The organism is Streptomyces sp. NPDC050743 (genome assembly GCF_044456925.1).
Classification (GTDB): domain Bacteria; phylum Actinomycetota; class Actinomycetes; order Streptomycetales; family Streptomycetaceae; genus Streptomyces.
Genome location: NZ_JBITGJ010000017.1, coordinates 1 through 55,684, shown reverse-complemented (window position 1 = coordinate 55,684; position 55,684 = coordinate 1). Strand labels below are relative to the sequence as shown.

The following is a 55,684-nucleotide window of genomic DNA, read 5'->3' as shown; positions in this document are numbered from 1 at the left end:
CCCGTCCACAACCGACCCGACTCCGGCCGCTGCCGGTGCGGAGCCCAGCACGCTGACGATGACCCGGCGTTGGGGACGGCGCTCGATCCGGAGCGGTACGACTACGCCGGGGCTGTGCTGTGGAACAACCACGCCGGGGACCTGTGGCGGCGGTTCACGATCTACTTGCGCCGGGAGATCGCTGCGCGGGCGGGCCTGACGCAGACGGCCATGACGGGGGTGTGCCGGGTCTCCTTCGGCAAGGTCGCCGAGTTCCAGAAGCGTGGGGCCGTGCACTTCCACGCTGTCGTGCGTCTGGATGGACCGGACGGGCCCAACACATCCCCGCCAGCCTGGTCCACGGTCGTGCTCCTGGACGAAGCGATCCGGGCCGCCGCTGCTCGAGTCGCAGTGCCGGTGCCCGCGGCTGGGGACTTCCCCGCGCGGACGCTGCGGTGGGGTACGCAGGTCGACGTGCAGCCCATCGGCGCCCTGGGACATGAGGAGCTGACCGAACAGGCCGTGGCCTCGTACGTGGCCAAGTACGCCACCAAGGCCGCCGAGACCACCGGAACGGTCGACCGCCGGATCGGGGAGCTCTCCGAGCTGGACAAGCTCCCCTGCCTGCCCGCGCACACACGGCGGCTTATCGAAGCCTGCTGGGACCTGGACGACGCCTATCCCGAACGGCTGCTGGCCCGTTGGGCTCACATGCTCGGCTTCCGCGGCCACTTCTCCACCAAATCCCGCCGCTACTCCACCACCCTCGGCGCCCTCCGCCAGGTCCGCGCCGACTACCGAGCTCGGCAAGAACGTCGCGAGCGCGGCCTCTCGGAAGACCTCGACGACACGGAGGGCTCCACGCTCGTGCTCGCGCACTGGACCTACGCCGGGCAGGGACACACCCCTGGTGAGTCCTGGCTCGCCGCATCGATCGCGAGGGACATCCGGCTGAACCGGGAGACCGCGCGCGAAGCGCTGGCCGAGTTGGCCGACCAGGAGGACTGGGAGGTGTGCGCGTGAAGCGAGCGCTTCCTGATCAGTACCTGACCCCCGAGGACCTGGTGGTCCTGCTGCGTCTGCCCAGCGTGGAGACCGTCTATCAGTGGCGGCGCAAGGGCACCGGCCCCCGTGGCTTCCGCGTCGGCCGGCACCTCCGCTTCGACCCAGAGGACGTCCGCGCCTGGGTCACCTCCCTCATGGAAAGGGCCGCGTGATGGCCGGACACATCCAAGACCGCTGGTACAAGACGGAGGCCGGGCCGGACGGCAAGCCTCGCAGGGCGAAGACTGAGCGCCACGGAGTCGGCCTCCGTTACCGGGCTCGCTACGTCGGCCCGGATGGCGCCGAAAAGTCCAAGAGCTTCCCGGACAAGCAGAAGCGCAAGGCCGAACAGTGGCTCGCCAACATCGAGGCGGACATGTCGCGTGGCGACTACCTCGATCCCGACGCTGGCAAGGTCACATTCGAGCAGTACGCCACAGAGTGGATGGCCACACAGATCACGGACCCGCTGACCCGTGAGTCCGTTGAGAGTCGTCTGCGGCTGCACGCCATCCCGTACCTGGGCACGCGCCCGCTGGGATCGTTCACCCCGTCGCACCTCCGGCTGTGGCTGCGGACCCTGGAGGATCGTGGGCTATCCGCCGGGTACCGGCGCGGGATCTTCGCTCACGTCTCGACCGTCTTCACCGCTGCCGTCGAGGACCGGCTGATCCGGGCCAACCCGTGCAGCGCCCGGTCGGTCAGGGCACCGCGCCCAGAACCTCGCAAGGTCAAACCGTGGTCCGCTGACCAGGTCATGTCCGTTCGCTCGGCCTTGCCGGACAGCTACCAGGCGCTCGTCAACGTCGCGGCCGGATGCGGCCTGCGCCAAGGGGAAGCCTTCGGCCTGGCCATGGACGACGTGGACTTCCTCGGGGGAGTGGTGCACGTCGTGCGGCAGGTCAAGCTACTGCGGCTGACCCGGCCCGTGTTCGCCCCACCGAAGGGCGGCAAGGAGCGTGACGTTCCCCTGCCGGAGTCCGTCGCCTTCGCCCTGGCCAGTCACCTCAAGCGCTACCCGTCCACGAGGATCACGCTGCCGTGGAAGACCCTCGACGGTCCACCCGTCACGGCATCACTGATCTTCACCGGCTCCATGGGGCTCGCGCTGGACCGGAACCGCTTCAACCATCGCGTCTGGCGGCCGGCACTTCGAGCCGCAGGCGTCGAGACCGGGCGGGAGAACGGCATGCACGCGCTGCGGCACTTCTACGCCTCGGTGCTGCTGGATGCGGGGGAGAGCATCAAGGCTCTCAGTGAGTACCTGGGGCACCATGACCCCGGCTTCACGCTGCGGACATACACGCACCTGATGCCGTCGAGCGGGACCCGGACCCGGGCCGCCGTGGATCGCGTCTTCGCGGACGAGGAACCAACGGCTGACGGCCCGGACACGGCCCAGGAGGGTGCTTAGGTCTCTGACCTGCGGCTATCTCAGTACCCGAAGTCCTGGGTCCACCAAGGCCCGCCCGGGCCGAAGTGGACGCCGACGCCCAGGGTCTTGAAGTCGCAGTTCAGGATGTTGGCACGGTGGCCGGGGCTGTCCATCCAGGCCTGCATCACGGCCGCCGCGTCGGCCTGGCCACGGGCTATGTTCTCGCCGCCGAGGTCGGTGATCCCCGCCGCCGCGGCCCGGTCCCACGGCGTCTTGCCGTCCGGGTCGGTGTGGTCGAAGAAGTTCCGCGCCGCCATGTCGTCGCTGAACGACTCGGCCAGCTTGGACAGCGAGGGGTTCGCCGCCAGCGGGCTGCACCCGACCTTCGCCCGCTCCTGGTTGACGAGCTTCAGCACCTCCGCCTCGACGGCGCTCGCCGTGGAGACCGCCACCGGTGCGGCACTCGTCTTGGGAGCCTTCGGCGCCTTCGGAGTCTTGGACGGCGTCCGCGACGGGGTGGCCTTGCCGGCCGATGTCGCCGGCGGCGTCGGCTGCCCGGTCGCCGTGTTCGACGGCGTGGGCGTGGGCGGGGCCGACGCGGACGCCGACTCCGACTCCGACGCGGAGGCGGTCGGGCTCGGGGACGTCGAGTCCCCGGAGTTCAGGCCGGTGCCGCCCCCGGGGGTGTCGGCGCTGCCCGAGGTGCCGCCCTGCTCGGCGGCCGTGTTGCTCGGCGTGTCCACGGTCTGCACCCGCTCACCGCCGGTGGTGTGCGTGTCGCCGCCGAGCCTGTAGTTCTGCAGACCCGGCACCACGCCGGTGGCCACCGCCGCCGTACCGAGGGCCACGGCCACGGACACCCCGAGCAGTCCCCCGCGCACCGGCCGCCTCGCGGCCTTCTTCCGGCGCCGGTGGCCGGGGGAGGGGCGGCCGGCCGGGCTGAAGTCACCGCCCCAGGGGTCGCCCGGGCCGTCGCCCTCCGCCGCGAACAGGTAGGCGTGCGCCCTGGCGGTCGCGTCGGCGTAGTCCAGCGGCCGCAGACCGGTCGCCGGGGTGTAGGCCTCCGGGTTCAGATACGGCGCGATGCCCAGGGGCGCCGGCTCCCGCCGGAGGACCTCACCCGGGACGATCTCACCCGGGTAGGAGACCTGCCACGCCTCACCCGCGTACGACCCCTGCCGGGCGCCGCCCGGGTACGAGTCCTGGCAGGCCTCACCGGTGAACGGGTCCTGCCACGGCTCACCGGTGAACGAGTCCTGCGGGGCGCCGATCCCGGTGGTGGACCGCCGCGTGGGTATGCCCCCCGTGGGGTGGTTCGTGGCGGCGCGGCCGGCGGCGGAGCGGCGGTGGCGTCCCATGTCCTTGCCCTCCTCCTCGTCCTCGCGGTCGACCGGCGCATGCGTGGCGAGTGACTCCTCATGGCCAACCCGACTCACTCGATCGAGTGAGTTTCATATGAGATTCATCGGGCGGGACGGTACCGCATGCCGCCGACGGGCGATGTGTCCCGAGCGACATCGGCTGGTTAGGTTGCACCCATGAGCGAGGATGTACGACTGGTGGCCTGGGTGCGTGGACGCGTGCAAGGTGTGGGTTTTCGCTGGTTCACGCGGGCCAAGGCGCTGGAGATCGGCGGCCTGAGTGGTTTTGCTCTCAATTTGGCCGACGGCCGCGTCCAAGTCGTCGCGGAGGGCTCGCGCGAGGGCTGCGAGGGACTGCTCGACTGGCTCCAGGGCGACGACACGCCCGGACACGTCGACGGAGTCACCGAGATCTGGGACACACCCCGCGGCGGCTACGACGGCTTCGCCATCCGCTGAACCGATTCTGTAAAGGGGCGCAGGCGGGCGCACGGGAGACTGCCGGGGGCACATGCGCACAGCAGAAACGACCTGGTGGTTGCCAAGAACGGCCCGGCATGGCAGGCTCCCCAGGAACAGCTGATCGCCACGCCCTGAAGGCTCCGGATGACTCGCTGCGCCGCCGTTTTTCCGGCCGCGCGCCCCGGTTTGCCCGCCAATACAGGGCGTGATCGTGTTGACCGTCAAACTTTTTGGTGAGACGCTGAAAGCCCCGCGCACCTTAGCTGTTTGGCATGGAGCAACAGCAGAGCAACACCCGGATGTGCCAAGCACCGCGGGTGCAATCCCTCACGACCCACACCGCATCGGTCGGTCACTCATTGTGGAGGACCATCCATCATGGCAAAGGCGCTTCTCGGTTACGTCGGCGGCTCCGACCCTCGACTCCTCGCCGAGATGCGACGGCTGCAGCAGCGCGTCCAGGACCTGGAGTCCGAGCTCGTCCGGATTCAGGCGGAGAACGAAGCGCTGACGGCTGCCGCCTCTCAGGACAGGATCATGGAGAGCATCGACGCACACCAGGCGGAGCCTGCGCTCACCTGATCACTGCATCGCTCCACGACAGTAGTCGCAGCGATCGGGCTGCCGTATCAACCGCTCAGTTGATCAGACGACCGCAACCCGGCCGTCAGAGCTTGCAAGGGACGCTTCGGCGTCCCTTCTTTCTTGGCCCGCGCATCCTTTCACTGTCTTTAACGTACGGTGTGCCCTGCATGTTCAATGGCGAAACCGTGGGGTTGCGAGTGTTCGTGGAGTGAGATAGCGGCGCCAGGTAGAGTCCAGCGGCGTGCACCTCAAGGCCCTGACCCTCCGCGGGTTCAAGTCGTTCGCCTCGGCGACCACGCTCCGGTTCGAGCCGGGGATCACGTGTGTCGTCGGCCCGAACGGTTCGGGCAAGTCCAATGTCGTGGACGCGCTCAGCTGGGTCATGGGCGAACAGGGCGCCAAGTCGCTGCGCGGCGGCAAGATGGAGGACGTCATCTTCGCCGGCACCACCGGCCGCCCCCCGCTGGGCCGCGCCGAGGTGTCCCTGACCATCGACAACTCCGACGGCGCGCTGCCCATCGAGTACGCCGAGGTCACCATCACGCGGATCATGTTCCGCAACGGCGGCAGCGAGTACCAGATCAACGGCGACACGTGCCGCCTCCTGGACATCCAGGAGCTCCTGTCCGACTCGGGCATCGGCCGCGAGATGCACGTCATCGTCGGCCAGGGCCAGCTCGACTCCGTCCTGCACGCCGACCCGATGGGCCGCCGCGCCTTCATCGAAGAGGCGGCCGGCGTCCTCAAGCACCGCAAGCGCAAGGAGAAGGCCTTGCGCAAGCTGGACGCGATGCAGGCCAACCTCGCGCGCGTGCAGGACCTGACGGACGAACTGCGCCGCCAGCTCAAGCCCCTGGGCCGGCAGGCGGCGGTGGCGAGACGGGCCGCCGTGATCCAGGCGGACCTGCGCGACGCGCGCCTGCGCCTGCTGGCCGACGACCTGGTACGCCTGCGGGAAGCGCTCAAGGCCGAGATCGCCGACGAGGCCGCCCTGAAGGAGCGCAAGGAGGCGGCCGAGCAGGAGCTGAAGAAGGCCCTGCACCGCGAGGGCCTCCTGGAGGACGAGGTACGGCAGCTCACGCCCCGCCTCCAGCGCGCCCAGCAGACCTGGTACGAGCTGTCCCAGCTGGCCGAGCGCGTCCGCGGCACGATCTCGCTGGCCGACGCGCGCGTGAAGAGCGCGACGTCCGCGACCCCCGACGAGCGGCGCGGCCGCGACCCCGAGGACCTGGAGCGCGAGGCCGCCCGCATCCGTGAGCAGGAGGCCGAGCTGGAGGCGGCCCTGGAGGCGGCCCAGCGCGCCCTCGACGACACGGTCGCCCACCGCGCCGAACTGGAGCGGGAGCTGGCCGTCGAGGAACGCCGGCTGAAGGACGTCGCGCGCGCCATCGCCGACCGCCGCGAGGGTCTGGCCCGCCTGTCCGGCCAGGTCAACGCGGCCCGCTCCCGAGCGGCCTCCGCCCAGGCCGAGATCGACCGCCTGGCCACGGCCCGCGACGAGGCACAGGACCGCGCGGTGCGCGCCCAGGAGGAGTACGAGGCGCTGAAGGCCGAGGTGGACGGCCTGGACGCCGACGACGCCGACCTGGCCGAACAGCACGAGGCGGCCAGGCGCCGGCTCGCCGAGGCCGACGCCGCCCTGAGCGCGGCCCGCGAGGCCCTCACCACCACCGAGCGCACCCGCGCCGCGACCCGGGCCCGCCACGAGGCGCTGGCCCTGGGCCTGCGCCGCAAGGACGGCACCGGCATACTCCTCGGCGCCCGCGACCGCCTCACCGGGGTCCTGGGCCCGGCGGCGGAACTCCTGACGGTCACCCCCGGCTACGAGGTCCCCTTGGCCGCGGCCTTCGGCGCGGCGGCGGACGCGATCGCCGTGACCACCCCGGCAGCGGCAGCCGAAGCGATCCGCCTCCTCCGCAAGCAGGACGGGGGCAGGGCAGCACTCCTGCTGGCGGCGAAGGCGCCTCATGGGGCCACGGGGACCGGCGCGACCAGCCCCGACGCACCCGCAGACGCCCCACCATCGGGCGTCCCCCTCCCCGCCGCCGACCTCGTCCGAGGCCCCGCCGACCTCCTGCCCGCCGTCCACCGCCTCCTCCAGGGAATCGTCGTCGTAGGCACCCTGGAGGACGCCGAGGACGTCGTCGGCGTACACCCGGAACTCACCGCCGTGACCGCCGAAGGCGACCTCCTCGGTGCCCACTTCGCACACGGCGGATCGGCGGGGGCGCCGAGCCTGCTGGAGGTTCAGGCCTCCGTCGACGAGGCCGCGGCCGAGCTGGCCGAACTGGCCGTGCGGTGCGACGAGTTGGCCCAGGAGCAGCGGGCGGCGGCGGAACGGCGTACCGAGGCCGCCGACCTCGTGGAGGAACTCGCGGAGCGGCGTCGCGCGGCGGACCGGGAGAAGTCGGCCGTCGCCCAGCAGCTCGGCCGGCTCTCCGGGCAGGCCCGGGGCGCCGCAGGCGAGGCCGAGCGGTCGGTCGCGGCCGCCGCACGCGCCCAGGAGGCGCTGGAGAAGGCCGTACAGGAGGCCGAGGAGCTGGCCGAACGGCTGGCGGTCGCCGAGGAGATGCCGGTCGAGGAGGAGCCCGACACCTCCGTACGCGACCGGCTCGCCGCCGACGGTGCCAACGCCCGGCAGACCGAGATGGAGGCCCGCCTCCAGGTCCGTACCCACGAGGAGCGGGTCAAGGGGCTCGCCGGACGGGCCGACTCGCTCGACCGGGCCGCCCGCGCGGAACGCGAGGCACGCGCGCGTGCCGAGCAGCGCCGCGCCCGGCTGCGGCACGAGGCGGCCGTGGCGGAGGCCGTCGCCTCCGGCGCCCGGCAGCTGCTCGCGCACATCGAGGTGTCCCTCGCCCGCGCCGAGCAGGAACGCGCCGCCGCCGAGGCCGCGAAGGCGCGACGCGAACAGGAACTGGCCACCGCACGCACCCAGGGCCGCGACCTCAAGGCCGAGCTCGACAAGCTCACCGACTCCGTCCACCGCGGCGAGGTGCTCGGCGCCGAGAAGCGGCTGCGCATAGAGCAGCTGGAGACCAAGGCGCTGGAGGAGCTGGGCGTCGAACCGGAGGGGCTGATGACCGAGTACGGCCCGCACCAGCTCGTGCCGCCGTCGCCCCCCGCCGAGGGCGAGGTGCTGCCGGACGACCCCGAGCACCCGCGCAACCAGCCCAAGCCCTTCCACCGGGCCGAGCAGGAGCGGCGGCTCAAGGCAGCCGAGCGGGCGTACCAGCAGCTGGGCAAGGTCAACCCGCTGGCGCTGGAGGAGTTCGCGGCGCTGGAGGAGCGGCACAAGTTCCTCAGCGAGCAGCTGGAGGACCTGAAGAAGACCCGCGCCGACCTGCTTCAGGTGGTGAAGGAGGTCGACGAGCGCGTCGAGCAGGTCTTCACCGAGGCGTACCGGGACACCGCCCGCGAGTTCGAGGGCGTCTTCAGCCGTCTCTTCCCGGGCGGCGAGGGCCGCCTGGTCCTGACCGATCCCGACAACATGCTCACCACGGGCGTGGACGTGGAGGCCCGTCCGCCCGGCAAGAAGGTCAAGCGGCTCAGCCTCCTCTCCGGCGGCGAGCGCTCGCTGACCGCCGTGGCGCTGCTCGTGTCGATCTTCAAGGCCCGGCCGAGCCCGTTCTACGTCATGGACGAGGTCGAGGCGGCGCTGGACGACACCAACCTCCAGCGGCTGATCCGGATCATGCAGGAGCTGCAGGAGGCATCGCAGCTCATCGTGATCACGCACCAGAAGCGCACGATGGAGGTCGCCGACGCGCTCTACGGCGTGTCGATGCAGGGCGACGGCGTCTCCAAGGTCATCTCCCAGCGCCTTCGTTAGCGTCGCCATTCAAGATCAACTCACTCTATGTTCAAGAAGTGAACATAGAGACCTTGGCCACATCCAAAAACCCGCAGTAACTGAACTATTGACTTCGAAACTTGAAGGCATAGTCTCTGCAACGTTGTTTTTACCTTCAGGTCTCACTACCTGAGAGGGCTCACCCCACCCGGCAGCGTTGCCGTGGCCCGAGGAGTTTTTTCGTGACCAGCACAGCGCAGGCACCTCAGCAAGGAGCCAGGACGGCTCAACCCGAGCATCTCGGACACGTCATCTTCATCGCGGCGGCTGCCGCCATGGGCGGTTTCCTGTTCGGTTACGACAGCTCCGTGATCAACGGCGCGGTCGAGGCCATCCGCGATCGCTACGACATCGGCTCCGCGGCCCTCGCCCAGGTCATCGCGATCGCCCTGATCGGCTGTGCCATCGGCGCCGCGACCGCCGGCCGCATAGCCGACCGGATCGGCCGCATCCGGGTCATGCAGATCGCCGCGCTCCTCTTCGTCGTCAGCGCTGTCGGCTCCGCACTGCCCTTCTCCCTCTGGGACTTCGCTCTCTGGCGCGTCGTCGGCGGCTTCGCCATCGGCATGGCCTCCGTCATCGGCCCGGCCTACATCGCCGAGGTCGCACCGCCCGCCTACCGCGGCCGGCTCGGCTCCTTCCAGCAGGCCGCGATCGTCGTCGGCATCGCCATCTCCCAGCTGGTCAACTGGGGCCTGCTCAACGCCGCCGGCGGCGACCAGCGCGGTCACCTGATGGGCCTGGAGGCCTGGCAGGTCATGCTCGGCGTCATGGTCGTCCCCGCCGTCCTCTACGGCATGCTCTCCTTCGCGATCCCCGAGTCCCCGCGCTTCCTGCTCTCCGTCGGCAAGCGTGAGCGCGCCAAGGAGATCCTCGCCGAGGTCGAAGGCAAGGACGTCGACCTGGACGCCCGCGTCGCCGAGATCGAGCACGCGATGACGAGCGAGCACAAGTCCACCTTCAAGGACCTGCTCGGCGGCGGCTTCTTCTTCAAGCCGATCGTCTGGGTCGGTATCGGCCTGTCGGTCTTCCAGCAGTTCGTCGGCATCAACGTCGCGTTCTACTACTCCTCGACGCTGTGGCAGTCGGTCGGTGTCGACCCGGCGGACTCGTTCTTCTACTCCTTCACGACGTCGATCATCAACATCGTCGGCACCGTGATCGCGATGATCTTCGTGGACCGCGTCGGCCGCAAGCCGCTCGCCCTCATCGGCTCGGTCGGCATGGCCGTCGGTCTGGCCCTGGAGGCCTGGGCGTTCTCGTACCACCTCGTCGACGGCAAGCTCCCGAGCACCCAGGGCTGGGTCGCCCTGATCGCCGCCCACGTGTTCGTCCTCTTCTTCGCCCTGTCGTGGGGTGTGGTGGTCTGGGTCATGCTCGGCGAGATGTTCCCGAACAAGATCCGCGCCGCCGCCCTGGGCGTGGCCGCCGCAGCGCAGTGGATCGCCAACTGGGCCATCACCGCGAGCTTCCCGTCGCTGGCCGACTGGAACCTCTCCGGCACCTACGTCATCTACACGGTCTTCGCCGCGCTCTCGATCCCGTTCGTCCTGAAGTTCGTCAAGGAGACGAAGGGCAAGGCACTGGAAGAGATGGGCTGACCTTCCCGAAGGAGGCCCTCAGGGACCGAGGAGATGGGCCAAGTCCCCGCTGCCCTCTCCTCGCACCACCCGCCGCCCCCGCTCCGGCCACTGCCCGGACCGGGGGCGGCGGTGTCGTACCGCCCGTCGTCGCACCCGCCGTTCCGCAGCGGCCCCGTTGCCACCCGGTCACTGACCGCCGCCACCCACGCGCACGTACGGCCCGCCGCCGTCGCCGCGCTGTGGGCCGTCGGCGGCGATCCGGCCGAGGTCATGCCGCTGCTGCTCGGCCTCCTCGACGACGGCATCGTCTCCGAGGCGGCCGACGTGCTCGGCGAGATCGGCCCGCCCGCCGCGGCCGCACTGCCCCGGCTGCGCGAGCTGCTGACGGACGACTACGAATGGGTCCGGGTGCACAGCGCCGCCGCGCTCTGGGAGATCGGCGGCGAGGCCGAGGCACCGGCCGTCCTGGACACCCTGCTCCAGGCATGGGCACAGAACCCGTCGACGGCCAACCACGTCGTGACCTGCCTGGACCGGATGGAGACCCGCGTGGCCCGGGCCGCCCTGCCCCGGCGCGGCGGCCGGTTCCGGAGCGTCGACCACGACGAGGAACTCCAGCGGCTCGGCCGCGCCCTCATCGCGCGGCTCGACCCTCCAGCACCGGAAGCACCCGCTCCGCGAAGAGCCTGAGGCTGCGCCACCCCTCCTCCACCGGCATCCCGCCCGCCAGCGGATGCAGTACGAGACTGTCGGCGTCCAGCGCCACGCACTCCTCCGGAGCGAGGATGCGGTACACGCCCTCCGCGCGCAGCTCCTCCACCGTCGTGGCCGCCGACCTCACCGCCGAGCGGATCCGGCCCGACTGCCAGGAGGCGTAGGTCCGCGCCTCGTGCAGGAAGTGCTCGCCGTACCGCGCCCACGCCTGGTCCGGGTCCTCGGCGATGTGCAGCAGGGGAGTCTCGGCCGCGGGCATCATGACCCAGCCCTCGGTGCCGTACTCGGCGAGCTTCTCCTTGTAGTACGACTCCAGCTCCGGCAGATGCGCGCTCGGGAAGAACGGCAGGCCGAGCCGGGCGGCCCGGCGGGCGGCGGCCTCGGAGGAGCCGCCGACCAGCAGGAGGGGGTGGGGATCGGTGAAGGGGCGCGGGGTGAGCCGTACCGTACGGCCCCGGTGGGTGAACTCCTCGCCGGTCCACGCCTTGAGCAGGGTCTCCAGCAGCTCGTCCTGGAGCCGGCCCCGGCGCCGGAAGTCGACGTCGAACAGGGCGTACTCCTCGGGCCGGTAGCCGATCCCGGCCACCGTCACCAGCCGTCCCCCGCTCAGCAGGTCCAGTACGGCGATCTCCTCGGCCAGCCGCAGCGGATCGTGCAGCGGGCCGATCACCGCCGACACGGTCACCGCGATCCGGCGGGTCGCCCCGAACACTGCGCCCGCGAAGGCGAACGGCGACGGCAGCCAGTTGTCGTCGGCGCCGTGGTGCTCCTCGGTCTGCACGGTGCTGATCCCGTGCTCGTCCGCGTACGCGGCCATCTCCAGGGCGGCCCGGTAACGGGCGGAGAGGGCGGCGGGGGTGGCGCCGGGAGCGACGAGGTTGAAACGGACGACCGTGACGGGCATGGGAAGTCCCCCTCCGGTGCGATGCGTGGAGGGGGACGGTAGCTGACGTAGCGTCAGATAGCTATGCGAAGGCGAGGGGTAGGCTCGCGGGATGACCGACGCCGTACCCACCGATCCGCGGGCGGAGGCCGGCCGGGGCCGGGTCGCGCTCTGGCTCGACCCGGACGACCTGCGGTGGCTCGCCCGGCACTGCTGCTGTCCGGACGACGTCGGCCAGGAGACGACGGTCCGCTGCTCCCGCCTCCGCTTCCGCGCGAGCGCGGCCCTGCACAAGAGCGGCCCGGCCGGCTGACGCCGTCAGGCGTCGACGGTCGCGCGCTCCTCGGCCCGCTCGACGACCTCCGCCGGCCGCGTCACCGCCGGCTTCGGCAGCACCAGGTACAGCACGCCCGAGATCACGATCGTGGCCACCCAGCCGAGGCCGTACTCGCCGATGACGTTGTTCTTCGCGAGCGGGCCGGTGAACCAGTCGGAGGTGGTGAACATCAGGCCCGACACCAGGCCGATCGCCCAGGCGGCCACGGCCGCGGGGGAGAAGCCGCCCTTGTACCAGTAAGCGCTGGTGCGGGTGGTGTCCGTCATGGCGCGGCCGTCGTACTCGGTGCGGCGCAGCATGTCCGCGCCGAAGACGCCGACCCAGGCGGAGAAGGCGACCGCCAGCAGCGACAGGAAGGCGATGAACGAGCTCATGAAGTTCGTCGCCACCAGCATCAGCACACCGCCGAAGACCAGCGAGATCACCGCGTTCACCGAGACCGCCCAGTGGCGCGGCACCTTGAAGCCGAGGGTCTGGGCGGTGAAGCCCGCCGAGTACATCGACATCGAGTTGATCAGCAGCATGCCGATCAGCGCGATGAACAGGTACGGCACCGCGATCCACGTCGGCAGGATCTCGCCGAGGAAGGACACCGGGTCGGTGGCCGAGGCCAGGTCCGGCGTGGCGACCGCCATCACCGCGCCCATCAGGACCATGGGAAGCACGACGACACCGGCGCCGCCGACCGCCGTGCCGACGATCGCCTTCGAGGACGCCGTGCGCGGCAGATAGCGGGTGAAATCCGGCGCGGACGGGATCCAGCTGACACCGCCGGCCGCGATCATGCCGACCCCGGTGATCACCGCGGCCGTCGAACCGGCGCCGTGGTGCATCACCTTCGACCAGTCGGTGTTCGCCACCAGGTAGACCAGGACCAGCACCGAGAAGACGCCGAAGAGGTACGTGGCGTACTTGTTGCACTTCTGCACGGCGTTGATGCCGAGGCCCGAGATCGCGAAGGTCGCGACGACGAACACCAGCAGCATCACCATGTCCAGCACGCTGTTGGCCTTCAGCCCGAACAGGATGTCCAGGATGGTGAGCATCGCGTAGGCGCCGGTGACCGCGTTGATCGTCTCCCAGCCCCAGCGCGCCACCCAGATCAGCGAACCGGGCAGCAGGTTGCCGCGCTGGCCGAAGACCGCGCGCGACAGCGCCATGCCGGGCGCGCCACCGCGCTTGCCCGCGATACCGATCAGACCGACCAGGCCGTACGACACGATCGGCGCCGCCATCGCGACGACGAGCGCCTGCCAGATGTTCAGGTGGTACGCCACGACGAGGCTCGCGCCCATCGTCAGCAGCAGCACGCTGATGTTGGCGCCGACCCAGGTGGGGAACAGCTCGCGGGTCTTCGCCGTGCGCTCGTGATCGGGGACCTGTTCGATACCTCGGGTCTCGAGAGCGCCTTCGGTGTCGACGGTTTTGCTCATGAAAAAGGGGCACCAGACGTGGGTGGACAGGGACGCTCGGGACTCTACGCGCGTCAATAGAGTCGCCACTATCGTACTTTGCTCCGAGTCGTCGCATTAAGTGGCGTTTGTCTCTCGGGCGAAGGCACAAACAGCTTCCTGCGGCGAGGGCTGTCACAGCCCACCGCATGAGCCGTGACACGCCCTGGGTGCGCCTGTGCGAACCCACACGCGCGGCGTCCTCTCGTCCTGATACTGGACGCGTTGTGACCCCGCCTATGAGGGCGTCCCGCCAGGACGAACCGGGCGGCGGGCCGGCCCGGCCCGAGGGCGCGCGGCCCTGATCAGGGAACGGCTGGCCGCGCAGGAGGTCACGCATACTGGAGCCGTTATGGAAACCGTCATCCTTGCTGTAGTCATCGCCGTGGTCGTGCTCGCGGCGCTCGGCGGGCTGTTGGTGGGCACCCGGCGCAAGAAGCCGCTGCCTCCGCCGCCACCGAAGACGCCCGACATCACCGCGCCACCGCCCGAGCCGCACGTCGGCGAAGAGGCCGAGACGCCGCGCGAAGAACCGCGCCGCACCATCGAGGAGGTGGATCTCCCCGGCGGCCCCGCACCGGTCGTCGTGGAGGAGCCCCCTGCCGCCGTCGAGGCTCCCGAGATCGAGATCCCGGAGCCCACCGCGGGCCGGCTGATCCGGCTGCGCGCCCGCCTGTCCCGCTCCCAGACCGCCCTCGGCAAGGGCCTGCTCACGCTGCTCTCGCGCGAGCACCTGGACGACGAGACCTGGGAGGAGATCGAGGACACGTTGCTCACCGCCGACGTCGGCGTGCAGCCCACCCAGGAGCTGGTCGACAGCCTGCGCGAGCGCGTGAGGGTGCTCGGCACCCGTACGCCCGAGGAGCTGCGCGGCCTGCTGCGCGAGGAGCTGCTCAAGGTGATCGGCACGGACTTCGACCGCACGGTCAAGACCGAGCCCGCGGACCGCAAGCCCGGCATCGTGATGGTCGTCGGCGTCAACGGCACCGGCAAGACCACCACCACCGGCAAGCTCGCGCGCGTGCTCGTGGCCGACGGCCGCACCGTCGTGCTGGGCGCCGCCGACACCTTCCGCGCCGCCGCCGCCGACCAGCTGCAGACCTGGGGCGAGCGGGTCGGCGCCTACACCGTGCGCGGGCCGGAGGCCGGCGACCCCGCCTCCGTCGCCTTCGACGCGGTGAAGGAAGGCAAGGAGATGGGGGTCGACGTCGTCCTCATCGACACCGCCGGCCGCCTGCACACCAAGACCGGTCTCATGGACGAGCTCGGCAAGGTCAAGCGGGTCGTGGAGAAGCACGCGCCGCTGGACGAGGTGCTGCTCGTCCTGGACGCCACCACCGGCCAGAACGGCCTGGTGCAGGCCCGCGTCTTCGCGGAGGTCGTGGACATCACCGGCATCGTGCTGACCAAGCTGGACGGCACGGCCAAGGGCGGCATCGTCGTCGCGGTCCAGCGCGAGCTGGGCGTCCCGGTCAAGCTGGTCGGCCTCGGCGAGGGTGCGGACGACCTCGCGCCCTTCGAGCCGGATGCGTTCGTGGACGCTCTGATCGGTGACTGACCGGTTACAGATTGCGTTGACTGACAGGCAGCGCCCGCCCCAAGGTGTAGTTGGGGACGGGCGCTTCGCCTTTGTGCGCCACCGGCGCCGCGCTCGCGGACGTGGTGGTTCGCCCGTCGTGGTGCCTCAATGGATGGTTGCTGTGGTCGGGGGCGGGGGAGAAGCGCTCGCGTTCGCGACCGGCCGGCCCGGCAGCAGCCGTGCCGCGGGTGGCTGTGTCGTCGAGCCGGGCGTGGCCGGGCGCAGCGGGCGCACGGGGCCGGCCTGGAGGCGTTCGTGGACGCTCTGATCGGTGACTGACTGGTTACGCTTGCGGTGACTGACGGGAAGCGAGCTGGGCGTTCGTGGGCGCGCTCAGTGGCGGTCATCGCCCACGTCCCCAATCGGCAGGTGCTCGCGAGAAGCGCCCGCCCCAAGGTGCAGTTGGGGACGGGCGCTTCGCCTTGCGGCGGGGCTGGTGCTGAATCAGGCCCGCGCTCGCGACCGGTGGGCCACATAGGCCAGCGTGCCCAGCAGCAGTCGCGCCGCCGGAGGACGGGTCGCCGAGTCCAGTGCGGGCGGGCGCAGCCAGCGCACCGGGCCCAGGCCGCCCCGGTCGGAGGGCGGCGCGGTGATGTGCGTACCGGGCCCGAGGCCGCGCAGGTCCAGGGCCGAGGGATCGTCCCAGCCCATGCGGTAGAGCAGCCGGGGGAGCTCGGCGGCGGCGCCGGGGGCGACGAAGAAGTGGGCGCGGCCGTCCGGGGTCGCGGTCACCGGGCCGAGGGGGAGCCCCATCCGCTCCAGGCGGGCCAGGGCGCGGCGGCCCGCGGCCTCGGAGACCTCGACGACGTCGAACGCCCGGCCGACCGGAAGCATCACCGCGGCGCCCGGCACCTCCGACCAGGCTTTGCTCACCTCGTCCAGCGTGGCCCCGGCCGGCACCTGGGCCGCGAACTCCAGCGGATGCGCGCCCGGCGCCGGGCAGTCGGCGCGTCCGCACGAGCAGGCGCCCGCCGCGGCCCGGGCTCCCGGCACCACGTCCCAGCCCCACAGCCCGGTGAACTCGGCGACGGCCGTGCACTCCGACGAACGGCCGCGCCGACGCGTGCCGGAGCGGATCTCGCGAATGCCGCCGATCGTGAAGTCCATGCCCCCTCCAACGGGTCCAGCGCGCCGGTGGTTACGCCACGGAGCGAGACGGAAGCGGAACGTAACGCTACGGCTCCGCCTTCCCCGGTCGCCGCGAGGCGAAGGCGGCGCCTTGAGGTGCTGCGGGGGGCGCATCGGGGTGTTCGCGCCCCCGGGTGCACCACTCCGCCCACTTCCGGCCGTCCTATGTCAAGTGAATCGCGTGTCGCCGACCGTGAGTTCATTCGAAGGGGTGGCGAATGGTGGCGTTTCAGGGATCCCGGTGGTTGAGCGGGTGATCGTAGGATTACTGTGAGTGCGCGAGTCCGGTCGGCATATGCGTGGCTGGGTATGCCGGAGGCGAGGCGTCAGCTCGTTCGAAGGGTGAGAACCGGCGGACAAGAGGCCGTATTTACAGCATTCTGATAAGGCTTGGCGCACTCGACGACAAGTGGTCTCAGGGATGGGGGCGTTCCAGTGAGCGGCAACGGCGGTAGCGGAGCGAACGCTGACAGGCGCCCCAACGACCTGCTCGGCTCGTGGTTCGTGCGGAGCGGCTGGTCCAAGGGCGAGCTGGCCCGCCAGGTGAACCGCCGGGCACGCCAGCTGGGTGCCAACCACATCTCCACCGACACCTCGCGCGTGCGCCGCTGGCTGGACGGGGAGAACCCGCGCGAGCCGATCCCGCGCATCCTCTCGGAGCTGTTCTCCGAGCGCTTCGGCTGTGTGGTCTCCATCGAGGACCTCGGCCTGCGCGCCGCCCGCCAGTCACCCTCCGCGTCCGGTGTCGACCTGCCCTGGACGGCCCCGCAGACGGTCGCCCTGCTCAGCGAGTTCTCGCGCAGCGACCTGATGCTGGCCCGGCGCGGCTTCCTCGGCACCTCGCTGGCGCTGTCCGCCGGGCCCTCCCTCATCGAGCCCATGCAGCGCTGGCTCGTCCCGAACCCCACCTCCCCGGTCCCCGCCGAGCCGGAGCCCGTCCTCGACCCCCGCAGGCCCGGCCGGCTGTCCAAGCCCGAGCTGGACCTGCTGGAGTCCACCACGCGGATGTTCCGGCAGTGGGACGCCCAGTGCGGCGGCGGTCTGCGCCGCAAGGCGGTCGTCGGCCAGCTGCACGAGGTCACCGACCTGCTCCAGGAACCCCAGCCCGAGGCGACCACCCGCAAGCTCTTCAAGGTCGCCGCCGAACTCGCCGAACTGGCCGGCTGGATGTCGTACGACGTGGGCCTCCAGCCCACCGCGCAGAAGTACTTCGTCCTCGCCCTGCACGCGGCCAAGGAGGCCGGCGACAAGCCCCTCGGCTCGTACATCCTCTCCAGCATGAGCCGGCAGATGATCCATCTGGGCCGGCCCGACGACGCGCTGGAGCTGATCCACCTCGCCCAGTACGGCAGCCGCGACTGCGCGAGCCCGCGCACCCAGTCCATGCTGTATGCGATGGAGGCCCGCGCCTACGCCAACATGGGCCAGCCCGGCAAGACCAAGCGCGCGGTCCGTATGGCCGAGGACACCTTCGCCGAGGCCGACGAGTGGGACGAGCCGGACCCCGACTGGATCCGCTTCTTCTCCGAGGCCGAGCTGTACGGCGAGAACTCCCACTCCTTCCGCGACCTCGCCTACGTCGCCGGACGCAGCCCCGCCTACGCCTCCCTCGCCGAGCCGCTCATGCGCAAGGCGGTGGAGAGGTTCGCGGAGGACAGCGAACACCAGCGGTCGTACGCGCTGAACCTGATCGGCATGGCCACGGTGCACCTGCTCCAGCGCGAGCCCGAGCAGAGCACGGCCTACGCCTGCCAGGCCATGGAGATCGCCAGGAAAGTCCGCTCCGAGCGTGTGAACACTCGTATTCGAAAGACGGTCGACACGGCCGTACGGGACTACGGCGATCTCGCCGCCGTCGTCGACCTCGGCGATCAGCTCGCCGTCGACCTGCCAGAGACCGCCGAAGCGGTCTGACGCACCCGGCTCCCCTGCCCCGGCCGCGGCCGGTCCTCCCGAACTGCCCGACTCGGCTCCCCCACGCCAGGTCATCGGAGAGGCCCGCCGTGGCCGGCCTGTTTCCCCGTACGTGTCACCACGTGCCGACCGGAGCAGGTTGCGTCACGATAACGATCGGCAGGGTCGAGATCCGGCAGTTCATGGACGCGTAACACGCCAGGCGCCTTCGTCACCCCGGCGAAACAACGAGGGGCTTCCACCGAAACCGCGCTGCGCCAATCTCATGGCGCATAACCGGCCCACACCCCACGACCCGCCGGACCGCTCAGGCACCGCCCGCACGGGGCCGTACCAACCGACGAGGAGACGCCGATGGCACCAGCCATCACGCTTGCCGCGGAGGCACCCAAGCTGTCTGCCGCGAACACAGGCTTCATGCTCATAGCTTCTGCCCTGGTGCTGATCATGACGCCGGGTCTCGCCTTCTTCTACGGAGGCATGGTCCGCGTCAAGAGCACCCTGAACATGCTGATGATGAGCTTCATCAGCATGGGCATCGTCACCATCTTGTGGGTCCTCTACGGCTTCTCCCTTGCCTTCGGCACGAACAACGGCCTCATCGGCTGGGACTCCGACTGGTTCGGCCTGCGCAAGATCGGCCTGACGGAGCTGTGGCCCGGCTACACCATCCCGATCTTCGTGTTCATGGTCTTCCAGATGATGTTCGCGATCATCACGCCGGCCCTGATCAGCGGCGCCCTCGCGGACCGCGTCAAGTTCTCGGCCTGGTCGCTGTTCCTCGCCCTGTGGCTCACGCTCGTGTACGTCCCGGTCGCCCACTGGGTGTGGGGCGCCGACGGCTGGGCCTACAAGCTCGGGGTGATCGACTTCGCGGGTGGTACGGCGGTCCACATCAACGCGGGTGCCGCGGCGCTCGGCGTCATCCTCGTCATCGGCAAGCGCGTCGGCTTCAAGAAGGACCCGATGCGCCCGCACAGCCTGCCGCTGGTCATGCTCGGTGCCGGTCTGCTGTGGTTCGGCTGGTTCGGCTTCAACGCGGGCTCCTGGCTCGGCAACGACGACGGCGTCGGCGCGCTGATGTTCGTCAACACGCAGGTCGCGACGGCCGCCGCCATGCTGGCCTGGCTCGCCTACGAGAAGATCCGGCACGGCGCGTTCACCACGCTGGGCGCCGCCTCCGGCGCGGTCGCCGGTCTGGTCGCGATCACCCCGTCCGGCGGCGCGGTCTCCCCGCTCGGCGCGATCGCCGTCGGCGCCATCGCGGGTGTCGCCTGCGCCGCGGCCGTGGGCCTGAAGTTCAAGTTCGGATACGACGACTCCCTCGACGTCGTCGGCGTCCACATGGTCGGCGGCATCATCGGCTCCCTGCTGATCGGCTTCTTCGCCACCGGCAAGGGCCAGTCCACCGCGACCGGTGTCTTCTACGGCGACCACAGCTGGACCCAGCTGTGGAAGCAGTTCGCCGGTGTCGGCGCGGTCCTCGCCTACTCGCTGATCGTCTCGGCGGTCCTCGCCTTCCTGCTCGACAAGACGATCGGCATGCGGGTCACCGAGGACGCGGAGATCTCCGGCATCGACCAGGCCGAGCACGCCGAGACCGCCTACGACTTCAGCGGTGCCGGCGGCGGTGTCATCGGCTCCACCGCCCCCGCCCCCACCCTGGCCGCCACGCAGACCAAGAAGGTGGACGCATGAAGCTCATCACCGCCGTCGTCAAGCCCCACCGGCTGGACGAGATCAAGGAGGCCCTGCAGGCCTTCGGCGTCCACGGCCTGACGGTCACCGAGGCCAGCGGTTACGGTCGTCAGCGGGGCCACACCGAGGTCTACCGCGGTGCCGAGTACACCGTCGACCTGGTCCCCAAGATCCGCATAGAGGTCCTGGCCGAGGACGACGACGCGGAGCAGCTGATCGAGGTCATCGTCAAGGCGGCCCGCACCGGCAAGATCGGCGACGGCAAGGTCTGGTCCCTGCCGGTCGAGACGGCCGTACGGGTCCGCACCGGCGAGCGCGGCCCGGACGCGCTCTGATCACAACTTCTCAGAACGGGAGTCGCTGGGTGACGGGAACGGACGAGCGGATGGCAGAGGACTCGGGACCCAGCGGCTACGCGGCGGCCCGGCTGCGCCTCCTCACCGAGGGTGCGCGGTCCGGGCCGCCGCGCCGTGCCGCCCTCGCGGACCTGACCGACGACTGGCTCGCCGGGCTGTTCAAGGCGGCCGCCGAGGGGTTCCCGGGCGCCTCCCTGGTCGCCGTCGGCGGCTACGGCCGCGGCGAGCTGTCCCCGCGCAGCGACCTGGACCTGCTCCTGCTGCACGACGGCAGTGACACCAAGGCCGTCGCCGCCCTGGCCGACCGCCTCTGGTATCCGGTCTGGGACATGGGCCTCGCCCTCGACCACTCCGTGCGCACCCCGGCGGAGGCCCGCAAGACCGCCGGGGAGGATCTGAAAGTCCAACTCGGCCTCCTGGACGCGCGTCATCTCGCCGGCGATCCCGGCCTGACCGCCGGCCTGCGTACGGCCGTGCTCGCCGACTGGCGCAACCAGGCCCCCAAACGCCTGCCCGAACTCCAGGAACTCTGCGCCGAGCGCGCCGAGCGCCAGGGCGAGCTGCAGTACCTGCTGGAACCCGACCTCAAGGAGGCGCGCGGCGGCCTGCGGGACGCCACCGCCCTGCGCGCCGTCGCCGCCTCCTGGCTCGCCGACGCCCCGCGCGAGGGCCTCGCGGACGCCCACCGGCGGCTGCTCGACGTACGGGACGCGCTGCACCTGGCGACCGGCCGTGCCACCGACCGGCTCGCGCTGCAGGAGCAGGACCAGGTGGCGGCCGAGCTGGGGCTGCTGGACGCGGATATCCTGCTGCGGCAGGTGTACGAGGCGGCCCGGGTCATCTCGTACGCCAGTGACGTCACCTGGCGCGAGGTGGGGCGCGTGCTGCGGTCGCGCGCCGTCCGTCCCCGTCTGCGCGCCATGCTGGGCGGCGGCAAGCCCGTCGCCGAGCGCTCCCCGCTCGCCGAGGGCGTGGTGGAGCAGGACGGCGAGGTGGTGCTCGCCCGCGCCGCACGCCCCGAGCGCGACCCCGTGCTTCCCTTGCGCGCCGCGGCCGCCGCCGCACAGGCCGGCCTCCCGCTCTCCCTGCACGCCGTACGGCGCATGGCCGCCACCGCGCGCCCCCTGCCCACGCCCTGGCCCGCCGAGGCCCGTGAGCAGCTGGTGACGCTGCTCGGCTCCGGCCGTCCGACCGTCGACGTCTGGGAGGCACTGGAGGCGGAAGGCCTGATCAGCCGCCTGCTGCCGGACTGGGAACGGGTCCGCTGCCGCCCGCAGCGCAACGCCGTCCACATCTGGACGGTCGACCGGCACCTGATCGAGACGGCCGTCCGCGCCTCCGAACTGACCCGCCGGGTCAGCCGCCCCGACCTGCTCCTGGTGTCCGCCCTGCTGCACGACATCGGCAAGGGCTGGCCCGGCGACCACTCGGTGGCCGGCGAGATCATCGCCAAGGACGTGGCAGCCCGGATCGGCTTCGACCGCGCGGACGTGGAGGTGCTGTCCGTCCTGGTCCGCCACCACCTGCTGCTGATCGAGACGGCCACCCGCCGCGACCTCGACGACCCGGCCACGGTCCGCTCGGTCGCCGAGGCGGTCGGCAGCCAGAGCACCCTGGAGCTGCTGCACGCCCTGACCGAGGCCGACGCCCTCGCCACCGGCCCCGCGGCCTGGTCCTCCTGGCGCGGCTCCCTCGTCGCCGACCTGGTGGGGCGGGTCTCCGCCGTACTCGCCGGCGACGCCCCCGCCGAGTCGGAGCCCGCCGCGCCCACGGTCGAGCAGGAGCGGCTGGCGATCGAGGCCTACCGCACCGGCGGCCCGGTCCTCGCGCTGCGCGCCCAGACGGAACCGGTCGCCGAGCAGGAGTCCGTCCAGGAACCCCTGGGCGTCGAGCTGATCATCGCCGTACCCGACCAGCCCGCCGTCCTCCCCGCCGTCGCCGGTGTCCTCGCCGTGCACCGGCTCACCGTCCGCACGGCCGAGCTGCGCACCCTGCGCCTGCCCGACGACGTCGACGACGGCTCGGTGCTGCTGCTGAACTGGCGGGTGGCCGCCGAGTACGGCTCCCTGCCGCAGGCGACCCGGCTGCGCGCCGACCTCGTCCGCGCCCTCGACGGCACCCTGGACATCGCCGGCCGCCTCGCCGAACGGGACGCGGCCTACCCCCGCCGGCGCGGCTGGGTGGCCCCGCCGCCGAGGGTGACCGTCGCTCCGGCGGCCTCCCACCACGCCACGGTGATCGAGGTCCGTACCCAGGACGCCCCGGGCCTGCTGTACCGGATCGGGATGGCCCTGGAGAAGGCGGGGGTGCGGGTGCGGAGCATGCACGTGTCGACGCTGGGTTCCAACGCGGTGGATGCGTTTTACGTCACCACCGGCGCGGGGGAACCGCTGCCGGCCGAGGACGCCGGGTCGCTGGCACGGGTCCTGGAGGAGACGTTGCGGGCGTGACGCCGGCGGGCGCGTGGTGTGTTCCCGGTCGCTGACCAGAGCAGGCGGGGACGATTTGCTTGCGGGTCCGGATACCCTGGAGGGCAGCCCGAACCGTCTCCGACTTCCGAGGACCGACGCCACCGTGTTCGATACCCTCTCCGACCGCCTCAGCGCGACATTCAAGAATCTCCGCGGGAAGGGGCGCCTCAGCGAGGCGGACATCGACGCCACGGCGCGCGAGATCCGTATCGCGCTCCTCGAAGCGGATGTCGCCCTCCCGGTCGTCCGGACCTTCATCAAGAACGTCAAGGAGAGGGCGCTCGGCGCCGAGGTCTCCAGGGCGCTGAACCCGGCCCAGCAGGTCCTGAAGATCGTCAACGACGAGCTCGTCACCATCCTCGGTGGCGAGACCCGGCGCCTGCGCTTCGCCAAGCAGCCGCCCACCGTGATCATGCTGGCGGGTCTGCAGGGTGCCGGTAAGACCACCCTCGCGGGCAAGCTCGGCCGGTGGCTGAAGGAGCAGGGCCACTCGCCGTTGCTGGTCGCCGCCGACCTCCAGCGCCCGAACGCCGTCAACCAGCTGAGCGTCGTCGCCGAGCGCGCCGGCGTCGCCGTCTACGCCCCCGAGCCGGGCAACGGCGTCGGTGACCCGGTCAAGGTCGCCAAGGACTCCATCGACCACGCGAAGTCCAAGGTCCACGACATCGTGATCGTGGACACCGCCGGCCGCCTCGGCATCGACGCCGAGATGATGCAGCAGGCCGCGGACATCCGCGACGCGGTCTCCCCGGACGAGATCCTGTTCGTCGTCGACGCGATGATCGGTCAGGACGCCGTCAACACCGCCGAGGCCTTCCGCGACGGCGTCGGCTTCGACGGTGTGGTGCTCTCCAAGCTCGACGGCGACGCCCGCGGTGGTGCCGCCCTGTCGATCCGGCAGATCACCGGCAAGCCGATCATGTTCGCGTCGAACGGCGAGAAGCTGGACGACTTCGACGCCTTCCACCCGGACCGGATGGCCTCCCGCATCCTCGACATGGGTGACCTGCTCACCCTGATCGAGCAGGCGGAGAAGACCTTCAGCCAGGAAGAGGCCGCCAAGATGGCCTCGAAGCTGGCGTCCAAGAAGGGCCAGGACTTCACCCTGGACGACTTCCTGGCCCAGATGGAGCAGGTCCGGAAGATGGGCAGCATCAGCAAGCTGCTCGGCATGCTCCCGGGCATGGGCCAGATCAAGGACCAGATCCAGAACATCGACGAGCGGGACGTCGACCGCACCGCCGCGATCATCAAGTCGATGACCCCGGGCGAGCGCCAGGACCCGACGATCATCAACGGCTCCCGCCGCGCCCGTATCGCCAAGGGTTCCGGTGTCGAGGTCAGCGCGGTGAAGAACCTGGTCGAGCGGTTCTTCGAGGCCCGCAAGATGATGTCCCGCATGGCCCAGGGCGGCGGCATGCCGGGCATGCCGGGGATCCCGGGCATGGGCGGCGGCCCCGGCCGGCAGAAGAAGCAGCAGAAGAAGGCCAAGGGCAAGCAGCGCTCCGGCAACCCGATGAAGCGCAGGCAGCAGGAGCTGGAGGAGGCCCAGCGCCGCGAGGCCGCCGCGCAGGGGGGCGCCTTCGGGCTCCCGCAGCAGGGCGGTCAGGACTTCGAGCTGCCGGACGAGTTCAAGAAGTTCATGGGCTGAGCCCCGTTCGTACGTCCCTGAGGGCGCCCCCCGGCCGAGGGGGGCGCCCTCAGCGCATGCCGACGTCCGCCATATGCCGTAACGTCCAGATATGAGCGATGCGGCGCCACCACGCAAGACTCCGGATCAGCCGTGGCGCACCGAGGGCACCCCCGACGAATCGCCCCGGCGGCCCGGCGGTGGAAGGATCCGCGGCGGCAAGTGGTGGGGACTGCTGGTCACCGCGGTGATCGTCTTCCTGCTGGCCTATGTCGGTCTGAACTATCTCGGCCAGGGCAACCAGCCGACGATCTCGTACACGGAGTTCAGCAGGCAGGTCGCGGCCGGCAACGTCGCCAAGATCTACTCCAAGGGTGACGCGATCCAGGGCCAGCTCAAGAGTGCGCGGGCCAGCCCCGAGGGCGGCGGCTCGTACACCCGGTTCAAGACACAGCGCCCGGCCTTCGCGGACGACAGGCTGTGGCAGAACCTGAGCAGCCACGGGGTGACGGTGACCGCGCGGCCGGTCGTGCAGGAGCGCAGCCTGCTGTCCAACGTGCTGATCTCCCTCATCCCGATCGCGGTCCTGGCCGTGGTGTGGATCTTCTTCGCACGGCGGATCGGCGGGGCCCTGCCCGGCGCGGGCGGTCTGTTCGGCCGCCGGGCGCCGCCCAAACCGGTCGGGCTGCGGCCGGGCACCGAGCGCACGACCTTCGCGGACGTGGCCGGCATCGACGAGGTCAAGGGCGAACTGGACGACGTCGTCGACTTCCTGGAGCACCCCGACGTCTACCGGAGGATGGGTGCGAAGCTGCCCCGCGGCGTGCTGCTCGCGGGTCCGCCCGGCACCGGCAAGACCCTGCTGGCCCGCGCGGTCGCGGGCGAGGCCGGTGTGCCGTTCTTCTCCGCCTCCGCGTCCGAGTTCATCGAGATGATCGTCGGCGTCGGCGCGTCCCGCGTCCGCGAACTCTTCGCCGAGGCCCGGAAGGTGGCGCCGTCGATCATCTTCATCGACGAGATCGACACCATCGGCCGGGCACGCGCCGGCGGCGCCTCCATGAGCGGGCACGACGAGCGCGAGCAGACGCTGAACCAGATCCTCACCGAGATGGACGGCTTCTCCGGCGCGGAGGGCGTCATCGTCATCGCGGCGACCAACCGCGCGGACATCCTGGACCCGGCCCTGACCCGTCCCGGCCGCTTCGACCGGGTGGTCAACGTGGCCCCGCCGGACCGCACCGGGCGCGAGTCGATCCTGCGCATCCACACCCGGGACATCCCGCTCGGGCCCGACGTCGACCTGACCCAGATGGCCCGTGTCACCCCGGGCATGACGGGCGCGGATCTGGCCAATCTCGCCAACGAGGCCGCTCTGCTCGCGGTCAAGCGCAAGCAGGAGCAGGTGACCGCCTCGGACATGTCGGAGGCGCTGGAGAAGGTCCAGCTGGGGGCCGAGCGCACCCTGGTGATGCCCGAGGACGACCGCCGGCGCACCGCGTACCACGAGAGCGGACACGCCCTCCTGGGCATGCTGCAGCCCGGCGCCGATCCGGTCCGCAAGATCACCATCGTGCCGCGCGGCCGGGCACTCGGGGTGACCATGTCCACGCCCGAGGTGGAGCGGTACGCCCACTCGGAGGACTACCTGCGCGGTCGCATCATCGGCGCCCTGGGCGGCATGGCGGCGGAGGACGTCGTCTACGGGGTGGTCACCACGGGTGCGGAGAACGACCTCGAACAGGTCACCAACATCTCGCGCGGGATGGTGGCCCGCTGGGGCATGAGCGAGCGGGTCGGCCGCCTGTCCGCCCTCCCGAGCGACGCCCAGCAGGCCTACGGCCTCTCCGCCGCCCCGCAGACGCTCGACGTGATCGACGTCGAGATGCGGCGGATCGTGGACGAGTGCTACGAGGAGGCGTGCCGCAAACTCCGCGACCACCGCGGCCAGCTGGACGCCCTGGCGCAGGCGCTGCTGGAGAGCGAGACGCTGGAGGAGGCGGAGGCGTACCGGATCGCCGGGATCACCCGCCTGACCAAGGAGGGCGACTCCTAAGGCACACGGGCGACCAGGTAGCGGAAGACGTTCGGCATCCACACCGTCCCGTCCGGGCGCAGGTACGGGTGCAGGGCCTCCGTCAGCTCCTTGTCGACCTGCTTGGCGTCCGTCGCCGCGATCGCCGCGTCGAACAGACCGGTCGACAGCAGCCCCCGTACCGCGCTGTCGACGTCGGCGTACCCGAACGGACAGGCCACCCGCCCCGAGCCGTCCGGCTTCAGCCCCGCCCGCTGGGCGACCTCCTCCAGGTCGTCCCGCAGGGCCGGCCGCCAGCTGCGCGCGCTGCGCAGGGGATCGGCCAGCTTCGTCGCCACCCGCAGCACCGAGGAGGTGGCGCAGCGCTCCGGCGGACCCCAGCCGGCCAGCACCACGGCGGCACCGCGCGCGGCCGGCGGCAGCGCGTCCGCCAGTAGCTCAGCGAGCCCCTCGGAGTCGCCCGCGAGGCACCCGATCGGCTCGAAGACGGTCACCAGGGTGTAGGCGGCGTCCTCCGCGCCGGCCGCGTCGCCGGGCGAGCCGGCGACGAGCTCCACGGCGGCACGCGCGCGTGTACGCCCGCTTGTGCCGAGCCCGCCGTCGCCGTGCGCGCCGGACGGGCCGGGAGCACCGTGCGGGCCGGGGGCGCCGGACGGGCCCTCCTCTTCGGCGCGCGCATCGCGCCCGCCGGGGTAGCCACGCCCGTCGCGGCCTCCGCCGCGGGTACCGGTGCCGCCGAGGACGCCTCCGTTCGCGCCGCGCCGGGCGTCCGGCAGCAGGCGTTCGCGGGCGAGGGCGAGCCGTTCGGGGCAGGCGGCGTCGACACCGGTCACCTCGGCACCTCTGCCGGCCGCCAGCAGCAGCGCCAGCCCGGCGCCGCAGCGCAGGCCCAGCAGCCGGGTGGCGGGGCCCACTTCGAGTCGCTCGTAGACGGCTTCGTAGAGCGGCACCAGCATCCGCTCCTGGATCTCGGACCAGTCACGCGCGCGTGCGCACAGGTCCACGCGGGGTGCGGAGTCCGCGTGAGGCACGTGCCGCCGCACGAGCGTAGGTGTCATAGGTAAGCGCCCCAATCCGCCGACAGTTCACCGCTGTGCCCGGTTGCGTGGCCCCCGTACCGTGCGCGCGCACTTCCCACGTATGCCAGGTAACTCCCGGCTCGCTGCCCCGTCCAGGGGTCGTGGGGCCCGGCTTGGGGCCTTGGCGCGGGTGTGGCGAGATTTCACATCCCGGCAATCTGGATGGCCGTACGGTGACCGCTCCGGGCAAACGGGCCGGTGCCGCAGGCCCGGAGCAGGCGCGGTAACGTCACGCGCGCCACGGACGCTGACCGGAGTGAGACTTCACGACGAGAGCGGCCGAAACCTCTCTTGCGCGACGGCCGACCACACTCGCACCGGGGTCTACATGCCGGGTCGTACGGCGGCCTACGCACCAGCTTGGTATGAGCTGTGCGGCTTCTCCGCAGATCAGCGCACCCGCCCTCGTCCGGACGCATCAGCGGCAACTGACGGGTACGTGCAAATTATTTGGGATGCCCCGGAATAGGAACACATTCGAGCTCCCGCTCGTTGTCATTACGTGAGCACGACACAGACACCACCTGTTCTCGCCGCAGAGCTGGCGCAGGCGTGGGCCGACATTCAGCGGTACCACCCCGAGCTGCCGGACCTCGCCGCGCCAGAATCCCTGATCGGAGAGTCGTCGTCCGCGTGCGGACACGAGCTCTCCTTCGAGCGACTGCTGCATGAGGCAGTCCACGGCATCGCCGCCGCCCGTGGGATCCGCGACACCTCCCGCGCCGGCCGCTACCACAACCGCCGTTTCCTCGCGATCGCCGAGGAGCTGGGCCTCGACCACCCGGAGGAGCCGCACCCGAGCAGCGGTTTCTCGCTGGTCACGCTCAACCCCGAGGCCAAGCGGCGCTACCGCCCGACCATCGAACGGCTGCAGCGCGCACTGAAGGCCCACACGGCGGCGACCTCCTCGGACACCACCCGCAGCTTCCGCGGCCCCGCCGCCCGTCACGGCTCCTCCGGCGGTGGCGTCCGGGTCAAGGCGGTCTGCGACTGCGGCCGCAACGTCCGCGTGGTCCCCTCGGTCCTCGCCCAGGCCCCCATCGTCTGTGGTGGCTGCGGCAAGCCCTTCAGAATTCCGGAGGTCGCGGGAGCGGCGTGATACGGGCCGCGGGAACCGGCATCTCGTGGGTGCCGGTGGCGGGCCCTCGGCCGGCAACTTCACAGCACCGGGCAGCGCACCCGGCGTGACCTCACCTCCACGCCGGGTGCCTCCCAGGCATGCCCGGGACCGACCGGCTCACCCTCGGCCGAAAGCGACCCGCCGCGTATGGCACAATGGCTAGCTGTACTCGACAGCCGCACAGGACCCCTCTCTCCTCCGGCTGACGCGTCCATCGGGCACTCGGGTACCGCAACCCCACGCGGCAGCTCGCCGTGCCCAACCACGTCAAATCCAGGAGAACCCACTCCCGTGGCAGTCAAGATCAAGCTGAAGCGTCTGGGCAAGATCCGTTCGCCTCACTACCGCATCGTCGTCGCCGACTCCCGTACCCGCCGTGACGGCCGGGCCATCGAGGAGATCGGCAAGTACCACCCGACCTACAACCCGTCGGTCATCGAGGTGGACGCCGAGCGCGTGGCGTACTGGCTCGGTGTCGGCGCCCAGCCGACCGAGCCCGTTCTCGCCATCCTGAAGAAGACCGGCGACTGGCAGAAGTTCAAGGGCGAGCCGGCTCCCGCGCCGCTGCTCGTCGCCGAGCCGAAGGCCGCGCGTCCGTCGTTCGAGGCTCTCGGCGGTGACGACGAGGGCAAGGGTGAGGCGATCACCCAGAAGAAGAAGGCTGAGAAGAAGGACGAGGCGGCTGCCGAGTCCGAGTCGACCGAGGCCTGAGCAGCATGCTCGAGGAGGCGCTTGAGCACCTCGTGAAGGGCATCGTCGACAACCCTGACGATGTGCAGGTCGCCTCGCGCAACCTGCGCCGCGGGCGCGTGCTCGAGGTCCGGGTCCACCCGGACGACCTCGGCAAGGTGATCGGCCGCAACGGCCGCACCGCGCGTGCCCTGCGCACCGTCGTGGGCGCCATCGGCGGTCGCGGTGTCCGCGTCGACCTCGTCGACGTGGACCACGTCCGCTGACGCTTCATCGCAACCGGCTCGGGCCGGGGAGGGCCACTGGCCGTCCCCGGCCCGCAGTCGTATGAGCAGGACGCCGGTAGGAGATGACAGGAGAATTGGACACGTGCAGCTGGTAGTCGCACGGATCGGCCGTGCCCATGGCATCAAGGGCGAGGTCACCGTCGAGGTACGCACCGACGAGCCGGAACTCAGGCTCGCGCCCGGCGCCGTACTCGGCACGGACCCCGCCTCCGCGGGACCGCTGACCATCGAGACGGGGCGCGTCCACAGCGGCCGCCTCCTGCTGCGCTTCGAGGGCGTCACCGACCGCAACACGGCCGAGGCCCTGCGCAACACCCTCCTGATCGCCGAGGTCGACCCGGAGGAACTGCCCGAGGGCGAGGACGAGTACTACGATCACCAGCTCATCGATCTCGACGTGGTCACCGAGGACGGGGTGGAGGTCGGCCGGATCACCGAGATCTCGCACCTGCCCTCCCAGGACCTGTTCATCGTGGAGCGCCCGGACGGGACCGAGGTGATGATCCCGTTCGTCGAGGAGATCGTCACCGACATCGATCTGGAGGAGCAGAAGGCGGTCATCGCCCCGCCGCCGGGTCTGATCGACGACCGCGCCGAGATCGCGTCCTCCCGCGACACCGGGGAAGAGTCGTAATGCGCCTCGACGTCGTCACGATCTTCCCCGAGTACCTGGACCCGCTGAACGTCTCCCTCGTCGGCAAGGCACGCGCGCGTGGGCAGCTCGATGTCCGGGTGCACGATCTGCGCTCGTGGACGTACGACCGCCACAACACCGTCGACGACACGCCGTACGGCGGCGGCCCCGGCATGGTCATGAAGACCGAGCCCTGGGGCGACGCCCTGGACACGATCCTCGCCGACGGCTACGAGACGGGCGCCACGGCCCCCGCGCTGATCGTGCCCACCCCCAGCGGCCGCTCCTTCACCCAGGAACTCGCCGTGGAGCTCTCCGAGCGCCCCTGGCTGATCTTCACGCCGGCCCGCTACGAGGGCATCGACCGGCGCGTCATGGACGAGTACGCCACGCGCGTGCCCGTCTACGAGGTCTCCATCGGCGACTACGTGCTGGCCGGCGGCGAGGCGGCCGTACTGGTCATCACGGAGGCCGTGGCGCGGCTGCTGCCCGGCGTCCTCGGCAACGCCGAGTCCCACCGCGACGACTCCTTCGCGCCCGGCGCGATGGCAAGCCTCCTGGAAGGCCCCGTCTACACCAAGCCGCCCGTCTGGCGCGGCCGGGACATCCCGGACGTGCTGCTCAGCGGCCACCACGGCAAGATCGCCCGCTGGCGCCGCGACGAGGCCCTCAGGCGGACGACCGCCCACCGGCCCGATCTGATCGAGCGCTGCGATCCCAAGGCCTTCGACAAGAAGGACCGCGAGATGCTCTCCATCCTGGGCTGGGAACCGGACCCGACGGGCGAGTCGTACGGCCGATTTTGGCGGCGGGCCGACGGCGTGGAACAATAGACCGCTGTTGTGTGCCCGTCCGGTGTGCGCCCCTGCCACAGGGGGACACGACGCCCGCCCCGACCCGCACACGGCTTCGTGCAAACACCTAGTTTCCGTTGATGACCTGTGGCATCAGCGAAGAAAGCAGACGAAATGTCTCACCTGCTCGACTCCGTCGACGCCGCGTCGCTGCGCAGCGACATCCCGGCCTTCCGCCCGGGTGACACCGTCAACGTCCACGTCCGCGTCATCGAGGGCAACCGCTCCCGTGTGCAGCAGTTCAAGGGCGTTGTGATCCGCCGTCAGGGCTCCGGTGTCCGCGAGACCTTCACGGTCCGCAAGGTCTCGTTCTCCGTCGGCGTCGAGCGCACCTTCCCGGTGCACACCCCGATCGTCGAGAAGATCGAGCTGGTCACCCGCGGTGACGTGCGTCGCGCCAAGCTGTACTACCTCCGTGACCTGCGCGGCAAGGCCGCGAAGATCAAGGAGAAGCGCGAGAGCTGAGTACTCGCCGGAGCCCATAGCGGGGCGGGATAGCATCTCGCCCCGATGGACACCGAAGCACAGCCGACGGAACGCGACCGCTCCTCCCACCCGGATTCCCCGGGGCCGGAGGGACGGTCGCGTTTCGCGTTGGCTGCGCGGATCGCCGACTGGCTGCCGGGCGGCCGGATCACCCTCACGCTCTTCCTCTGCCTGGCGTTTTTGCTCGTCCTCAACGCTTTCGTGGTGCAACCGTTCCAGATTCCGAGCGGATCCATGGAACAGGGCTTGAGGATCGGGGACCGCGTTCTCGTAAATAAGTTGGCGTACCGTTTCGGTGCCCAGCCCCGCCGCGGCGACGTGATCGTGTTCGACGGCACGGGGTATTTCGGGGACGCCGACTACATCAAGCGCGTTGTCGGTGTGGGGGGAGACCATGTGGTCTGCTGCGACAGGCAGGGGAGGATCGAGGTGAACGGCCGCGCCGTCGACGAGTCGGCGTTCCTCTATCCCGGGGACAGCGCCTCCAGCGTGCCCTTCGACGTCGTCGTGCCCGCCGGCCGCCTGTTCGTCCTCGGCGACCACCGCAGCGACTCCAGCGACTCCCGCGACCACCTCGGCTCGCCCGGCGGCGGCATGATCCCGGTCGGTGAGGTCATCGGCCGCGCCGACTGGATCCTGTGGCCGTCCGACCACTGGACGCACCTGACGCGGCCCTCCGCCTACGCGCGCGTGCCCGCTCCGGACGGCGCGCATGGGTAACCGCGGCAAACCGCGTGGGGTGCCCGGCAGCCCTGCCGACAACCTGCTGCCCACCGGATCGCGCCGCACCTCCGTGCCCGGCGGCGGCCGCACGCGCGCGGAGCGACGCAAACTCCAGCGCAAGGTCAAACGCAAGCGCCGGCGTTCAGCCGTTCGGGAGATCCCTCTTCTGGTCGGTGTCGCCGTCCTCATAGCGCTGGTCCTGAAGACCTTCCTCGTCCAGGCGTTCGTGATCCCGTCCGGCTCGATGGAACAGACGATCCGCATCGGCGACCGCGTCCTGGTCGACAAGCTCACCCCGTGGTTCGGCTCCAAGCCGCAGCGCGGGGACGTCGTCGTCTTCCACGACCCGGGCGGCTGGCTGGCCGACGAGCAGACGGCCAAGAAGCACGACCCGGTCGTCGTCAAGCAGCTCAAGGAAGGCCTCACCTTCATCGGCCTGCTGCCCTCCGACAACGAGAAGGACCTGATCAAGCGGGTCATCGGGGTCGGCGGCGACCACGTCAAGTGCTGTGACCAGCAGGGCCGGGTCACCGTCAACGGCGTACCGCTCACCGAAGGGGATTACATCTATCCGGGTGACCAGCCGTCCGCCCAGCCCTTCGACATCACCGTCCCCAAGGGCCGGCTGTGGGTCATGGGCGACCATCGCGGCAACTCCGCGGACTCCCGTTTCCACCAGAACACCCCGTACGGCGGAACGGTGTCCGAGAAATCCGTGGTCGGCCGTGCCGTCGCCATCGGCTGGCCGATCGGCCACTGGACACGCCTCCAGGAACCTAAAACCTTCGCAAGCGTCGTCGACTCCGCGTCGGGTGCGACCGCCGGTACCCCGCTGTCGCATAGGGTTGCCTCCGAGAATCCGAACGGAACGACCCAGCTCCCGACCCCTGCGGAACTCCCGCTCGTTATGGGAGTGGTGGGCCTGCGTCGTATGTGGCGCAGGCGGCGGCACAGAGTAAGGAGTTGGCGTGGGGGATGTGGCGGTTGGCGCACGGTCGGGGCACGACGGCGAGGAGCACCGCGGGCACCCCGTGGAAGCGAACGCCCCCGTGCCGGACGGCGCCATGATCTCCGGGAATGACGCGGCGGGCGACGAGGGCGCACCGGACGACGGGCAGCGGCCGAGGGCCGAGGGCGCGGGTGCGGGCGAGGCCGCGGACCGGCCGAGGAAGCCGCGCTCCTTCTGGAAGGAGCTGCCGATCCTCGTCGTCATCGCGCTCGTCCTCGCGCTGTTGATCAAGACGTTCCTGGTGCAGGCGTTCTCGATCCCGTCCGCCTCGATGCAGGACACCCTCCAGGTGGGTGACCGCGTCCTGGTCGACAAGCTCACCCCGTGGTTCGGCTCCCAGCCCGAGCGCGGCGAGGTCGTGGTCTTCCACGACCCGGACGACTGGCTGGCGGGCGAACCGGCGGCGAGCCCGAACGCCGTGCAGAAGGTCCTCAGCTGGATCGGCCTGATGCCGTCCGCCAACGAGAAGGACCTCATCAAGCGCGTGATCGGCGTCGGCGGGGACACGGTCGAGTGCAAGGGCACCGGCCCGCTGCTGGTCAACGGCCATGCCCTGAACGAGCCGTACGTCTACCCCGGCAACACCCCGTGCACCGACGACGAGCTGGGCGGCCAGTTCAAGGTGACGGTCCCCAAGGGCTACATCTGGGTGATGGGCGACCACCGCCAGAACTCCCGCGACTCGCGCTACAACCAGTCCGACAGGAACCACGGCATGGTCCCGGTCGACGACGTCGTGGGCCGCGCGATCGTCAAGGCCTGGCCGATCAACCGCTGGGGCACCCTGCCGATCCCGGACACCTTCGACCAGCCGGGCATCAACGAGCAGCCCGCGCAGTCCGCCGCCCTGACGGTGGTTCCGCAGGGCGTGGCCGTCGCCGCGGTGCTGCCGCTGGCGATGTGGCGACGCCGGCGCGCGGACCGGCTGGAGTCCAGGACCGAGCGGAAGACGACCGCGGGCAGCCGGTGACCGGACGGGTCTCCGCGCTCCCCGACGGGTGGACGGTCGACCGCCTGCGCGCCCGCTCCGGTGACGCGCGTACGGTCCCGCACTTCCCGGACCGGCACGTCCACGTCGAGGACGGCAGCGGCGGCGATCCCGAGCCGCTGCGCCCCTCGCACGGGTCCGACCCGGCCGAGGCGATCCGGAAGCTGTGAGTCCGGCGCCTGCCGGATCTTTGCCCTCGCGCCGGCGGCGGTCGCGGAACAGGGGCTGCCCCTGCCCGGTACTGCCGGGTAGGGTGCGGGTCCATGGGTGGCGAGAGCACGACGCGTACGGCCCCGCGCAGCGGCGGGACAGGCACGGCACAGCCCGGCGGCAGCCGGCTCGGAGAGCGGCTGTCCTCGGTGGCCGTGGCACTGGGTCTGGTGCTGTTCCTCGGCGGATTCGCCTGGGCGGCGGTGAGCTACCGCCCGTACACCGTACCCACCACCTCCATGACGCCTACGATCGACGCCGGTGACCGGGTGCTGGCGCAGAAGGTCGACGGCAGCGAGTTGAAGCGCGGCGACGTCGTCGTCTTCGAGGACAAGAGCTGGGTCACGGGTGCCAAGGTGGTCAAGCGCGTGGTCGCGGTCGGCGGCGACACCGTCTCCTGCTGCACGAACGGCAAGCTGACCGTCGACGGCAAGCAGATCGACGAGCCCTATCTGCCCAAGGGCAGCCTGGCCGAGATCAAGAACTTCCCGACGGTGACCGTGCCCAAGGGACGTCTGTTCCTGCTCGGTGACGAGCGCCAGGGTTCCCTGGACTCCACGGCCCACCTCACCGACGCGGCCAAGGGCACGGTCTCCCGCGACGCCGTGACCGCCCGCGTGGACGCGGTCGTCTGGCCCTGGAAGGGCCCGCTGAAGCGCCCCACCGGCTTCGAAACCCTCGGCACGCTCTCCCAGCCCGGTCCACTGCCCACGATCGAGCTGCTGATCGTCGCCGGCACCGTCCTGGTGCTCGCCGGCGGCGCCTACGGCCCGATCGCCAAGCGCATGGGCCGCAGGCGCGCCGGCGCCCGCCCGGAGGCGGCCGGTGTCCGCTGAGACCACGCGGACCGGCGAGGACTCCTACGAGGGCGGGCTGCGCAAGGTGGCCCGGGTGGTCCTCCTCGACCCGGAGGACCGCATCCTGCTCCTGCACGGCCATGAGCCGGACGATCCGGCCGACGACTGGTGGTTCACTCCCGGCGGCGGTCTGGAGGGCGCCGAGACGCGCGAGGAGGCCGCGCTCAGGGAACTCGCCGAGGAGACCGGCATCACCGACGTCGAACTCGGCCCGGTGCTGTGGCGCCGCATGTGCTCCTTCCCGTTCGCGGGCCGCCGCTGGGACCAGGACGAGTGGTACTACCTGGCCCGTACGACGCAGACGGCCACCGCGGCGCAGGGGCTGACGGAGCTGGAGCGGCGCAGTGTCGCCGGGGCGCGTTGGTGGACGTGTCAGGAACTGACCCGGGCACATGAGACGGTGTATCCGACCAGACTCGCCGAGCTGCTGTGCAGGCTGCTCGACGAAGGTCCCCCGGCCAGTCCTGTGACCCTCGATACGGAAATCGTCTGAGGGTCCGTCTGACTGGCGCACAATGGGGGGATCGCACGGCTGAAGGGGAACATGCCATGAGCGCCGAGGACCTCGAGAAGTACGAGACCGAGATGGAGCTGAAGCTCTACCGGGAGTACCGAGATGTCGTCGGTCTGTTCAAATACGTGATCGAGACCGAGCGCCGTTTCTACCTCACCAACGACTACGAGATGCAGGTGCACTCGGTGCAGGGCGAGGTGTTTTTCGAGGTGTCGATGGCCGATGCCTGGGTGTGGGACATGTACCGGCCGGCGCGCTTCGTGAAGCAAGTACGGGTGCTCACGTTCAAGGACGTGAACATCGAGGAGCTGAACAAGAGCGACCTGGAGCTGCCAGGCGGGTGACGGGGTTTTCCACAACCGCCGAGTTGTCCACCAAGATCAACAACTGGGGGCGGGATGCGTGACGGTTGGCGCCGGAGGTGGTGCCGACATGAACGCACGAGAAGCCCTCGGCAAGTACGGCGAGGACCTGGCCGCCCGGCGGCTCGCCGAGGCCGGAATGACGATCCTGGAGCGCAACTGGCGCTGCGGCCGTTCCGGCGAGATCGACATCATCGCGCGCGACGGTGACGCGCTCGTCGTCTGCGAGGTGAAGACCCGCAGGGGCGGCGGCTACGAACACCCCATGGCCGCGGTGACCCCCGAGAAGGCGGCCCGGCTGCGCGAGCTGGCCGAGCACTGGCTCCACGCCCACGGAGGCGCACCACCGGGCGGCGTCCGCATCGACCTGATCGGCGTCCTGCTGCCCCACCGCGGCGCCCCGTCCGTCGAGCACGCGCGGGGGGTGGCCTGAATGGGATTCGCCCGCACCTGCTCGGTGGCCCTGGTCGGCGTCGAGGGAGTGGTGGTCGAGGTCCAGGCCGACCTGGAACCGGGAGTCGCCGCCTTCACCCTGGTCGGCCTCCCGGACAAGAGCCTGACGGAGAGCAGGGACCGGGTCCGGGCGGCGGTGGTGAACTCGGGCGGCGAGTGGCCGCAGAAGAAGCTCACCGTCGGCCTCAGCCCGGCCCCGGTGCCCAAAGCCGGGTCCGGCTTCGACCTGGCCGTCGCCTGTGCGGTGCTCGGCGCCGCCGAGCGGATCGATCCGCGCGTCCTCGCGGACATCGTCATGATCGGCGAGCTGGGCCTGGACGGCCGGGTCCGCCCGGTCCGCGGGATCCTGCCGGCCGTGCTCGCCGCGGCCGACGCCGGCTACGAGCAAGTGGTCGTACCCGAGTGCGCGGCCGCCGAGGCCTCGCTGGTCCCCGGCGTCTCCGTGCTCGGCGTCCGCAGTCTGCGCCAGCTCGTCGCGGTGCTCACCGAGGAGCCCGTCCCCGAGGAGGAACCGGACGAGCAGGGCCGTCCCGACCCCCTCCTGGCCGGTCTGCGCGTGCCGGGCACGGGCGCGGCCACCGGCATGCACAGTGTCGGCGCCGCACAGCACGAACACGATCATGACCTGGCCGACGTCGTGGGCCAGACCTCGGCCCGTACGGCCGTGGAGGTGGCCGCCGCCGGCGGGCACCACCTGTTCCTCGAGGGGCCGCCCGGCGCGGGCAAGACCATGCTCGCCGAGCGGCTGCCCGCCGTCCTTCCCCGGCTCACCAGGGAGGAGTCGCTGGAGGTCACGGCGGTGCACTCGGTGGCCGGGCTGCTGCCGCCCGGCAAGCCGCTCATCGACGTCGCTCCCTACTGCGCCCCGCACCACTCGGCCACGATGCAGTCGCTCGTCGGCGGAGGCCCCGGCGTCGCCCGGCCCGGCGCGGTCTCCCTGGCGCATCGAGGTGTGTTGTTCCTCGACGAAGCGCCCGAGTTCCACAGCCAGACCCTGGACGCCCTGCGACAGCCGCTGGAGTCGGGCCATGTCGTGATCGCACGCAGCGCGGGCGTCGTCCGCTTCCCGGCCCGCTTCCTCATGGTGCTGGCGGCCAACCCCTGCCCCTGCGGACGCTTCTCGCAACGCGACTCCCTGTGCGAGTGCCCGCCGTCGGCGATCCGCCGCTACCAGTCCCGGCTCTCCGGCCCGCTGCTGGACCGGGTGGACCTGCGCGTCGAGGTCGATCCGGTCACCCGGGCCCAGCTCGTCGAACCGGGCGCCCGGGGCGAGTCCACGGCGACCGTGGCCGAGCGGGTGCGGCAGGCCCGCGAGCGCACGGCGGCCCGCCTCGCCGGAATGCCCTGGCGCACCAACAGCGAGGTGCCGGGCCGCGAACTGCGCAGCCGCTACCAGCCCGTCGCCGGCGCGATGGACGAGGCCGAGCGCAACCTGGAGCGGGGTGTGCTCACCGCCCGCGGCATCGACCGGGTCCTGCGCGTCGCCTGGACCGTCGCCGACCTCGTCGGGCACGACCGCCCGGACGCCACCGACGTCGCCCTGGCCCTGCAACTGCGCACCGGTGTGCCGCGCGGGGTGCCGATGGCCATCGGGGCGCTGACGTGACCACGGGCGAGGACCCCGCAGACGAGCTGCTCGGGCGGGTCTTTCTCTGCCGGGTGATCGAGCCGGGAGACGAGGCCGGCGGGCGGTGGGTCCGGCAGTTCGGGGTGGCGGAGGTGGTGCGGCGGCTGCGGGAGGGCGCGCCGGTCTTGCCGGGGGTGAGCGAGACGCGGTGGTCCGGGCTGGTCGCGCGGGCTCGGCGGGCCGAGCCGGAGCGGGATCTCGCGGTGGCCGCCAGGGCCGGGGCGCGGTTCGTGGGGCCCGGGGATGCCGAGTGGCCCGGGCAGCTCGACGATCTCGGGGATGCCCGGCCGCTGGGGCTGTGGGTGCGCGGGCGGCCCAGTCTGCGGATGTGGGCGCTGCGGTCCGTCGCCGTGGTGGGCGCACGGGCCTGCACCGAGTACGGCACCCACGTCGCCGCCACCCTCGCCGGCGGCCTCGCCGAGCGCGGCTGGGTGGTGGTGTCGGGCGGCGCGTATGGCATCGACGGCGCCGCCCACCGAGGCGCACTCGCCGCCCGCGGAGCCACCGTCGCCGTCCTGGCCTGCGGCGTCGACCGGCCGTACCCGCGTGGCCACGCCGCCCTGATCAGCCGGATCGCGGAACAGGGACTGGTCGTGGGCGAGCTGCCCCCGGGCGACCATCCCACGCCCAGCCGGTTCATCCTCCGCAACCGTGTCATCGCCGCCCTGACCAGGGGCACCGTCGTCGTGGAGGCCGCCTGCCGCAGCGGCTCGCTGGCCACCGCGCGGGCGGCGGGGCGCCTCGGACGGTTCACCATGGGCGTGCCCGGCCCCGTCACCAGCGCTCTCTCCTCGGGCGTGCACGAACTGCTGCGCGGAGAGGCCGCCCTGGTCACCGACGCCGCGGAAGTCGTCGAACTCGTGGGTGCCATGGGTGAGCTGGCCCCACCCCGCAAGGGTCCCGTGCTCCCGCGTGACCTGCTGCAACCCACCGCCCGGGCCGTTCTCGCCGCCCTGCCCGGCAACCGCGCGGCCACCGTCGAGGAGATCGCGCTCGGCACGCCGACCACCCGGGACGAGGCGATCGCGAGACTGTACGAACTACGAGCACTTGGATACGTCGAACGACATGGCGACGGCTGGAAGTTGACACGCCAGGCGGTGATGTCGGTCCGCACCGGCCGGGCTCCGTGCTGACCGAGCGTGTTCGGCCGTCCGGGGGAACCACCGACGCCCTTGAGGTTTCCCGGAGTTGACGCTCCGGCCGGTCACACAGAGCGAGCCGCGGGACCCGCGCGCGACGCCGGCCGGAGCGCCCGCGCACGGGTGGAGCCTCACTGTTCGCACACCGCGACACCTCAGTCACGCTACGCTCACGAGGACGCCGACACAGATCCCGTCAACTCGACACCAGACCGACAGCTCACCCAGGCGGCCCACATCGGCCCACGAACCCCATCCCCTCCCACTTCGCAGCGCTTCACAGCACTTCACGGCAGAACGGCACAAGGCGACGAATGCCCCAGCACACCTCCGGGTCCGACCGGGCGGCTATCCCCCCAGCCGCCCGCGACGGTGGCAGCGTGCGGCCGCCCGCTCCCTCGACGCTCGACGAGCTGTGGCGGTCGTACAAGGCGACGGGGGACGACCGGCTGCGGGAGCAGCTGATCCTGCACTACTCGCCGCTCGTGAAATACGTCGCGGGCCGGGTGAGCGTCGGCCTGCCGCCCAACGTCGAGCAGGCCGACTTCGTCTCCTCCGGCGTCTTCGGGCTGATCGACGCGATCGAGAAGTTCGACATCGACCGGGAGATCAAGTTCGAGACGTACGCGATCACCCGGATCCGCGGCGCGATGATCGACGAACTGCGGGCGCTGGACTGGATCCCGCGATCGGTACGGCAGAAGGCGCGGAACGTGGAGCGGGCCTACGCCACCCTGGAGGCGCGGCTGCGGCGCACCCCGACCGAGGGCGAGGTCGCCGCCGAGCTGGGCATGGAGGTCGACGAACTCCACGCCGTGTTCAGCCAGTTGTCGCTGGCCAACGTGGTCGCGCTGGAGGAACTGCTGCACGTCGGCAGTGAGGGCGGGGACCGGCTCAGCCTCATGGACACGCTGGAGGACACCGCCGCGGACAACCCGGTGGAGGTGGCCGAGGACCGTGAGCTGCGGCGTTTCCTGGCGCGGGCGATCAACACGCTGCCCGAGCGGGAGAAGACCGTGGTCACGCTGTACTACTACGAGGGCCTCACCCTCGCCGAGATCGGCAACGTCCTCGGGGTCACCGAGAGCCGGGTCAGCCAGATCCACACCAAGTCGGTGCTGCAGCTGCGGGCCAAGCTGGCGAGCTTCGGGCGCTGAGGCCGACGGCACGGTCCGTGCCGTGGCGGTGAGCGGCTCCCGTTCGTGTGGGGGCGTCCGTAAAGTGGTTGACGTGCCAAGGATTCGAGCGGCCTCCGTGGCCGAGCACCGGTCGATGCAGCGAGCCGCCCTGCTGGACGCGGCTCGGTCGTTGCTGTCCGAGGGCGGGACGGAAGCGCTGACGTTTCCCGCGCTGGCCGAGCGGACCGGGCTGGCGCGGTCGTCCGTGTACGAGTACTTCCGGTCGCGGGCCGCCGTGGTCGAGGAGCTGTGCGAGGTCGACTTCCCGCTGTGGGCGGCGGAGGTGGCCGCCGCGATGGAGCGGGCCGAGTCCGCCGAGGGCAAGGTCGAGGCTTATGTGCGGCAGCAGCTGGCGCTGGTCGGGGACCGGCGGCACCGGGCCGTCGTCGCCATCTCCGCCAGTGAGCTGGACGCCGGGGCGCGGGAGAAGATCCGGGCGGCGCACGGCGGCCTCGTCGCGATGATCGCCGAGGCGCTCGGGAAGATGGGGCACGAGCAGCCTCGGCTGGCGGCGATGTTGCTGCAGGGGGTCGTGGATGCGGCGGTTCGCCGTATCGAGCTGGGTGCGGCCGAGGATGCCGCGGTGGTGACGGACGCCGCGGTGGCCATGGTGTTGCGGGGTGTGAAGGGCTGACGTCGGCTTCCGCCGGGCCGGGGCGGGGTCCGCTCGCCGGCCGACTACGAAGACAGCGGTACCCCCAGCACCGGCAGCAGTCTCGGTGGCCCCCTGTGCAGGAGCCACGGCGGTAGCAAGGACAGCGGGTCCAGGTAGGTCTTTCCGCGGAGCAGACCCCAGTGGACGCACCAAGTGGCGCAGTGGGAGGCCGTCGCCTCCACCGTGCCCACCGTCTCACCCGCCGTCACCTCGTCCCCCTTGCGCACCAACGCACTCACCGGCTCATACGTCGTACGAAGATCCGTGCCCGTCAGCTCCACGGCGACCACCCCCCTCCCCGCCACCCGCCCGGCGAAGAACACCCGGCCCGCGGCGACCGCCCGTACCGGAGAGCCGGGCGGCGCCGCCAGGTCCACGCCCCGGTGGCCGAGGCCGTACACCGTCGCCGGTGGCTCCCAGCCCCGTGACACCAGGGGCCGGACGCCCACCGGCCAGACGCGCGCGAGGGGCGGGACCGGGGCCCGAGGGGGCGGTGAGGGGGCCGGCGGCGGGGAGTTGGCCCAGGACCGGCAGGGCACCACGGCGGCCAGGGATAGACCGAGGAGCAGACCCACCGACAGCAGGACATATCGCATCGCTTCTCGCATGCGACCACCGTCCCGCACCCCGCCGATCACGGCCGGACACTGTGGACAACCCGCCGGTTGGGGACAGCCGCGTCACCCGGTGCCCCGGCGGTCCCGTACACTTCTTCTGGCGATCCGGGTCACCGGGTCGACTTCGCACGCCCCGACACCGGGCCGTCAAACGGTCGGTGTCAGCGCCTCTCGGTCCTTCGCGGCAAGGCGCGTCGCGGGCGTCAGGCGCGGGAGCCGTCCGGCCCCCGCGGCACAACCGAGAAACTCAAGGAGATACGGCCATGGCCGTCGTCACGATGCGGGAGCTGCTGGAGAGCGGCGTCCACTTCGGTCACCAGACCCGTCGCTGGAACCCGAAGATGAAGCGCTTCATCTTCACCGAGCGCAACGGCATCTACATCATCGACCTGCTCCAGTCGCTGTCGTACATCGACCGCGCCTACGAGTTCGTCAAGGAGACCGTCGCCCACGGCGGCACGGTCATGTTCGTCGGCACCAAGAAGCAGGCGCAGGAGGCCATCGCCGAGCAGGCCACCCGCGTCGGCATGCCCTTCGTCAACCAGCGCTGGCTGGGCGGCATGCTCACCAACTTCTCGACCGTCTACAAGCGTCTGCAGCGCCTGAAGGAGCTCGAGCAGATCGACTTCGAGGACGTCGCCGCGTCCGGTCTGACCAAGAAGGAGCTTCTCGTGCTCTCGCGCGAGAAGGCCAAGCTGGAGAAGACCCTCGGCGGTATCCGCGAGATGCAGAAGGTGCCGAGCGCCGTCTGGATCGTGGACACCAAGAAGGAGCACATCGCCGTCGGTGAGGCCCGGAAGCTGAACATCCCGGTCGTCGCGATCCTCGACACCAACTGCGACCCCGACGAGGTCGACTACAAGATCCCGGGCAACGACGACGCGATCCGCTCCGTCACCCTGCTCACCCGCGTGATCGCCGACGCCGTCGCCGAGGGCCTTATCGCCCGCTCCGGCGTCGCCACCGGCGAGAAGGGCGAGAAGGCCGCGGGCGAGCCGCTCGCCGAGTGGGAGCGCGACCTGCTCGAGGGTGAGAAGAAGGACGAGGCTCCGGCCGCCGAGGCTCCGGCCGCCGAGGCTCCGGCCGCCGAGGCCACTCCGGCCGAGGGCGAGAAGACCGCCGAGGGCGAGCAGGCCTGACGCCGGTCCGTCAGCGTTCGACGGCGGGGGCGGCACTGCATCCGGCAGCCCCTTCGGCGCGGTGAAGTCCGCCCCCGCTGTTCACCCGCAGGTCGGCACGACGTACGCGTTCCGCGGCTACATGTGGAACGCAACCGTGCGGACCTGAAGATCTTCCAGACTTCGAGAAAGACTCACAGACTCATGGCGAACTACACCGCCGCCGACGTCAAGAAGCTCCGTGAGCTCACCGGCGCCGGCATGATGGACTGCAAGAAGGCGCTGGACGAGGCCGAGGGCAACGTCGACAAGGCCGTCGAGGCGCTGCGCATCAAGGGCCAGAAGGGCGTCGCCAAGCGCGAGGGCCGCTCCGCCGAGAACGGCGCCGTGGTCTCCATCATCGCCGACGACAACTCCTCCGGTGTCCTGGTCGAGCTGAAGTGCGAGACGGACTTCGTCGCCAAGGGCGAGAAGTTCCAGGCCGTGGCCAAGGCCATCGCCGAGCACGTCGCCAAGACGAAGCCGGCCGACATCGAGGCCCTGCTCGCCTCCGAGATCGAGCCCGGCAAGACCGTCCAGGCGTTCGTGGACGAGGCCAACGCCAACCTCGGCGAGAAGATCGTCCTGGACCGCTTCGCGCAGTTCGCCGACGGCTTCGTGCTCGCCTACATGCACCGCACCATGCCCGACCTGCCCCCGCAGATCGGTGTCCTGGTCGAGCTCGACAAGCCGAACGCCGAGGTCGCCAAGGGCGTCGCCCAGCACATCGCCGCCTTCGCGCCGAAGTACCTCTCCAAGGAGGACGTGCCGGCCGACGTCGTCGAGTCCGAGCGCCGCATCGCCGAGGAGACCACCCGCGCCGAGGGCAAGCCCGAGGCCGCGATCGCCAAGATCGTCGAGGGTCGTCTCAACGGCTTCTTCAAGGACGCCACGCTGCTCGGCCAGCCGTACGCGCTCGACAACAAGAAGTCGGTCCAGAAGGTGCTGGACGAGGCCGGTGTCACCCTGAAGCGCTTCTCGCGCATCAAGGTCGGCATCTGAGTCCGTTCCGCGATCGACGCGCGACCCGCGGGAAATTCTCGGTAGGGTCGACAGCAGTCGTCCGCGCACACCGCCACACCCCGGGGTGGGGCGGACGGCAGCAGATCTGACGAGGAGGCCATTGCCGCGTATGGGAGCGAAAAGCGACCCCACCGGCAATGGCCTTCTTCGTATGTGCAACACGTGAAAGAGGCGGGATCTCCCATGACCACCAAGGCCCAGAAGAGCGACGACGGCAAAGTACGCGGCCGGTTTCTGCTGAAGCTGTCCGGAGAGGCGTTCTCCGGTGGCGGGGGCCTGGGCGTGGACCCGGACGTGGTGCACAAGATCGCCCGGGAGATCGCGGCCGTCGTCCGTGACGGCGCGCAGGTCGCGGTCGTCATCGGCGGCGGCAACTTCTTCCGCGGCGCCGAACTCCAGCAGCGCGGCATGGACCGCGCCCGCTCCGACTACATGGGCATGCTCGGCACCGTGATGAACTGCCTCGCCCTCCAGGACTTCCTGGAGAAGGAGGGCATCGACAGCCGGGTGCAGACCGCCATCACCATGGGCCAGGTCGCCGAGCCGTACATCCCGCTGCGCGCCGTGCGCCACCTGGAGAAGGGCCGCGTGGTCATCTTCGGCGCCGGTATGGGCATGCCGTACTTCTCCACCGACACCACCGCCGCCCAGCGCGCCCTGGAGATCGACGCCGAGGCGCTGCTGATGGGCAAGAACGGCGTGGACGGGGTCTACGACTCCGACCCCAAGACCAACCCGGACGCCGTCAAGTTCGACGCCCTCGGCTACGGCGAGGTCATCACCCGCGACCTCAAGGTGGCCGACGCCACCGCCATCACGCTGTGCCGCGACAACAAGCTCCCGATCCTCGTCTTCGAGCTCCTCGCGGAGGGCAATATCGCCCGTGCCGTCAAGGGTGAGAAGATCGGCACGCTGGTGGGTGACCAGGGCAGCCAGGACTGACCCGGCATCAACCCGGCCGGTGGTGCGCGACCCCCTGAGGGGGCCTGACCCTGGCCGGGGGATGGACAATGTCCTGCCGGTCGGGAACCGTGCAGGAAGAAGACGCGACGCAGCCGGCCGCCGCCCGCCTAAGGAACCGCAGCCGGGCCTTACTCAAGACACGCAGGAGCAAGTGGTGATCGAAGAGACCCTCCTCGAGGCCGAGGAGAAGATGGAGAAGGCCGTCGTGGTCGCCAAGGAGGACTTCGCCGCGATCCGTACCGGCCGTGCGCACCCGGCGATGTTCAACAAGATCGTCGCCGACTACTACGGTGCCCCGACGCCGATCAACCAGCTGGCCTCGTTCTCCGTGCCGGAGCCGCGCATGGCGGTCGTGACCCCGTTCGACAAGAGCGCGCTGCGCAACATCGAGCAGGCCATCCGCGACTCCGACCTGGGCGTCAACCCCAGCAACGACGGCAACATCATCCGTGTGGTGTTCCCCGAGCTGACCGAGGAGCGCCGCCGCGAGTACATCAAGGTCGCCAAGGGCAAGGGTGAGGACGCGAAGGTCTCCATCCGGTCCGTGCGCCGCAAGGCCAAGGACGCCATCGACAAGCTGATCAAGGACGGCGAGGTCGGCGAGGACGAGGGCCGCCGTGCGGAGAAGGAGCTGGACGACACCACGGCGAAGTACGTCGCCCAGGTGGACGAGCTCCTGAAGCACAAGGAAGCGGAGCTGCTCGAAGTCTGATGAGCGACTCTTCCTGGGGGGCGCCGCCCGCAGCGGGCCAGGCCGGGTACTGGGGGCCCGCCGAGGGCGGGCCGGCCCAGCCTGTCCCGGGGTCCGGGCCGGCAGGTCCCGCGTACGATGCGCCTGAGGCGCAGCAGACCCGCCCCATGCCCATCGTGCCCGAGGACCCCGCGTACGGCGCAGACGCCTACGGCGGGGCCCAGGACGGCGACCGGGGGGCCGCTCGCCGGAGCGGCCCCTTGTTCCAGGAATTCCACGACGAGTTCCGCCCCGAGCCCCCGCAGGCCCGCGCCCTCCCGGCCGAGAACCAGAATCCGGAGCCCATGCCCGACGCCCACCAGCCGGCCCCAGCGCCGCAGAAGAAGAGCGCGGGCCGTGACCTGAGCGCGGCCATAGGCGTCGGGGTCGGGCTCGGTGTGGTGATCGTCGCCTCCCTGTTCGTCAAGAAGGCCGTCTTCGTCGGGGTGATCGCGGTCGCGGTCGTCGTCGGCCTGTGGGAGCTGACCAGCAGGCTGCGAGAGCGCAAGGACATCAAGGCGCCGCTGGTGCCGCTCGCGGTGGGCGGCGCGGCGATGGTGGTCGCGGGGTACGTCCGCGGCGCCGAGGGCGCCTGGGTCGCCATGGCGCTGACCGCCCTGGCCGCCCTGGTCTGGCGCATGACGGAGTCGCCGGAGGGCTATCTCAAGGACGTCACGGCGGGCGTGTTCGCGGCGTTCTACGTGCCGTTCCTGGCCACGTTCGTGGCGATGATGCTGACCGCGTCCGACGGCCCCTGGCGGGTCCTCACCTTCCTCCTCCTGACGGTGGTCAGCGACACCGGCGCCTACGCGGTCGGCTGGCGGTTCGGCAAGCACAAGCTGGCCCCGCGCATCAGCCCCGGCAAGACCCGCGAGGGCCTGGTGGGCGCGGTGCTGTTCGCGATGGTCGCGGGCGCGCTGTGCATGCAGTTCCTGATCGACGACGGCACCTGGTGGCAGGGCCTGCTGCTGGGCCTCGCGGTCGCCGCCAGCGCCACGCTGGGCGACCTCGGCGAATCCATGATCAAGCGTGACCTGGGCATCAAGGACATGGGCACCCTGCTCCCCGGCCACGGAGGCATCATGGACCGCCTCGACTCGCTCCTCCCGACGGCCCCGGTGGTCTGGCTCCTGCTGGTGATCTTCGTCGGCTCCGCGTGAGCCACGCGTCCGGCTCCGCGTGAGCCTCGTGTCGTACGGCTTCCGGGCCCCCGTCCTGCGCGCAGGACGGGGGCCCGTCGACGTTGGTCGTACGGCCGTTCGGGTGGGACGATCTGGAGATGAGCCCTCTTCCGGAAAGGAGGCCGGGATGTCCGCCTTCCATGAAGAGTTCGACGTCGACCGGAGGCCCGGTGAAGTGTGGGCGTACCTCAGCGACCCGTCCCACCTGCCGGAGTGGCAGAAGAGCGCGGTGTCCGTCGAGCAGCTCGACGACAGCCCCTTCGGACTCGGCTCCCGGCTCCGGATCACCCGTCACGTCGGCCGCCGCGACGTCCCGCTGACCATGCGGGTCACCGAGTTCGAACCGCCTCGCTCCTGGAGCATGCAGGGCATCGACGGTCCGGTCCGGGGCCGGGTCCACGGCGAGGTCGTCCCGCTCCCCGACGGCCGTACCCGCGTGACCATGGACCTGGACTTCGAGGGCCACGGCATCGGCAGGGTGCTGATCCCTCTCGTCGTACGCCCCCAGGTCCGCAGGGAACTCCCGGAGAACGAGCGGCTGCTCAAGGAGCGGCTGGAGCACGCCGCCGGCTAGGAGGCCCGGGCTGTCGGCCAGGAGGCCCGGGCTGGAAGAGGCTCACGGCCTCAGGTGGCCCGGATGGCGGCGATGTCGAACTGGAGGCGGACCTTCTCGCTCACCATGGCTCCGCCCTTCGCCAGCCGCGCGTCGTAGGTCAGCCCCCAGTCGGAGCGGTTGATGGTGGTGGTGCCGTCGAAGCCGACCCGCTCGTCACCGAACGCGTCGATGACGTGACCGATGTAGGTGAGCTCCAGGTCGACGGGGCGGGTGGTGTCCTTGATCGTGAGGTCGCCGGTCATGCGGTAGACGTCCTGTCCCGCCAGCTGCACGGACGTGCTCGTGAAGGTCATCCGTGGGTGCGCCCCGGCGTCCAGGAACTGCCGGCCGATCACATGCGCGTCGCGCTGCTCGACACCCGTGTCGACGCTGGCCGTGTACAGCACGATGTCGGCCCGGGAGCGGGTCGGCTCACGGCCGTCGAAGTACAGACGGCTCTCGTACTCGGTGAACGCGCCCCGCACCGTCGTCACCATCGCGTGCCGCACGGAGAACCCGATCCTGCTGTGCGCGGGATCGATCAGCCACTCGCCGGTGAGGCCCGCCAGCTCGGGATCGGGCAGAACGGCGGTGGCGGTGGCACCGGCCGCCGGGACGGCGGTCGCCACGGGCGCGGCGGACTGCTGTGCGCGCCGGTGGAAGGAGTTGCGGCCGAAAAGGTTCATGGCATCGTGGGTACGTCAGGGCAGGGAGCCGGACAAGGGCCGATCAGGAAACCCGACCGTTCCCCGACAGAACTTCACGGCTCGCAGCAACGGCGACCGTCCCGTGCCCACGGCTCCTCCGGGCGGGCGCGGGCGGCCCCCGCGCTCATGTCTCCGCCCCGCTCGCAGCGCCACCCAAAGCCGCTACGCCGACCTCGGTCCGTCTCGATGCCCGATGCTCGCGGCGGAGGCGGATGGCCCGGTCACTCCTTGCGCGTGGGAAGTGTGCCGGGGGCCCGTGCGTGTGAGGGCGCGGAGTCCAGGTCTATCTCGGCCCAGACAACCTTGCCCTCCGACACCGGGCGGGTGCCCCATCTGGCTGACAGTTGGGAGACCAGGAAGAGGCCGCGGCCGTTCTCGTCGGTGGGGCGTGGGTGACGCAGGCGCGGACAGCTGACGTCAGCGTCGAACACTTCGCAGGTCAGGGCTTGGTGCTGGATCAGACGCAGTCCGATCGGGCCTGTGCTGTGGCGGACGGCGTTGGTGACCAGTTCACTGACGATCAGTTGCGTGGGGTCCTGGAGACCTTCCAGGTCCCATTCGACCGCCGAATCGGATACCTCGCGCGTGTTGGATCGCTTACCAAGCGTCACCTTGTCCGTGCTGGTCATCGAGTTGTCGTCCTCACTTAGGCGGCTGTCGTTCTCGCGTAGGTCGGCAGGACGTGGACGTCCTCGACCGGGTCCTGCCGAGATCAATTCGGCCAGATTTGTGTCTTTTGAGTAATGGACCGGACAGAGCTCCGATCCGTGACAGGGCTGTAGCCGCGGCTGATGCCAGCGCGGTCCACACCTCCCTGTGGGACCACACGCTCCGCACGCACCCGCATCAAGCCGGAGCAGAAGGGGCTGCGCTCGCGCCCGGGCCCTGCCATAGTCGCGGCTGTGAGCAACGAGGGGGCTCTGCCTGAGTTGGTGCTGCACGGCAGACGAGGGGTCGCGCGCTTGACGAAGAATGCCGTTCTGCTGGACCGGTCGGGGATCCGGTCAACGATTCCGCTGAGGGCGGTCGAGACAGTTCGTGTCAGCGGGGCGAGACAGCGGACTGCCGAGATCGTGCTGACCTCGGACTCCGCCCAGGCTGATGCGGCGGCGGTGTACGCGATCCGATCCAGCAGCGCCGAGGCCGTCGCGGCTTTTGCGCATGTCGTCAACTCGGCCATTCCCGAGCGGGACGAGGCGGAGCGGCGCTTCGACGGCGCGGTACTGGTAAAGACGTCGGCCAGCCCGCCGGTGGTCAAGGAGCGGCGCTGGTCGCCGCGTGAGCGGGCAGTCGGCGGGGTGTTCGCCGGAGTCTTCGTTCTCGGGCTGGTGTTGCCCGGCCTGCGGGGGCACGGGGAGCTCATGAGGGTGTGGGCTGCGGCCTTCGCGGCGTTTTTGGCGGGGTGCGCGGTGGCTCACGGCACGTGGAACGCATTGGTGGTGTGGTGGGTACTGCGGCGTCGTGGCATAACCGTTGTCGGTACGTACGTGGATTTCGAGTACGGGTCGACGGACGACAGCCCGGGCACCCGGGTGTACGCCTTCACCGACGTGACCGGGGCGGCGCATGAATACCGTGGCGACGGCAGGATCGTGAGCCGCGACCCGGACCGGATCGAGATCACGTACGACCCCGCCAGACCCGAGCGCGCGATCGGCCGGAAAGGCCCGTGGGTCAAAACTCTTCACGTGCTGGCCTGGCTGTTCCTCGGGGTGCCCGTGACGATCGCCACGGCGGCCTACCTGCTGATCTACTTCGCTGCCGCGCTGTTCGGCGCCTGATCCGGGATCGCAATGGATGAGTACGCCTTGCCCACGGGCCCTGAAGTGCCGACCGCTGACGCGGTCCGGTCGAACTGGGCGGCAACCGTCGCGGCCCTGCCCGTGGGAACCCGGATCACCGGCGAGGTCAGCGGTCGCCAACGCTTCGGGGTCTTCATACGTGTAGACGGCGTGCCGAACGCCATAGCGCTGGCGGAGATCACGGCCATGCCGCTCGGGATGGGCCTCCCAGCCCTCGGGGTCTTCGTCGGTGGGGAGGTCATCTGTCATGCCGCCCACAATCACCAGGTCAAGGTCCGGCTCGATGAGTGGCCGGCAGCCGACGAGTGATCCCGGCCGGGCCGTCTCCGGGCCGTCCGAGGTCGCTCGGCAGCGACCGAGGACGTCTGCCAACGACAGTCGTAGCGACCGGCAGCCGCAGGTCACCCAATTGGATCTGCGACACTGGTAACGCCATGCCTAAGCCCGGAGAACTCACTTTCGTCGCCCCGCGCGGAGCTCAGAAGCCGCCGCGGCACCTTGCCGATCTCACGCCCGCCGAGCGCAAGGACGCGGTGGCCGAGGTCGGGGAGAAGCCGTTCCGTGCCAAGCAGCTCTCGCAGCACTACTTCGCGCGGTACGCGCACGACCCGGAGCAGTGGACCGACATCCCCGCCGGATCGCGTGCCAAGCTCCAGGAAGCGCTGTTTCCCGAGCTGATGACCGTCGTGCGGCATCTGTCGACCGACCAGGGGACCACCCGCAAGACGCTGTGGCGGCTGTTCGACGGGACCCTCGTGGAGTCCGTGCTGATGCGGTACCCGGACCGGGTCACCATGTGCATCAGCTCACAGGCGGGGTGTGGGATGAACTGCCCGTTCTGTGCGACCGGGCAGGCGGGGCTCGACCGGAACCTGTCCACCGCGGAGATCGTGCACCAGATCGTCGACGGAATGCGGGCGCTGAGGGACGGCGAGGTGCCCGGCGGGCCTGCTCGGCTCTCCAACATCGTCTTCATGGGCATGGGCGAGCCGCTCGCCAACTACAAGCGGGTGGTCAACGCCATCCGGGCGCTCACCGACCCGGCTCCCGACGGGCTCGGGCTGTCCCAGCGCGGTATCACCGTCTCCACCGTCGGGCTCGTGCCGGCCATCCACCGGTTCGCCGACGAGGGCTTCAAGTGCCGGCTCGCGATCTCCCTGCACGCCCCCGACGACGAACTGCGCGACACCCTCGTCCCCGTGAACACGCGCTGGAAGGTGCGCGAGGTGCTGGACGCCGGGTTCGAGTACGTCGAGAAGAGCGGGCGCCGGCTGTCGATCGAGTACGCGCTCATCCGGGACATCAACGACCAGGCGTGGCGGGGGGACAGGCTCGGGCGGCTGCTCAAGGGCAAGCCCGTGCACGTCAACCTCATTCCGCTGAACCCGACGCCGGGGTCGAAGTGGACCGCCTCGCGGCCCGAGGACGAGAAGGCGTTCGTGGAGGCCATCGCCGCGCACGGTGTGCCCGTCACCATCCGGGACACCCGTGGCCAGGAGATCGACGGAGCCTGTGGTCAGCTCGCGGCCACCGAGCGGTAATCTGACCGGGTCCACACATCTTCATATTCCGACAGGGGAGCGCCACAGCGCTGAGAGTGCGGCGGACAGGGCCGCAGACCCTCTGAACCTCGCCCAGGTCATTCTGGGTAGGAAGTTCGGTCATCACTCAAGCTGTTGCGCCCTGCCCGGGTCCTTTCCACACGAGGCCGGGGCAGGGCCGCGTCTCTTCCTGGCCAACCCCCAGGAGGACATCCAGTGCACAACAAGACCTTCGTGGCCGTGGCGGTCGGGCTCGGCCTGATCGGCCTGTCCGCGTGCGGATCGACGGACGCCAAGTCGTCCGCGGACTCCAAGACCGTGACCCTCGTCAGCCACGACTCGTGGGCCGTGTCCAAGAACGTGCTCCGGGACTTCGAGAAGAAGACCGGGTACAAGGTCCACGTCCTCAAGGACGGCGACGCCGGGCAGGCCGTCAACAAGGCGATCCTGACCAAGGACAACCCACAGGGCGACGTCTTCTTCGGCGTCGACAACACCCTGCTGTCCCGCGCCCTCGACAACGGCCTCTTCCAGCCGTACACCGCCAAGGGCCTCGACAAGACCGGCGCCGCCTACCAGCTGGACCAGGACAAGCACCGGGTCACGCCCGTCGACTACGGCGACATCTGCGTCAACTACGACAAGGCCTACTTCAGCAAGCACAAGCTGACCCCGCCGCAGTCCTTCGCCGACCTCGCCAAGCCCGCGTACAAGAACCTCCTCGTCACGGAGAACGCCGCCACCTCCTCGCCGGGCCTCGGCTTCCTGGTCGGCAGCGCCGCGCAGTTCGGGGACGACGGCTGGCAGGACTACTGGAAGAAGCTCAAGGCCAACGGCGTGAAGGTCGTCGACGGCTGGGAGCAGGCGTACTACCAGGAGTTCTCGGGTTCGTCGGAGGGCAGGAAGGCCGGCGGCGACCGGCCGCTCGTCGTGTCGTACGCCTCCTCCCCGCCCGCCGAGGTCATCTACGCCAAGAAGCGGCCCAGCACCGCCCCGACCGGGGTGTCGTACGGCACCTGCTTCCGGCAGATCGAGTTCGCCGGGCTGCTGAGCAATGCCAAGAACCCCAAGGGCGCCAAGGCGTTCATCGACTTCCTGGTCTCCAAGGAGTTCCAGGAGGACATGCCGCTGAACATGTTCGTCTACCCGGTGGTCGAGGGCGCGAAGGTTCCCGCCGAGTTCACCGAGTACGGCAAGGCCGCCGAGCACCCCGAGACCATGGCACCCGGCAAGATCGCCGCCAACCGTGACCAGTGGGTCAAGTCGTGGACCTCGCTCGTACTGAAGTAGCCCCTCGCACGAGGGACCGGCGCGGGAGCGCGGCACGGTTCGGGCTGATGGCCCTGCCCGTCGCGTTCTTCGCGCTGTTCTTCGCCTGGCCCGTGGCCGCGATCGTCGCGCGCGGCCTGAAGGCCGACGGCGCCTGGCAGTTGGGGCGGATCGCGGACGTCGTCACGCAGCCGGACATCCGGCACGTGCTGTGGTTCACCACCTGGCAGGCGCTCGCCTCCACCGGGCTCACCCTGCTGCTCGCGCTGCCCGCCGCGTACGTCTTCGCCCGTCTCGACTTCCCGGGCAGGCAGGTGCTGCGGGCCGTCGTCACCGTCCCGTTCGTGCTGCCGACCGTCGTCGCCGGCAGCGCGTTCCTCGCCCTCGTCGGGCACGGCGGGCTGCTCGACGACCTGTGGGGCGTACGGCTGGACACCACGGTGTGGGCGATCCTGCTGGCCCACATCTTCTTCAACTACGCGGTCGTCGTACGGACCGTGGGCGGGCTGTGGTCCCAGCTCGATCCCCGGCAGGAGGAGGCCGCCCGGATGCTGGGCGCGTCTGCGCTCGGCGCCTGGCGGAAGGTCACCCTGCCGGCGCTCGCGCCCGCCGTGGCCGCCGCCGCGCTGATGGTGTTCCTGTTCACCTTCACCTCCTTCGGCATCGTGCAGATCCTCGGCGGCCCCACCTTCTCCACCCTCGAAGTGGAGATCTACCGGCAGACGTCCGAGGTCTTCGACCTCTCCACGGCCGCCGTCCTCACCCTCGTCCAGTTCGTCGCGGTCGGCACGATCCTCGCCGTGCACGCCTGGACGGTACGGCGCCGGGAGACCGCCCTGCGGCTCGTCGACCCGAGGACGACCGCCCACCGCCCGCGCGGCGCCGGGCAGTGGGCCCTGCTCGCCGGCGTCCTCGTCACCGTCGCGCTGCTTCTCGTCCTGCCCCTCGCCGTCCTGGTCCGCCGCTCCCTGGACGCGCCGGGCCTCGGCTACTACCGGGCGCTGACCAACTCCGACGGCGGTACGTTCCTGGTGGCGCCCGTGCACGCGGTGTGGACCTCGCTGCAGTACGCCGTCGCCGCCACCGCCATCGCCGTGTGTGTAGGGGCTCTCGCGGCCGCCGCGCTGGCCCGCCGGGACGCCGGACGACTGGTCCGGGGCTTCGACGCGCTGCTGATGCTGCCGCTCGGCGTCTCCGCCGTGACCGTCGGCTTCGGCTTCCTGATCGCCCTCGACAAGCCGCCGCTGGACCTCCGGCAGTCCTGGATCCTCGTCCCGCTCGCGCAGGCGCTGGTCGGCGCCCCCTTCGTCGTGCGGACCATGCTGCCCGTGCTGCGCGCGGTGGACGTACGCCTCCGGGAGGCCGCCGCCGTGCTCGGGGCCTCGCCCTGGCGAGTGTGGCGGGAGGTGGATCTGCCGATGGTGCGGCGGGCGCTGCTGGTCGCGGCCGGGTTCGCCTTCGCCGTTTCGCTCGGCGAGTTCGGGGCGACCGTGTTCATCGCCCGGCCCGACAACCCGACGCTCCCGGTCGCCGTGGCCCGTCTGCTCAGCCGCCCCGGAGACCTCAACTACGGCCAGGCAATGGCCCTTTCGACGATTCTGATGGTGGTGTGCGCCGCCGCGCTGCTGCTCCTGGAGCGGCTGCGCACCGACCGGACGGGGGAGTTCTAGATGCTGCTGAGCCTCGATACCGCGACCGTGCGCCTCGGCGGGCGGGCCGTGCTCGACGCGGTCGATCTCGACGTCGCCGAGCACGAGGTGGTGTGTGTGCTGGGCCCCAGCGGCAGCGGGAAGTCGACCCTGCTGCGGGCGGTCGCCGGGCTCCAGCCCCTCTCCGCCGGGCGGGTGCTGCTCGACGGCCGCGACCAGGCGGGCGTGCCCGCGCACCGGCGGGGCGTCGGCCTGATGTTCCAGGACCACCAGCTCTTCCCGCAGCGGGACGTCGGCGCGAACGTGGCGTTCGGACTGCGCATGCACGGCGTCGCCAAGGCCGAACGGGAGGGCGAGGTCGGGCAGTTGCTGGACCTGGTCGGCCTGCCCGGGGCCGCCCGGCGGGCCGTGGCCTCCCTGTCCGGCGGCGAGCAGCAGCGCGTGGCCCTCGCCCGGGCGCTGGCACCCCGGCCCCGGCTGCTCATGCTCGACGAGCCGCTCGGCCAGCTCGACCGTTCCCTGCGCGAACGCCTGGTGGTCGAACTCCGGGAACTTTTCGGCCGGTTGGGTACGACCGTGCTCGCCGTCACCCACGACCAGGGCGAGGCGTTCGCGCTGGCCGACCGGGTCGTGGTGATGCGGGACGGGCGGATCGCCCAGTCGGGCACGCCCCTCGAGGTGTGGCAGCGGCCCGCCGACGCGTTCGTGGCCCGCTTCCTCGGCTTCGACAACGTGGTCCCGGTGACCGTCGCCGGTACGGCCGCCGACAGCGCCTGGGGCAAGCTGCCGGTCCCCGACGGCTCCCCGCAGGGCAGCCGCACGCTCCTGGTCCGGCCCGCCGGGGTGCGGCTCCTGGCGGCCGACGCCGGCCTGCCGTGCACGGTGACCGCGCGCACCTTCAAGGGCACCCATGTGGCCGTCCACCTCCGGCCCGCGGACGGGCCGCGCCTGGAGGCGGCCTGCGCGCTGCGGGAGGCGCCCGAGGTCGGGGACGGGGTCGGCGTGGAGTTCGACGCGGCCGAAATCGTCGTGCTCGACTGATCGGCGCGCCCCTAAGAGTCATCACGTAATGAGGTGATGCCCACCCGATGTCCGTGCGGGGCCAGCAGGCCGGGGTGGCGTGCTTGCTCCGTTCGGCCGGCTGTTC

The 55,684-nt window shown here is 70.8% G+C and carries 54 protein-coding genes and 1 riboswitch (1 of these 55 cut by a window edge); of the genes, 46 read left to right on the top strand and 8 right to left on the bottom strand.

Translation table 11 applies throughout. The features are described from left to right. The 3 genes in view from repSA to ACIBJF_RS18880 are tightly spaced (each overlapping or abutting the next) and all read left to right on the top strand, a layout consistent with a single transcriptional unit that may run on beyond the window. On the top strand, window positions 1–1,002 hold the 3' portion of the coding sequence (gene repSA / locus ACIBJF_RS18890) for a replication initiator protein RepSA (RefSeq protein ID WP_399175037.1). The gene continues 378 nt to the left of window position 1, outside the view; the window shows 1,002 of its 1,380 coding nt (coding positions 379–1,380); the start codon falls outside the window, past its left edge; it ends in the stop codon at window positions 1,000–1,002. Further along, window positions 999–1,196 (top strand): helix-turn-helix transcriptional regulator, encoded by a 198-nt coding sequence (locus tag ACIBJF_RS18885; RefSeq protein ID WP_399174926.1) that lies wholly within the window; start codon window positions 999–1,001, stop codon window positions 1,194–1,196. Before repSA ends, ACIBJF_RS18885 begins: the two co-directional genes overlap by 4 nt. Next, window positions 1,196–2,437 carry a tyrosine-type recombinase/integrase gene (locus tag ACIBJF_RS18880; protein WP_399174924.1) on the top strand — a complete coding sequence of 414 codons (1,242 nt, stop codon included), beginning with the start codon at window positions 1,196–1,198 and terminating at the stop codon, window positions 2,435–2,437. Before ACIBJF_RS18885 ends, ACIBJF_RS18880 begins: the two co-directional genes overlap by 1 nt. A 20-nt stretch (window positions 2,438–2,457) precedes the next feature. Here ACIBJF_RS18880 and ACIBJF_RS18875 read toward each other — a convergent pair whose 3' ends face one another. Next, window positions 2,458–3,756 (bottom strand): CAP domain-containing protein, encoded by a 1,299-nt coding sequence (locus ACIBJF_RS18875; protein WP_399175036.1) that lies wholly within the window; start codon window positions 3,754–3,756, stop codon window positions 2,458–2,460. Window positions 3,757–3,936: 180 nt separating this feature from the next. On the opposite strand from ACIBJF_RS18875, the gene ACIBJF_RS18870 reads away from it, so the two are divergent. From ACIBJF_RS18870 to ACIBJF_RS18850, 5 genes are all read left to right on the top strand, one after another. After that, entirely contained in the window at window positions 3,937–4,218 is a 282-nt protein-coding gene (locus ACIBJF_RS18870) for an acylphosphatase (protein WP_069778503.1), read from the top strand. Between the two features lie 381 nt (window positions 4,219–4,599). Further along, complete coding sequence (locus ACIBJF_RS18865) at window positions 4,600–4,803, top strand: hypothetical protein (RefSeq protein ID WP_014675251.1); 204 nt, start codon at window positions 4,600–4,602, stop codon at window positions 4,801–4,803. 244 nt (window positions 4,804–5,047) lie between these two features. Next, entirely contained in the window at window positions 5,048–8,638 is a 3,591-nt protein-coding gene (gene smc, locus ACIBJF_RS18860) for a chromosome segregation protein SMC (RefSeq protein WP_399174922.1), read from the top strand. Window positions 8,639–8,841: 203 nt separating this feature from the next. After that, a complete protein-coding gene (locus ACIBJF_RS18855) occupies window positions 8,842–10,260 on the top strand; it encodes a sugar porter family MFS transporter (RefSeq protein ID WP_399174920.1) in 1,419 nt (472 codons plus the stop codon). Window positions 10,261–10,293: 33 nt separating this feature from the next. Next, a complete protein-coding gene (locus ACIBJF_RS18850; protein WP_399174918.1) occupies window positions 10,294–10,932 on the top strand; it encodes a HEAT repeat domain-containing protein in 639 nt (212 codons plus the stop codon). On the opposite strand, the gene ACIBJF_RS18845 is transcribed toward ACIBJF_RS18850, so the two are convergent. After that, window positions 10,877–11,860: an LLM class flavin-dependent oxidoreductase gene (locus tag ACIBJF_RS18845; protein WP_399174917.1), complete on the bottom strand. Its 984-nt coding sequence runs from the start codon at window positions 11,858–11,860 to the stop codon at window positions 10,877–10,879. The genes ACIBJF_RS18850 and ACIBJF_RS18845 overlap by 56 nt on opposite strands. A gap of 91 nt (window positions 11,861–11,951) precedes the next feature. Between ACIBJF_RS18845 and ACIBJF_RS18840 the strand changes: the two genes are divergently transcribed. Further along, window positions 11,952–12,152 (top strand): hypothetical protein, encoded by a 201-nt coding sequence (locus ACIBJF_RS18840; protein ID WP_399174916.1) that lies wholly within the window; start codon window positions 11,952–11,954, stop codon window positions 12,150–12,152. 5 nt (window positions 12,153–12,157) lie between these two features. Here ACIBJF_RS18840 and ACIBJF_RS18835 read toward each other — a convergent pair whose 3' ends face one another. After that, on the bottom strand, window positions 12,158–13,609 hold the full coding sequence (locus tag ACIBJF_RS18835; RefSeq protein ID WP_399174915.1) for a cytosine permease: 1,452 nt from the start codon (window positions 13,607–13,609) through the stop codon (window positions 12,158–12,160). 370 nt (window positions 13,610–13,979) lie between these two features. Between ACIBJF_RS18835 and ftsY the strand changes: the two genes are divergently transcribed. Next, window positions 13,980–15,185: a signal recognition particle-docking protein FtsY gene (gene ftsY, locus ACIBJF_RS18830; protein ID WP_399174914.1), complete on the top strand. Its 1,206-nt coding sequence runs from the start codon at window positions 13,980–13,982 to the stop codon at window positions 15,183–15,185. Window positions 15,186–15,650: 465 nt separating this feature from the next. Here the strand turns inward: ftsY and ACIBJF_RS18825 are convergent, their stop codons facing one another. Beyond that, window positions 15,651–16,313, bottom strand: coding sequence for a bifunctional DNA primase/polymerase (locus ACIBJF_RS18825; RefSeq protein ID WP_399174912.1), 663 nt, complete (start codon window positions 16,311–16,313; stop codon window positions 15,651–15,653). 456 nt (window positions 16,314–16,769) lie between these two features. On the opposite strand from ACIBJF_RS18825, the gene ACIBJF_RS18820 reads away from it, so the two are divergent. From ACIBJF_RS18820 to ftsH, 6 genes are all read left to right on the top strand, one after another. Then, complete coding sequence (locus ACIBJF_RS18820; RefSeq protein WP_399174911.1) at window positions 16,770–18,248, top strand: hypothetical protein; 1,479 nt, start codon at window positions 16,770–16,772, stop codon at window positions 18,246–18,248. Between the two features lie 354 nt (window positions 18,249–18,602). Further along, entirely contained in the window at window positions 18,603–19,946 is a 1,344-nt protein-coding gene (locus ACIBJF_RS18815) for an ammonium transporter (RefSeq protein ID WP_399174909.1), read from the top strand. Next, complete coding sequence (locus ACIBJF_RS18810) at window positions 19,943–20,281, top strand: P-II family nitrogen regulator (RefSeq protein WP_030990174.1); 339 nt, start codon at window positions 19,943–19,945, stop codon at window positions 20,279–20,281. Before ACIBJF_RS18815 ends, ACIBJF_RS18810 begins: the two co-directional genes overlap by 4 nt. 29 nt (window positions 20,282–20,310) lie before the next feature. Then, on the top strand, window positions 20,311–22,752 hold the full coding sequence (locus tag ACIBJF_RS18805) for a [protein-PII] uridylyltransferase (protein ID WP_399174907.1): 2,442 nt from the start codon (window positions 20,311–20,313) through the stop codon (window positions 22,750–22,752). Between the two features lie 124 nt (window positions 22,753–22,876). Beyond that, window positions 22,877–24,424, top strand: a complete 1,548-nt coding sequence (gene ffh / locus ACIBJF_RS18800; RefSeq protein WP_399174906.1) for a signal recognition particle protein — start codon at window positions 22,877–22,879, stop codon at window positions 24,422–24,424. A 91-nt stretch (window positions 24,425–24,515) separates the two neighbouring features. Then, window positions 24,516–26,456: an ATP-dependent zinc metalloprotease FtsH gene (gene ftsH, locus ACIBJF_RS18795; RefSeq protein WP_399174904.1), complete on the top strand. Its 1,941-nt coding sequence runs from the start codon at window positions 24,516–24,518 to the stop codon at window positions 26,454–26,456. Here ftsH and ACIBJF_RS18790 read toward each other — a convergent pair. After that, a complete protein-coding gene (locus ACIBJF_RS18790; RefSeq protein ID WP_399174903.1) occupies window positions 26,453–27,493 on the bottom strand; it encodes an SAM-dependent methyltransferase in 1,041 nt (346 codons plus the stop codon). The genes ftsH and ACIBJF_RS18790 overlap by 4 nt on opposite strands. Before the next feature lie 523 nt (window positions 27,494–28,016). On the opposite strand from ACIBJF_RS18790, the gene ACIBJF_RS18785 reads away from it, so the two are divergent. From ACIBJF_RS18785 to ACIBJF_RS18700, 18 genes are all read left to right on the top strand, one after another. After that, on the top strand, window positions 28,017–28,613 hold the full coding sequence (locus ACIBJF_RS18785; RefSeq protein ID WP_055704355.1) for a hypothetical protein: 597 nt from the start codon (window positions 28,017–28,019) through the stop codon (window positions 28,611–28,613). Window positions 28,614–28,925: 312 nt separating this feature from the next. Continuing rightward, on the top strand, window positions 28,926–29,345 hold the full coding sequence (gene rpsP, locus ACIBJF_RS18780; protein WP_171152431.1) for a 30S ribosomal protein S16: 420 nt from the start codon (window positions 28,926–28,928) through the stop codon (window positions 29,343–29,345). A 5-nt stretch (window positions 29,346–29,350) separates the two neighbouring features. Further along, window positions 29,351–29,590 (top strand): RNA-binding protein, encoded by a 240-nt coding sequence (locus ACIBJF_RS18775; protein ID WP_003973401.1) that lies wholly within the window; start codon window positions 29,351–29,353, stop codon window positions 29,588–29,590. Window positions 29,591–29,693: 103 nt separating this feature from the next. After that, window positions 29,694–30,245 carry a ribosome maturation factor RimM gene (rimM, locus tag ACIBJF_RS18770; protein ID WP_399174900.1) on the top strand — a complete coding sequence of 184 codons (552 nt, stop codon included), beginning with the start codon at window positions 29,694–29,696 and terminating at the stop codon, window positions 30,243–30,245. Then, window positions 30,245–31,078, top strand: coding sequence for a tRNA (guanosine(37)-N1)-methyltransferase TrmD (trmD, locus tag ACIBJF_RS18765; protein ID WP_399174898.1), 834 nt, complete (start codon window positions 30,245–30,247; stop codon window positions 31,076–31,078). The genes rimM and trmD overlap by 1 nt, the downstream gene beginning before the upstream one ends. A gap of 135 nt (window positions 31,079–31,213) precedes the next feature. Beyond that, window positions 31,214–31,564 carry a 50S ribosomal protein L19 gene (rplS, locus tag ACIBJF_RS18760; protein WP_055704359.1) on the top strand — a complete coding sequence of 117 codons (351 nt, stop codon included), beginning with the start codon at window positions 31,214–31,216 and terminating at the stop codon, window positions 31,562–31,564. A 45-nt stretch (window positions 31,565–31,609) separates the two neighbouring features. Continuing rightward, window positions 31,610–32,305, top strand: a complete 696-nt coding sequence (gene lepB, locus ACIBJF_RS18755; RefSeq protein WP_399174895.1) for a signal peptidase I — start codon at window positions 31,610–31,612, stop codon at window positions 32,303–32,305. Then, window positions 32,298–33,389 (top strand): signal peptidase I, encoded by a 1,092-nt coding sequence (lepB, locus tag ACIBJF_RS18750; protein ID WP_399174894.1) that lies wholly within the window; start codon window positions 32,298–32,300, stop codon window positions 33,387–33,389. The genes lepB (ACIBJF_RS18755) and lepB (ACIBJF_RS18750) overlap by 8 nt, the downstream gene beginning before the upstream one ends. After that, the gene (gene lepB, locus ACIBJF_RS18745) at window positions 33,277–34,287 is read left to right on the top strand and encodes a signal peptidase I (protein WP_399174893.1); all 1,011 of its coding nucleotides are present in this window, start codon (window positions 33,277–33,279) and stop codon (window positions 34,285–34,287) included. The genes lepB (ACIBJF_RS18750) and lepB (ACIBJF_RS18745) overlap by 113 nt, the downstream gene beginning before the upstream one ends. Beyond that, window positions 34,284–34,475, top strand: a complete 192-nt coding sequence (locus tag ACIBJF_RS18740; protein ID WP_399174891.1) for a hypothetical protein — start codon at window positions 34,284–34,286, stop codon at window positions 34,473–34,475. The genes lepB (ACIBJF_RS18745) and ACIBJF_RS18740 overlap by 4 nt, the downstream gene beginning before the upstream one ends. Before the next feature lie 93 nt (window positions 34,476–34,568). Beyond that, window positions 34,569–35,351 carry a signal peptidase I gene (gene lepB / locus ACIBJF_RS18735; protein ID WP_399174890.1) on the top strand — a complete coding sequence of 261 codons (783 nt, stop codon included), beginning with the start codon at window positions 34,569–34,571 and terminating at the stop codon, window positions 35,349–35,351. Continuing rightward, entirely contained in the window at window positions 35,341–35,865 is a 525-nt protein-coding gene (locus ACIBJF_RS18730; protein ID WP_351807177.1) for an NUDIX hydrolase, read from the top strand. Before lepB (ACIBJF_RS18735) ends, ACIBJF_RS18730 begins: the two co-directional genes overlap by 11 nt. Before the next feature lie 56 nt (window positions 35,866–35,921). Beyond that, complete coding sequence (locus tag ACIBJF_RS18725) at window positions 35,922–36,230, top strand: DUF2469 domain-containing protein (RefSeq protein WP_003965949.1); 309 nt, start codon at window positions 35,922–35,924, stop codon at window positions 36,228–36,230. A gap of 88 nt (window positions 36,231–36,318) precedes the next feature. Next, window positions 36,319–36,681, top strand: coding sequence for a YraN family protein (locus ACIBJF_RS18720; protein WP_351807176.1), 363 nt, complete (start codon window positions 36,319–36,321; stop codon window positions 36,679–36,681). Next, window positions 36,682–38,307, top strand: coding sequence for a YifB family Mg chelatase-like AAA ATPase (locus ACIBJF_RS18715; RefSeq protein WP_399174888.1), 1,626 nt, complete (start codon window positions 36,682–36,684; stop codon window positions 38,305–38,307). After that, a complete protein-coding gene (dprA, locus tag ACIBJF_RS18710) occupies window positions 38,304–39,464 on the top strand; it encodes a DNA-processing protein DprA (protein WP_399174886.1) in 1,161 nt (386 codons plus the stop codon). Before ACIBJF_RS18715 ends, dprA begins: the two co-directional genes overlap by 4 nt. Window positions 39,465–39,784: 320 nt before the next feature. Then, window positions 39,785–40,627, top strand: coding sequence for an RNA polymerase sigma factor WhiG (gene whiG, locus ACIBJF_RS18705; RefSeq protein ID WP_399174884.1), 843 nt, complete (start codon window positions 39,785–39,787; stop codon window positions 40,625–40,627). A gap of 97 nt (window positions 40,628–40,724) precedes the next feature. Then, on the top strand, window positions 40,725–41,282 hold the full coding sequence (locus ACIBJF_RS18700; RefSeq protein WP_399175034.1) for a TetR/AcrR family transcriptional regulator: 558 nt from the start codon (window positions 40,725–40,727) through the stop codon (window positions 41,280–41,282). Window positions 41,283–41,326: 44 nt separating this feature from the next. Here ACIBJF_RS18700 and ACIBJF_RS18695 read toward each other — a convergent pair whose 3' ends face one another. Then, window positions 41,327–41,911: a murein hydrolase activator EnvC family protein gene (locus ACIBJF_RS18695; protein ID WP_399174882.1), complete on the bottom strand. Its 585-nt coding sequence runs from the start codon at window positions 41,909–41,911 to the stop codon at window positions 41,327–41,329. Between the two features lie 272 nt (window positions 41,912–42,183). Here ACIBJF_RS18695 and rpsB point away from each other — a divergent pair, with 272 nt between their 5' ends. From rpsB to ACIBJF_RS18665, 6 genes are all read left to right on the top strand, one after another. Continuing rightward, window positions 42,184–43,059 carry a 30S ribosomal protein S2 gene (rpsB, locus tag ACIBJF_RS18690; RefSeq protein WP_399174880.1) on the top strand — a complete coding sequence of 292 codons (876 nt, stop codon included), beginning with the start codon at window positions 42,184–42,186 and terminating at the stop codon, window positions 43,057–43,059. Between the two features lie 183 nt (window positions 43,060–43,242). Next, complete coding sequence (gene tsf / locus ACIBJF_RS18685) at window positions 43,243–44,079, top strand: translation elongation factor Ts (protein ID WP_399174879.1); 837 nt, start codon at window positions 43,243–43,245, stop codon at window positions 44,077–44,079. Window positions 44,080–44,283: 204 nt separating this feature from the next. Next, complete coding sequence (gene pyrH, locus ACIBJF_RS18680) at window positions 44,284–45,042, top strand: UMP kinase (RefSeq protein ID WP_399174877.1); 759 nt, start codon at window positions 44,284–44,286, stop codon at window positions 45,040–45,042. Window positions 45,043–45,217: 175 nt separating this feature from the next. After that, window positions 45,218–45,775 carry a ribosome recycling factor gene (gene frr / locus ACIBJF_RS18675; RefSeq protein ID WP_014675285.1) on the top strand — a complete coding sequence of 186 codons (558 nt, stop codon included), beginning with the start codon at window positions 45,218–45,220 and terminating at the stop codon, window positions 45,773–45,775. Further along, window positions 45,775–46,953: a phosphatidate cytidylyltransferase gene (locus tag ACIBJF_RS18670; RefSeq protein WP_399174875.1), complete on the top strand. Its 1,179-nt coding sequence runs from the start codon at window positions 45,775–45,777 to the stop codon at window positions 46,951–46,953. Before frr ends, ACIBJF_RS18670 begins: the two co-directional genes overlap by 1 nt. A 148-nt stretch (window positions 46,954–47,101) precedes the next feature. Further along, a complete protein-coding gene (locus ACIBJF_RS18665; protein ID WP_399174873.1) occupies window positions 47,102–47,548 on the top strand; it encodes an SRPBCC family protein in 447 nt (148 codons plus the stop codon). A gap of 50 nt (window positions 47,549–47,598) precedes the next feature. Here ACIBJF_RS18665 and ACIBJF_RS18660 read toward each other — a convergent pair whose 3' ends face one another. Continuing rightward, window positions 47,599–48,255 carry a YceI family protein gene (locus tag ACIBJF_RS18660; protein WP_399174871.1) on the bottom strand — a complete coding sequence of 219 codons (657 nt, stop codon included), beginning with the start codon at window positions 48,253–48,255 and terminating at the stop codon, window positions 47,599–47,601. Between the two features lie 242 nt (window positions 48,256–48,497). Next, on the bottom strand, window positions 48,498–48,905 hold the full coding sequence (locus ACIBJF_RS18655; RefSeq protein WP_399174869.1) for an ATP-binding protein: 408 nt from the start codon (window positions 48,903–48,905) through the stop codon (window positions 48,498–48,500). A 273-nt stretch (window positions 48,906–49,178) separates the two neighbouring features. On the opposite strand from ACIBJF_RS18655, the gene ACIBJF_RS18650 reads away from it, so the two are divergent. From ACIBJF_RS18650 to ACIBJF_RS18625, 6 genes are all read left to right on the top strand, one after another. Next, window positions 49,179–50,057 carry a hypothetical protein gene (locus tag ACIBJF_RS18650; protein ID WP_399174867.1) on the top strand — a complete coding sequence of 293 codons (879 nt, stop codon included), beginning with the start codon at window positions 49,179–49,181 and terminating at the stop codon, window positions 50,055–50,057. Between the two features lie 12 nt (window positions 50,058–50,069). Beyond that, entirely contained in the window at window positions 50,070–50,387 is a 318-nt protein-coding gene (locus tag ACIBJF_RS18645) for a hypothetical protein (RefSeq protein ID WP_399174866.1), read from the top strand. Between the two features lie 125 nt (window positions 50,388–50,512). Next, the gene (rlmN, locus tag ACIBJF_RS18640; protein WP_351807163.1) at window positions 50,513–51,619 is read left to right on the top strand and encodes a 23S rRNA (adenine(2503)-C(2))-methyltransferase RlmN; all 1,107 of its coding nucleotides are present in this window, start codon (window positions 50,513–50,515) and stop codon (window positions 51,617–51,619) included. 23 nt (window positions 51,620–51,642) lie between these two features. Then, window positions 51,643–51,751, top strand: a riboswitch (TPP riboswitch). An 84-nt stretch (window positions 51,752–51,835) separates the two neighbouring features. Then, window positions 51,836–52,909 carry a thiamine ABC transporter substrate binding subunit gene (locus ACIBJF_RS18635; RefSeq protein ID WP_399174864.1) on the top strand — a complete coding sequence of 358 codons (1,074 nt, stop codon included), beginning with the start codon at window positions 51,836–51,838 and terminating at the stop codon, window positions 52,907–52,909. Between the two features lie 47 nt (window positions 52,910–52,956). After that, the gene (locus ACIBJF_RS18630) at window positions 52,957–54,558 is read left to right on the top strand and encodes an ABC transporter permease (protein WP_399174862.1); all 1,602 of its coding nucleotides are present in this window, start codon (window positions 52,957–52,959) and stop codon (window positions 54,556–54,558) included. Beyond that, on the top strand, window positions 54,559–55,578 hold the full coding sequence (locus ACIBJF_RS18625) for an ABC transporter ATP-binding protein (protein ID WP_399174860.1): 1,020 nt from the start codon (window positions 54,559–54,561) through the stop codon (window positions 55,576–55,578). The last annotated feature ends 106 nt before the right edge of the window (window positions 55,579–55,684 follow it).

What these genes read in the sequence shown, in the direction of transcription:
- rpsB (WP_399174880.1), top strand. Translation starts at nt 42,184, where the DNA reads ATGGCCGTCGTCACGATGCGGGAGCTGCTGGAGAGCGGCGTCCACTTC.
- ACIBJF_RS18665 (WP_399174873.1), top strand. Translation starts at nt 47,102, where the DNA reads ATGTCCGCCTTCCATGAAGAGTTCGACGTCGACCGGAGGCCCGGTGAA.
- ACIBJF_RS18875 (WP_399175036.1), bottom strand. Translation starts at nt 3,756, where the DNA reads ATGGGACGCCACCGCCGCTCCGCCGCCGGCCGCGCCGCCACGAACCAC.
- ACIBJF_RS18630 (WP_399174862.1), top strand. Translation starts at nt 52,957, where the DNA reads ATGGCCCTGCCCGTCGCGTTCTTCGCGCTGTTCTTCGCCTGGCCCGTG.
- ACIBJF_RS18865 (WP_014675251.1), top strand. Translation starts at nt 4,600, where the DNA reads ATGGCAAAGGCGCTTCTCGGTTACGTCGGCGGCTCCGACCCTCGACTC.
- rlmN (WP_351807163.1), top strand. Translation starts at nt 50,513, where the DNA reads ATGCCTAAGCCCGGAGAACTCACTTTCGTCGCCCCGCGCGGAGCTCAG.
- ACIBJF_RS18670 (WP_399174875.1), top strand. Translation starts at nt 45,775, where the DNA reads ATGAGCGACTCTTCCTGGGGGGCGCCGCCCGCAGCGGGCCAGGCCGGG.
- ACIBJF_RS18645 (WP_399174866.1), top strand. Translation starts at nt 50,070, where the DNA reads ATGGATGAGTACGCCTTGCCCACGGGCCCTGAAGTGCCGACCGCTGAC.
- pyrH (WP_399174877.1), top strand. Translation starts at nt 44,284, where the DNA reads ATGACCACCAAGGCCCAGAAGAGCGACGACGGCAAAGTACGCGGCCGG.
- ACIBJF_RS18850 (WP_399174918.1), top strand. Translation starts at nt 10,294, where the DNA reads ATGGGCCAAGTCCCCGCTGCCCTCTCCTCGCACCACCCGCCGCCCCCG.
- ACIBJF_RS18715 (WP_399174888.1), top strand. Translation starts at nt 36,682, where the DNA reads ATGGGATTCGCCCGCACCTGCTCGGTGGCCCTGGTCGGCGTCGAGGGA.
- ACIBJF_RS18660 (WP_399174871.1), bottom strand. Translation starts at nt 48,255, where the DNA reads ATGAACCTTTTCGGCCGCAACTCCTTCCACCGGCGCGCACAGCAGTCC.
- ftsH (WP_399174904.1), top strand. Translation starts at nt 24,516, where the DNA reads ATGAGCGATGCGGCGCCACCACGCAAGACTCCGGATCAGCCGTGGCGC.
- ACIBJF_RS18625 (WP_399174860.1), top strand. Translation starts at nt 54,559, where the DNA reads ATGCTGCTGAGCCTCGATACCGCGACCGTGCGCCTCGGCGGGCGGGCC.
- ACIBJF_RS18815 (WP_399174909.1), top strand. Translation starts at nt 18,603, where the DNA reads ATGGCACCAGCCATCACGCTTGCCGCGGAGGCACCCAAGCTGTCTGCC.
- ACIBJF_RS18695 (WP_399174882.1), bottom strand. Translation starts at nt 41,911, where the DNA reads ATGCGAGAAGCGATGCGATATGTCCTGCTGTCGGTGGGTCTGCTCCTC.
- ACIBJF_RS18835 (WP_399174915.1), bottom strand. Translation starts at nt 13,609, where the DNA reads ATGAGCAAAACCGTCGACACCGAAGGCGCTCTCGAGACCCGAGGTATC.
- ACIBJF_RS18840 (WP_399174916.1), top strand. Translation starts at nt 11,952, where the DNA reads ATGACCGACGCCGTACCCACCGATCCGCGGGCGGAGGCCGGCCGGGGC.
- ACIBJF_RS18845 (WP_399174917.1), bottom strand. Translation starts at nt 11,860, where the DNA reads ATGCCCGTCACGGTCGTCCGTTTCAACCTCGTCGCTCCCGGCGCCACC.
- tsf (WP_399174879.1), top strand. Translation starts at nt 43,243, where the DNA reads ATGGCGAACTACACCGCCGCCGACGTCAAGAAGCTCCGTGAGCTCACC.
- ACIBJF_RS18775 (WP_003973401.1), top strand. Translation starts at nt 29,351, where the DNA reads ATGCTCGAGGAGGCGCTTGAGCACCTCGTGAAGGGCATCGTCGACAAC.
- ACIBJF_RS18810 (WP_030990174.1), top strand. Translation starts at nt 19,943, where the DNA reads ATGAAGCTCATCACCGCCGTCGTCAAGCCCCACCGGCTGGACGAGATC.
- lepB (WP_399174894.1), top strand. Translation starts at nt 32,298, where the DNA reads ATGGGTAACCGCGGCAAACCGCGTGGGGTGCCCGGCAGCCCTGCCGAC.
- lepB (WP_399174895.1), top strand. Translation starts at nt 31,610, where the DNA reads ATGGACACCGAAGCACAGCCGACGGAACGCGACCGCTCCTCCCACCCG.
- ftsY (WP_399174914.1), top strand. Translation starts at nt 13,980, where the DNA reads ATGGAAACCGTCATCCTTGCTGTAGTCATCGCCGTGGTCGTGCTCGCG.
- ACIBJF_RS18870 (WP_069778503.1), top strand. Translation starts at nt 3,937, where the DNA reads ATGAGCGAGGATGTACGACTGGTGGCCTGGGTGCGTGGACGCGTGCAA.
- ACIBJF_RS18790 (WP_399174903.1), bottom strand. Translation starts at nt 27,493, where the DNA reads ATGACACCTACGCTCGTGCGGCGGCACGTGCCTCACGCGGACTCCGCA.
- trmD (WP_399174898.1), top strand. Translation starts at nt 30,245, where the DNA reads ATGCGCCTCGACGTCGTCACGATCTTCCCCGAGTACCTGGACCCGCTG.
- rplS (WP_055704359.1), top strand. Translation starts at nt 31,214, where the DNA reads ATGTCTCACCTGCTCGACTCCGTCGACGCCGCGTCGCTGCGCAGCGAC.
- whiG (WP_399174884.1), top strand. Translation starts at nt 39,785, where the DNA reads ATGCCCCAGCACACCTCCGGGTCCGACCGGGCGGCTATCCCCCCAGCC.
- ACIBJF_RS18880 (WP_399174924.1), top strand. Translation starts at nt 1,196, where the DNA reads ATGGCCGGACACATCCAAGACCGCTGGTACAAGACGGAGGCCGGGCCG.
- lepB (WP_399174890.1), top strand. Translation starts at nt 34,569, where the DNA reads ATGGGTGGCGAGAGCACGACGCGTACGGCCCCGCGCAGCGGCGGGACA.
- ACIBJF_RS18655 (WP_399174869.1), bottom strand. Translation starts at nt 48,905, where the DNA reads ATGACCAGCACGGACAAGGTGACGCTTGGTAAGCGATCCAACACGCGC.
- ACIBJF_RS18825 (WP_399174912.1), bottom strand. Translation starts at nt 16,313, where the DNA reads ATGGACTTCACGATCGGCGGCATTCGCGAGATCCGCTCCGGCACGCGT.
- ACIBJF_RS18725 (WP_003965949.1), top strand. Translation starts at nt 35,922, where the DNA reads ATGAGCGCCGAGGACCTCGAGAAGTACGAGACCGAGATGGAGCTGAAG.
- ACIBJF_RS18720 (WP_351807176.1), top strand. Translation starts at nt 36,319, where the DNA reads ATGAACGCACGAGAAGCCCTCGGCAAGTACGGCGAGGACCTGGCCGCC.